59 protein-coding genes (1 of these 59 only partly in view) are annotated in these 55,316 nt (G+C 61.6%); 28 read left to right on the plus strand and 31 right to left on the minus strand.

Annotation, left to right across the window (positions count from 1 at the left end; genetic code table 11):
• Positions 1–437: 437 nt before the first annotated feature.
• Entirely contained in the window at positions 438–1,058 is a 621-nt protein-coding gene (locus tag RF819_RS12825) for a LysE family transporter (RefSeq protein ID WP_078365351.1), read from the minus strand.
• Positions 1,059–1,459: 401 nt separating this feature from the next.
• Between RF819_RS12825 and RF819_RS12830 the strand changes: the two genes are divergently transcribed.
• A complete protein-coding gene (locus RF819_RS12830) occupies positions 1,460–1,936 on the plus strand; it encodes an Lrp/AsnC family transcriptional regulator (protein WP_078365352.1) in 477 nt (158 codons plus the stop codon).
• A 288-nt stretch (positions 1,937–2,224) separates the two neighbouring features.
• Positions 2,225–3,952 carry a 2-isopropylmalate synthase gene (leuA, locus tag RF819_RS12835; protein ID WP_078365353.1) on the plus strand — a complete coding sequence of 576 codons (1,728 nt, stop codon included), beginning with the start codon at positions 2,225–2,227 and terminating at the stop codon, positions 3,950–3,952.
• A gap of 48 nt (positions 3,953–4,000) precedes the next feature.
• Here leuA and fdx read toward each other — a convergent pair whose 3' ends face one another.
• Genes fdx through RF819_RS12865 form a run of 6 tightly spaced genes read right to left on the minus strand, consistent with a single transcriptional unit; the run spans position 4,001 to position 8,770 of the window.
• Positions 4,001–4,336 carry an ISC system 2Fe-2S type ferredoxin gene (gene fdx, locus RF819_RS12840; protein WP_078365354.1) on the minus strand — a complete coding sequence of 112 codons (336 nt, stop codon included), beginning with the start codon at positions 4,334–4,336 and terminating at the stop codon, positions 4,001–4,003.
• Positions 4,337–4,384: 48 nt separating this feature from the next.
• Complete coding sequence (gene hscA, locus RF819_RS12845) at positions 4,385–6,259, minus strand: Fe-S protein assembly chaperone HscA (RefSeq protein WP_078365355.1); 1,875 nt, start codon at positions 6,257–6,259, stop codon at positions 4,385–4,387.
• 50 nt (positions 6,260–6,309) lie between these two features.
• A complete protein-coding gene (gene iscA, locus RF819_RS12850; protein ID WP_078365356.1) occupies positions 6,310–6,633 on the minus strand; it encodes an iron-sulfur cluster assembly protein IscA in 324 nt (107 codons plus the stop codon).
• Between the two features lie 10 nt (positions 6,634–6,643).
• On the minus strand, positions 6,644–7,021 hold the full coding sequence (erpA, locus tag RF819_RS12855; protein ID WP_078365357.1) for an iron-sulfur cluster insertion protein ErpA: 378 nt from the start codon (positions 7,019–7,021) through the stop codon (positions 6,644–6,646).
• A gap of 39 nt (positions 7,022–7,060) precedes the next feature.
• The gene (gene iscU / locus RF819_RS12860; protein ID WP_078365358.1) at positions 7,061–7,495 is read right to left on the minus strand and encodes a Fe-S cluster assembly scaffold IscU; all 435 of its coding nucleotides are present in this window, start codon (positions 7,493–7,495) and stop codon (positions 7,061–7,063) included.
• A gap of 30 nt (positions 7,496–7,525) precedes the next feature.
• Entirely contained in the window at positions 7,526–8,770 is a 1,245-nt protein-coding gene (locus RF819_RS12865) for an IscS subfamily cysteine desulfurase (RefSeq protein ID WP_078365359.1), read from the minus strand.
• 265 nt (positions 8,771–9,035) lie between these two features.
• Between RF819_RS12865 and nifA the strand changes: the two genes are divergently transcribed.
• Complete coding sequence (gene nifA / locus RF819_RS12870; RefSeq protein ID WP_078365360.1) at positions 9,036–10,730, plus strand: nif-specific transcriptional activator NifA; 1,695 nt, start codon at positions 9,036–9,038, stop codon at positions 10,728–10,730.
• 840 nt (positions 10,731–11,570) lie between these two features.
• Here the strand turns inward: nifA and RF819_RS12880 are convergent.
• Positions 11,571–12,125, minus strand: a complete 555-nt coding sequence (locus RF819_RS12880; protein WP_078365361.1) for a hypothetical protein — start codon at positions 12,123–12,125, stop codon at positions 11,571–11,573.
• Positions 12,126–12,746: 621 nt separating this feature from the next.
• Here RF819_RS12880 and RF819_RS12890 point away from each other — a divergent pair.
• The 14 genes from RF819_RS12890 to RF819_RS12955 all read left to right on the plus strand — a co-directional run bounded on the left by RF819_RS12890 (position 12,747) and on the right by RF819_RS12955 (position 23,099).
• On the plus strand, positions 12,747–14,336 hold the full coding sequence (locus tag RF819_RS12890) for a diguanylate cyclase (protein WP_078365362.1): 1,590 nt from the start codon (positions 12,747–12,749) through the stop codon (positions 14,334–14,336).
• Positions 14,337–14,523: 187 nt separating this feature from the next.
• The gene (gene nifB / locus RF819_RS12895; RefSeq protein WP_078365363.1) at positions 14,524–16,116 is read left to right on the plus strand and encodes a nitrogenase cofactor biosynthesis protein NifB; all 1,593 of its coding nucleotides are present in this window, start codon (positions 14,524–14,526) and stop codon (positions 16,114–16,116) included.
• 35 nt (positions 16,117–16,151) lie between these two features.
• Entirely contained in the window at positions 16,152–16,346 is a 195-nt protein-coding gene (locus tag RF819_RS12900; protein ID WP_078365364.1) for a 4Fe-4S binding protein, read from the plus strand.
• Positions 16,347–16,373: 27 nt separating this feature from the next.
• A complete protein-coding gene (locus RF819_RS12905; protein WP_078365365.1) occupies positions 16,374–16,778 on the plus strand; it encodes a HesB/IscA family protein in 405 nt (134 codons plus the stop codon).
• Positions 16,779–16,794: 16 nt separating this feature from the next.
• Entirely contained in the window at positions 16,795–17,358 is a 564-nt protein-coding gene (locus RF819_RS12910; RefSeq protein WP_078365366.1) for a hypothetical protein, read from the plus strand.
• A complete protein-coding gene (locus RF819_RS12915) occupies positions 17,355–18,191 on the plus strand; it encodes a 4Fe4S-binding leucine-rich repeat protein (protein WP_078365367.1) in 837 nt (278 codons plus the stop codon). The genes RF819_RS12910 and RF819_RS12915 overlap by 4 nt, the downstream gene beginning before the upstream one ends.
• The gene (locus RF819_RS12920; RefSeq protein WP_078365368.1) at positions 18,184–18,546 is read left to right on the plus strand and encodes a nitrogen fixation protein NifZ; all 363 of its coding nucleotides are present in this window, start codon (positions 18,184–18,186) and stop codon (positions 18,544–18,546) included. Before RF819_RS12915 ends, RF819_RS12920 begins: the two co-directional genes overlap by 8 nt.
• Positions 18,543–18,836, plus strand: coding sequence for a nitrogen fixation protein NifZ (locus tag RF819_RS12925; protein ID WP_078365369.1), 294 nt, complete (start codon positions 18,543–18,545; stop codon positions 18,834–18,836). The genes RF819_RS12920 and RF819_RS12925 overlap by 4 nt, the downstream gene beginning before the upstream one ends.
• Positions 18,833–19,183 carry a DUF3024 domain-containing protein gene (locus RF819_RS12930; RefSeq protein ID WP_078365370.1) on the plus strand — a complete coding sequence of 117 codons (351 nt, stop codon included), beginning with the start codon at positions 18,833–18,835 and terminating at the stop codon, positions 19,181–19,183. Before RF819_RS12925 ends, RF819_RS12930 begins: the two co-directional genes overlap by 4 nt.
• A 19-nt stretch (positions 19,184–19,202) precedes the next feature.
• Positions 19,203–20,348: a cysteine desulfurase family protein gene (locus RF819_RS12935; protein WP_078365371.1), complete on the plus strand. Its 1,146-nt coding sequence runs from the start codon at positions 19,203–19,205 to the stop codon at positions 20,346–20,348.
• A gap of 40 nt (positions 20,349–20,388) precedes the next feature.
• Entirely contained in the window at positions 20,389–20,616 is a 228-nt protein-coding gene (nifT, locus tag RF819_RS12940; RefSeq protein WP_078365372.1) for a putative nitrogen fixation protein NifT, read from the plus strand.
• 2 nt (positions 20,617–20,618) lie between these two features.
• Positions 20,619–20,879: a hypothetical protein gene (locus tag RF819_RS12945; protein WP_078365373.1), complete on the plus strand. Its 261-nt coding sequence runs from the start codon at positions 20,619–20,621 to the stop codon at positions 20,877–20,879.
• A gap of 8 nt (positions 20,880–20,887) precedes the next feature.
• Entirely contained in the window at positions 20,888–22,048 is a 1,161-nt protein-coding gene (locus RF819_RS12950; RefSeq protein ID WP_078365374.1) for a DegT/DnrJ/EryC1/StrS family aminotransferase, read from the plus strand.
• A gap of 211 nt (positions 22,049–22,259) precedes the next feature.
• Positions 22,260–23,099: an SIR2 family NAD-dependent protein deacylase gene (locus RF819_RS12955; RefSeq protein WP_078365375.1), complete on the plus strand. Its 840-nt coding sequence runs from the start codon at positions 22,260–22,262 to the stop codon at positions 23,097–23,099.
• Between the two features lie 149 nt (positions 23,100–23,248).
• Here RF819_RS12955 and RF819_RS12960 read toward each other — a convergent pair whose 3' ends face one another.
• Positions 23,249–24,463 (minus strand): MFS transporter, encoded by a 1,215-nt coding sequence (locus RF819_RS12960; protein WP_078365376.1) that lies wholly within the window; start codon positions 24,461–24,463, stop codon positions 23,249–23,251.
• A gap of 287 nt (positions 24,464–24,750) precedes the next feature.
• On the opposite strand from RF819_RS12960, the gene RF819_RS12965 reads away from it, so the two are divergent.
• A complete protein-coding gene (locus RF819_RS12965) occupies positions 24,751–25,701 on the plus strand; it encodes a helix-turn-helix transcriptional regulator (protein ID WP_078365377.1) in 951 nt (316 codons plus the stop codon).
• Positions 25,702–25,705: 4 nt separating this feature from the next.
• Here the strand turns inward: RF819_RS12965 and RF819_RS12970 are convergent, their stop codons facing one another.
• Genes RF819_RS12970 through RF819_RS12995 form a run of 6 tightly spaced genes read right to left on the minus strand, consistent with a single transcriptional unit; the run spans position 25,706 to position 32,629 of the window.
• Positions 25,706–27,265, minus strand: coding sequence for a M81 family metallopeptidase (locus tag RF819_RS12970; RefSeq protein WP_078365378.1), 1,560 nt, complete (start codon positions 27,263–27,265; stop codon positions 25,706–25,708).
• Between the two features lie 9 nt (positions 27,266–27,274).
• Positions 27,275–28,258: an ABC transporter ATP-binding protein gene (locus RF819_RS12975; protein WP_200224123.1), complete on the minus strand. Its 984-nt coding sequence runs from the start codon at positions 28,256–28,258 to the stop codon at positions 27,275–27,277.
• Complete coding sequence (locus tag RF819_RS12980) at positions 28,251–29,213, minus strand: ABC transporter ATP-binding protein (protein ID WP_078365379.1); 963 nt, start codon at positions 29,211–29,213, stop codon at positions 28,251–28,253. Before RF819_RS12980 ends, RF819_RS12975 begins: the two co-directional genes overlap by 8 nt.
• A gap of 1 nt (position 29,214) precedes the next feature.
• Complete coding sequence (locus tag RF819_RS12985; RefSeq protein ID WP_078365380.1) at positions 29,215–30,069, minus strand: ABC transporter permease; 855 nt, start codon at positions 30,067–30,069, stop codon at positions 29,215–29,217.
• Positions 30,066–30,992 (minus strand): ABC transporter permease, encoded by a 927-nt coding sequence (locus RF819_RS12990; protein ID WP_078365381.1) that lies wholly within the window; start codon positions 30,990–30,992, stop codon positions 30,066–30,068. Before RF819_RS12990 ends, RF819_RS12985 begins: the two co-directional genes overlap by 4 nt.
• A gap of 53 nt (positions 30,993–31,045) precedes the next feature.
• Positions 31,046–32,629, minus strand: a complete 1,584-nt coding sequence (locus RF819_RS12995) for an ABC transporter substrate-binding protein (RefSeq protein ID WP_078365382.1) — start codon at positions 32,627–32,629, stop codon at positions 31,046–31,048.
• A gap of 290 nt (positions 32,630–32,919) precedes the next feature.
• On the opposite strand from RF819_RS12995, the gene RF819_RS13000 reads away from it, so the two are divergent.
• The 6 genes from RF819_RS13000 to btsR all read left to right on the plus strand — a co-directional run bounded on the left by RF819_RS13000 (position 32,920) and on the right by btsR (position 40,406).
• Positions 32,920–33,927 carry an N-acetyltransferase DgcN family protein gene (locus RF819_RS13000; protein WP_078365383.1) on the plus strand — a complete coding sequence of 336 codons (1,008 nt, stop codon included), beginning with the start codon at positions 32,920–32,922 and terminating at the stop codon, positions 33,925–33,927.
• Complete coding sequence (gene dgcA, locus RF819_RS13005; RefSeq protein ID WP_078365384.1) at positions 33,924–34,907, plus strand: N-acetyl-D-Glu racemase DgcA; 984 nt, start codon at positions 33,924–33,926, stop codon at positions 34,905–34,907. Before RF819_RS13000 ends, dgcA begins: the two co-directional genes overlap by 4 nt.
• A 250-nt stretch (positions 34,908–35,157) precedes the next feature.
• Positions 35,158–36,438: an SLC5/6 family protein gene (locus tag RF819_RS13010; protein ID WP_078365385.1), complete on the plus strand. Its 1,281-nt coding sequence runs from the start codon at positions 35,158–35,160 to the stop codon at positions 36,436–36,438.
• 93 nt (positions 36,439–36,531) lie between these two features.
• Positions 36,532–37,944, plus strand: coding sequence for an L-serine ammonia-lyase (locus RF819_RS13015; protein ID WP_078365386.1), 1,413 nt, complete (start codon positions 36,532–36,534; stop codon positions 37,942–37,944).
• Between the two features lie 40 nt (positions 37,945–37,984).
• Positions 37,985–39,685 carry a sensor histidine kinase gene (locus RF819_RS13020; RefSeq protein ID WP_242473282.1) on the plus strand — a complete coding sequence of 567 codons (1,701 nt, stop codon included), beginning with the start codon at positions 37,985–37,987 and terminating at the stop codon, positions 39,683–39,685.
• A gap of 4 nt (positions 39,686–39,689) precedes the next feature.
• The gene (gene btsR, locus RF819_RS13025) at positions 39,690–40,406 is read left to right on the plus strand and encodes a two-component system response regulator BtsR (RefSeq protein WP_244899903.1); all 717 of its coding nucleotides are present in this window, start codon (positions 39,690–39,692) and stop codon (positions 40,404–40,406) included.
• A gap of 31 nt (positions 40,407–40,437) precedes the next feature.
• Here the strand turns inward: btsR and RF819_RS13030 are convergent, their stop codons facing one another.
• The 9 genes from RF819_RS13030 to RF819_RS13070 form a co-directional block, all read right to left on the minus strand.
• The gene (locus tag RF819_RS13030; protein ID WP_200224455.1) at positions 40,438–41,739 is read right to left on the minus strand and encodes a lytic murein transglycosylase; all 1,302 of its coding nucleotides are present in this window, start codon (positions 41,737–41,739) and stop codon (positions 40,438–40,440) included.
• Between the two features lie 27 nt (positions 41,740–41,766).
• Positions 41,767–42,246: a hypothetical protein gene (locus tag RF819_RS13035; RefSeq protein ID WP_242473284.1), complete on the minus strand. Its 480-nt coding sequence runs from the start codon at positions 42,244–42,246 to the stop codon at positions 41,767–41,769.
• Between the two features lie 302 nt (positions 42,247–42,548).
• The gene (modC, locus tag RF819_RS13040) at positions 42,549–43,619 is read right to left on the minus strand and encodes a molybdenum ABC transporter ATP-binding protein (RefSeq protein WP_078365390.1); all 1,071 of its coding nucleotides are present in this window, start codon (positions 43,617–43,619) and stop codon (positions 42,549–42,551) included.
• A 1-nt stretch (position 43,620) separates the two neighbouring features.
• Positions 43,621–44,301: a molybdate ABC transporter permease subunit gene (gene modB / locus RF819_RS13045; protein WP_078365391.1), complete on the minus strand. Its 681-nt coding sequence runs from the start codon at positions 44,299–44,301 to the stop codon at positions 43,621–43,623.
• Positions 44,302–44,344: 43 nt separating this feature from the next.
• A complete protein-coding gene (locus RF819_RS13050) occupies positions 44,345–44,911 on the minus strand; it encodes a nitrogen fixation protein NifQ (RefSeq protein WP_078365392.1) in 567 nt (188 codons plus the stop codon).
• The gene (gene modD, locus RF819_RS13055; RefSeq protein WP_078365393.1) at positions 44,908–45,744 is read right to left on the minus strand and encodes a ModD protein; all 837 of its coding nucleotides are present in this window, start codon (positions 45,742–45,744) and stop codon (positions 44,908–44,910) included. Before modD ends, RF819_RS13050 begins: the two co-directional genes overlap by 4 nt.
• A gap of 1 nt (position 45,745) precedes the next feature.
• Positions 45,746–46,132: a NifB/NifX family molybdenum-iron cluster-binding protein gene (locus RF819_RS13060; protein WP_078365394.1), complete on the minus strand. Its 387-nt coding sequence runs from the start codon at positions 46,130–46,132 to the stop codon at positions 45,746–45,748.
• Positions 46,133–46,201: 69 nt separating this feature from the next.
• The gene (gene modA / locus RF819_RS13065; RefSeq protein ID WP_078365395.1) at positions 46,202–46,957 is read right to left on the minus strand and encodes a molybdate ABC transporter substrate-binding protein; all 756 of its coding nucleotides are present in this window, start codon (positions 46,955–46,957) and stop codon (positions 46,202–46,204) included.
• A gap of 26 nt (positions 46,958–46,983) precedes the next feature.
• Positions 46,984–47,805: a TOBE domain-containing protein gene (locus tag RF819_RS13070; RefSeq protein ID WP_078365396.1), complete on the minus strand. Its 822-nt coding sequence runs from the start codon at positions 47,803–47,805 to the stop codon at positions 46,984–46,986.
• A 357-nt stretch (positions 47,806–48,162) separates the two neighbouring features.
• Between RF819_RS13070 and RF819_RS13075 the strand changes: the two genes are divergently transcribed.
• The 3 genes from RF819_RS13075 to RF819_RS13085 all read left to right on the plus strand — a co-directional run bounded on the left by RF819_RS13075 (position 48,163) and on the right by RF819_RS13085 (position 50,290).
• Positions 48,163–49,032, plus strand: a complete 870-nt coding sequence (locus tag RF819_RS13075; RefSeq protein WP_078365397.1) for a molybdate ABC transporter substrate-binding protein — start codon at positions 48,163–48,165, stop codon at positions 49,030–49,032.
• On the plus strand, positions 49,029–49,703 hold the full coding sequence (locus RF819_RS13080) for a molybdate ABC transporter permease subunit (RefSeq protein ID WP_078365398.1): 675 nt from the start codon (positions 49,029–49,031) through the stop codon (positions 49,701–49,703). The genes RF819_RS13075 and RF819_RS13080 overlap by 4 nt, the downstream gene beginning before the upstream one ends.
• A gap of 158 nt (positions 49,704–49,861) precedes the next feature.
• Entirely contained in the window at positions 49,862–50,290 is a 429-nt protein-coding gene (locus RF819_RS13085; RefSeq protein WP_078365399.1) for a TOBE domain-containing protein, read from the plus strand.
• A gap of 97 nt (positions 50,291–50,387) precedes the next feature.
• On the opposite strand, the gene RF819_RS13090 is transcribed toward RF819_RS13085, so the two are convergent.
• From RF819_RS13090 to RF819_RS13120, 7 genes are all read right to left on the minus strand, one after another.
• Positions 50,388–50,876 (minus strand): hypothetical protein, encoded by a 489-nt coding sequence (locus RF819_RS13090; RefSeq protein WP_078365400.1) that lies wholly within the window; start codon positions 50,874–50,876, stop codon positions 50,388–50,390.
• A 210-nt stretch (positions 50,877–51,086) separates the two neighbouring features.
• Positions 51,087–51,359, minus strand: coding sequence for a N(2)-fixation sustaining protein CowN (gene cowN / locus RF819_RS13095; protein WP_078365401.1), 273 nt, complete (start codon positions 51,357–51,359; stop codon positions 51,087–51,089).
• Positions 51,360–51,365: 6 nt separating this feature from the next.
• Complete coding sequence (locus tag RF819_RS13100; RefSeq protein ID WP_078365402.1) at positions 51,366–51,617, minus strand: FmdB family zinc ribbon protein; 252 nt, start codon at positions 51,615–51,617, stop codon at positions 51,366–51,368.
• Between the two features lie 13 nt (positions 51,618–51,630).
• Positions 51,631–52,053, minus strand: coding sequence for an ArsC/Spx/MgsR family protein (locus RF819_RS13105; RefSeq protein ID WP_078365403.1), 423 nt, complete (start codon positions 52,051–52,053; stop codon positions 51,631–51,633).
• A 10-nt stretch (positions 52,054–52,063) separates the two neighbouring features.
• Positions 52,064–53,002, minus strand: a complete 939-nt coding sequence (gene draG, locus RF819_RS13110) for an ADP-ribosyl-[dinitrogen reductase] hydrolase (RefSeq protein WP_078365404.1) — start codon at positions 53,000–53,002, stop codon at positions 52,064–52,066.
• A complete protein-coding gene (locus RF819_RS13115; protein WP_078365405.1) occupies positions 52,995–53,846 on the minus strand; it encodes an NAD(+)--dinitrogen-reductase ADP-D-ribosyltransferase in 852 nt (283 codons plus the stop codon). Before RF819_RS13115 ends, draG begins: the two co-directional genes overlap by 8 nt.
• 132 nt (positions 53,847–53,978) lie before the next feature.
• Positions 53,979–54,587: a hypothetical protein gene (locus RF819_RS13120; protein ID WP_078365406.1), complete on the minus strand. Its 609-nt coding sequence runs from the start codon at positions 54,585–54,587 to the stop codon at positions 53,979–53,981.
• Positions 54,588–55,003: 416 nt separating this feature from the next.
• Here RF819_RS13120 and nifH point away from each other — a divergent pair, with 416 nt between their 5' ends.
• Positions 55,004–55,316, plus strand: partial view of a nitrogenase iron protein gene (gene nifH, locus RF819_RS13125; RefSeq protein ID WP_078365407.1) — the 5' portion only. The gene runs 602 nt beyond the window's last position; the window shows 313 of its 915 coding nt (coding positions 1–313); its start codon is at positions 55,004–55,006; the stop codon falls past the right edge of the window.

Genomic DNA, 55,316 nt, shown 5'->3' on the forward strand with positions numbered 1-55,316 from the left:
TCCCATCGTATCGCTGCCTAAATTGGCATCGCACGATTTCAGCAAAATCAGGGGGGGCACTTTGACGTCAATGCCCGGAATGTCTGCCATCAGGCAAAGAGTATGAGCCAACCGAAATCCGTTTTGGCTCGATGCCTATCTCAAAAGCCGGGAAACTGATTCACTGTCTTGAATCCAAATCTTCCCCCAAACAACCCGCTCGCCCGGTGTCACGCACACCAAGCTGTCAAAAAACTTCTCTATTGATAGCTACCTGCCCTTGATTTATATGGGCTAGAGGCAGATTTTGTCCACAAACACCTGAAATCTCACATCCATACGCCGTGCCGTCTTGCTGCGTGAACAGGTCGTCGCCGTCTGGGTCCAAGCTGGCTTTCCGGTTGTCGTTGGGGTAGGCCGCAGCTACGGGGAATTGGGGGCACTCAAAGCGCCCGCTCTTACCGGTTATTGGCCGCCAGCTTGAGCCCAAACCCAATCAGTGCCAAACCGGCCAGCCGGGTCGCTATCTTGCGTGCCGAGGGCAGGGCTTTCAGGCGGGCGGCCACCACGTTGCCGACCAGAACCAGCCCGGCCTGGTACAGCAGGCTGAGCACAGTGACATGGGCCATCATCACCGCCAGTGTCAGCGCCGAGGCATGTGGCTGGATGAACAGCGGAAAAAAGGCGACAAAAAACAGGATCACTTTCGGGTTGGTCAGGCTGACGGTCAAAGCTTGCCGAAAGTAGACCCGCGGCGAGCTTTGTTCTGTCTGGGATGCGTGCGCGGTATTGACCGGCGTGCGCAGCAGTTGCCAGCCCATCCAGCACAGGTATCCCGCGCCAAACCATTGCAAGGCCTGGAACAGCATCGGATTGGCCTGCATGGTGGCGGCCAGTCCGGCCACGGCGGCGAACATCATGATGAAGTCACCCAGCAGCGTTCCCAGTACGGCGGCCAAACCCACCGCGACACCGTGGCGCGCGGTGGCATTCAAGATGGCGATGGTGCCCGCACCGGGAACCAACTGAAAGACAAGCACGGCAAGCACAAAGCTGGTGTAGTTCTGGATGTCAAACATGGCAATGAGGCAGATGCAGGGGTTGGGGGAGGGTCGCCTCATCTTAAACCGTCTGCCGGGCAGCGACAAGAATTCACTCTATTTGTGATAGCTGAGGGTGTAATGTGGGTGAGGGCTGCAGGGCGATTGGGCTGTGGCTTGTGCGTGCCGCCAAAGCCATCTTGATGATTCAAAGGCCGTGCCCCGCAGGCAAGGGTGATGCCCGGGGGAGTGTGACTTGCAAGACAGGCCCTTGTGAGGCCCAACTGCGCAACACTGGCTCGTGACCAGCTTGCTGGGTGCTGTGGATGACAGATGCCTTCAGTGTAGGCCGCAGGCCGGGGCAGAAGATTGCGTTGTTGCCTTGAGTTGCGTTGAATTTGGCATAACATGCCTCAATCAAATCCAACATTGGCAGAAACATGAAGATTGACCGTTATGACCAGCAAATCCTCGACATCCTGCAGGCCGATGGCCGCATCAACAACCAGGACCTGGCCGACCGCATTGGCCTGTCGCCGTCGCCCTGCCTGCGTCGGGTGCGGGCGCTGGAGGAGTCGGGCCTGATCACCGGTTACCACGCCCAGCTCGACGCCAAAAAGCTCGGCCTGTCATTGATGGCGTTGATCCATATCTCGATGGACCAGCACACGCCCGAGCGTTTTGCCAACTTCGAGGCCACGGTGAGCCTGCTGCCCGAGGTGCTGGAGTGCCTGCTGATCACCGGCCAGTCGGCCGACTACCAGCTCAAGGTGGCGGTGCGCGACATGGACCATTACCAGGCCTTGCTGCTCAACAAGATCACCCGCATCGAGGGTGTGACCGGTGTGCACTCCAGCTTTGTGCTGCGCCAGGTGGTGAGCAAGGCGGCGCTGTCGGTGGCGAGTGGCGCGCTGTGAAAGTGTGTTGTGTCGATTGCTATTTTTTAGAGAGCTTTTGGTCCTTATTTGATAAGGGCTAGAGGTCATTTTTGCCTCTGGTTTGGATGTGGCGGCGTTGCGAGGCTCTGCTTCAGGCATTCTTTGCTCAAATGGCGGGTTGATGGAAATAAATTGCTGGAAAAAATGAAAATCAGCAATAAAGTGCCTTAATTGGTTGATTTATCGACAAATACGCAATCATTCACCCCGGCTTCAAGCCTACGATAAGCATCACTGTCCGTTATCGTTTCCAGAGGAACTTGCTCCATGTTGTCCAACCCCGCCACCAAATACCGCGCCTTTCCCACCATTGATTTGCCCAACCGCCAATGGCCCTCGCGCAGCATCACCCATGCGCCCATCTGGATGAGTTCGGACCTGCGGGACGGCAACCAATCGCTGTTTGAGCCGATGAATGCCGAGCGCAAGATGCGCATGTTCCGCACCCTGTGCCAGGTCGGGTTCAAGGAGATTGAGGTGGCTTTCCCGAGCGCTTCTCAAACCGACTTTGACTTTGTGCGCACCCTGATCGAGGGTGGCCACATTCCCGACGACGTGACCATCGAGGTGTTGACCCAGTCGCGGGAACACCTGATCCGGCGAACGATTGAGTCCCTCAAGGGCGCTCGCCGTGCCATCGTGCATGTCTACAACGCCACCGCGCCGGCGTTTCGTGAGATTGTGTTTGGCATGAGCCGGGATGAGATCAAGGCGCTGGCGGTGTCTTCGGTGCGGCTCATCAAGGACTTGTGTGCGCAGCAGCCGCAGACCGAATGGGTCTTGCAGTACAGCCCCGAGGTGTTCAGCAGCACCGAGCTGGACTTTGCCTGCGAGGTGTGTGACGCCGTCACCGCCGAGTGGGGCGCGACACCCGACAACAAGGTCATTCTGAACTTGCCTGCCACCGTCGAGGCGGCCACCCCCAACGTGTACGCCGACCAGATCGAATGGATGCACACCCACCTGGCACGCCGTGACAGCGTGCTCATCAGCCTGCACCCGCACAACGACCGTGGCACCGGTGTGGCCGCTGCCGAGCTGGGCCTGATGGCCGGAGGCGACCGGGTCGAAGGCTGTTTGTTTGGCAATGGGGAACGCACCGGCAATGTGGACATCGTCACCCTGGCTTTGAACATGTACACCCAGGGTATTTCCCCTGGCTTGGATTTCTCTGACATCAACGCCGTGGCCCGCACCGTGGAGCATTGCAACCAGCTGCCGATCCACCCACGCCACCCGTATGTGGGTGACCTGGTGTTCACCGCCTTCAGTGGCTCGCACCAGGACGCCATCAAAAAAGGTTTTGCCGCCCAGCAGGCTGCCGGGCCGGACGCCTTGTGGAATGTGCCCTACATGCCGATTGACCCGGCCGATGTGGGCCGCAGTTACGACTCGGTGATCCGTGTCAACAGCCAGAGTGGCAAGGGCGGCGTGGCGTATCTGATGGAGGCCGAATTTGGTGTGGTGATGCCGCGTCGCTTGCAGGTGGAGTTCTCTGGAGAGGTGCAAAACTACACCGATACCCACGGCGGTGAGATGACGGCGCAAGACATCTGGAAACTGTTCGAGAGCACCTATCTGGATGCCCCCAGTGCGTCGATGCATTACGTGGAACACCACCTGTTTGACCATGTCACACCGGGCAGCAAAAACCGTGTGCAAGGCATTCGCATCGGGGTGGAGGTGAATGGCCAGCCCATGTTGCTCACCGGTGAGGGCAATGGCCCCATCGACGCGGCAGTGCATGCGCTCCAGGGCGCTGGCATCGAGGTGCAGGTGCGCAGCTACGAAGAGCGCTCCACCCGCGCCAGTGCCCACGCCGGGGACGCTCAGGCTTGCGCTTTTCTGGAACTGGTATCCGGCGCCGGTGGCACGGAGCGGTATGGCGTGGGCATGGACACCAACATCGTCACCGCCTCGGTCAAAGCGCTGCTCAGCGGGGTGAACCGGCTGGGTTTGGTGGCTGCGCTTGAGTTGGAGGGTGAAGCGGCCTGAGGGGTGGGCTGAGGTTGCCCTCAGATGGGCAGCTGCGGTGCAAAGACCTCAATGCTCCCGCGCATGGTTGCGGGTGTGTTTGGGCAGCTCGATGGTGATGTCGCTTTCGCCCAGCCTGATACAACAGGACAGGCGCGACTTCGCCTCCAGGCCCCAGGCGTTGTCGAGTTGGTCGTTTTCGTTGTCACTGGCCTCGGCCAGCGAATCTGCACCTTTGCGCACATACACATGGCAGGTGGAACAGGCGGCCACCATCTCGCAGGCGTGTTCAATGTGCACACCGGCCTTGAGCAAGCCTTCGCACAGCGACTTGCCGGGTTTGATCTCGATGTCCAGCCCCTGCGGGCACAGTTCGGGGTGGGGCAGCAGGTGAACGATGGGCATGTGTGGGGCAGATGGTGTACTGCGTGTGGTGAAACGTATGAGGGGTGTTCAGGCCAGGCTGTCCATGGTCTGCCCGGCCAGTGCCTGACTGATCGACGCGTTCATGCGCCGGGCGGCAAACTCGTCGGTGGCCGAACTCAGCGCGGTGGTGGCGCGGCGCAGGTCGACCTGAGGTGCTTCGGTCTCCAGCATCTCCGCCACCCGGTACATGGCCAGTTGGATGGTCTGGATCTCCGCTGCCGACAGCAGCGCGGCGTCCGCGTGCAGTGCGGCTTCGGTGGCGTCGAGCAGGCGCCGGGCATCCACCTGCGCCTCGCGCAGCGAGCGCAGTTGCATGTCTTCCTGGCTGGCGCTGATGGCGTCCTGCAGCATGGCCGAAATCTGGGTGTCGGCCAGGCCGTAGGTGGGTTTGACCTCGATGTGGGCCTCAATGCCGCTGATGCGTTCACGCGCCGTCACCGACAGCAATCCGTCGGCATCAATCTGAAAGGTCACGCGGATGTGCACCGAGCCCGCCACCGCTGGCGGAATACCGCGCAACTCAAAGCGTGCCAGCGAGCGGCAGTGCGACACGGACTCACGTTCACCCTGCACCACGTGTAATGACATCGCGGTCTGGCCGTCTTTGAAGGTGGTGAACTCTTGCGCCCGCGCCACCGGAAGCGTGGAGTTGCGCGGGATGATTTTCTCGACCAAGCCGCCCATGGTCTCCAGCCCCAGGGACAGCGGGCACACATCGAGCAGCAGCCAGTCCTCACCACTGCCATTGCCCACCAGCACATTGGCTTGCAGCGCGGCACCAATCGCCACCACCTGGTCGGGGTCGATGTCCACCAGAGGCTCGCGCCCGAAGAACTCACTCACCGTCGCGCGCACCATCGGCATGCGGGTGGAGCCGCCCACCAGCACCACACCGCTGATGGCCTCGATGCCGAGCTTGGCGTCGCGTAGCGCGCGTCGGGTGGCGGCCATGGTGCGCTTGATCAGCGGCTCGCCCAGTTCGGCAAACTGGGCACGCGACAGGATCGCCTGTTGGGTGCTGCCATCGGCGCTGGTCAGCGACAAGGCCGCTGACTCGTGGTTTGACAAGGTTTCTTTGGCTTGGCGCGAGGCGGCCAGCAGGCCACGCTGCGCGCCAGGTGGTAAAGCGGCCAGACCGGCAATGCCATGCTGGGTGCAAAACCACTCGGCAATGGCGTGGTCAAAGTCGTCGCCCCCCAGCGCCGAATCACCGCCAGTGGCCAGCACCTCAAACACACCTTTGCTCAGGTGCAGGATCGAGATGTCAAAGGTGCCGCCACCCAGGTCGTACACCGCAAAGGTGCCCTCGGCCGCTTTGTCCAGCCCGTAGGCAATGGCCGCTGCCGTGGGTTCGTTGAGCAGGCGCAGCACATTCAGCCCGGCCAGCTTGGCCGCGTCTTTGGTGCCCTGGCGCTGTGCGTCGTCAAAGTAAGCTGGCACGGTGATTACCACCCCGGCCAGCGGCCCGCCCAAGGACACTTCGGCGCGTTCCCGCAAGGCCGTCAAGATCTCTGCCGACACCTGCACTGGCGAGCGTTCACCACTCACGGTGTGGATACCCACCATGCCTGGCCCGTCGGTAAAACGGTAGGGCAAGCCCGCTGCCTGGGTCACGTCGGCCAGGCTGCGGCCCATGAAACGTTTGACCGACACAATCGTGTTCTCGGGGTCGTCGGCTTGGGCTTCCTGCGCCTCACGCCCGACCACAATGCCGTTGCCCGGCAGATAACGCACCACCGAGGGCAGCAGCAGCGCCCCGTCTTCATCCGGCAGCGCCCGCGCCTGGGCACTTTGCACCGTGGCAATCAGTGAGTTGGTGGTGCCCAGATCAATGCCCGCCGCCAGCCGGTGCTGGTGTGGTGCGGCGCTTTGACCGGGTTCGGCAATTTGCAACAAAGCCATAAATATTTCTCAGGCGGCTACACGCAGTGAGCAAGCAACGGGGGGGAGCCTCATACCGTGAAACTCTCGCCGCATCCGCAATTGGCCTTGGCGTTGGGGTTGTTGAACTTGAAGCCTTCGTTGAGGCCTTCGCGCACAAAATCGAGTTCGGTGCCGTCGAGCATGCTCAGGCTGCGCGGGTCCACAATGACCTTCACACCGTGTTGTTCAAAACAGGCGTCTTCGGGGTTGGTGGCGTCGACAAACTCCAGCCCGTAGGCAAAACCGTTGCAGCCACTGGTTTTGACGGCCAGGCGCAGACCCAAACCACTGCCTCGCTTGGACAGCGACTTCTGCACATGCCTGGCCGCTGCGGGGGTGAGGGACACACTCATGGCAAACCTCTCAGACTGAGAACGAACTGCCGCAGCCACAGGTGGTCTGGGCGTTCGGGTTGTGGATGATGAAACGTGAGCCTTCCAGGCCCTCCTCAAAGTCGACCCGCGCACCCATCACATACTGCAGGCTCATCGCGTCCACCACCAGCGTTACCCCTTCGGTGACGGTTTGGGTGTCGTCTGCGGCCACGGTGTCGTCAAAAGCAAACCCGTAGGAAAAGCCCGAGCAGCCGCCACCTGTGACGTACAGCCGCAACTTCAGATCGGGGTTGCCCTCTTCCAGAACCAGTTCTGCCACCTTCGCCGCCGCTGCGGGCGTGAATTCGAGCAGGCTGGGCATGTCGCCCACAGACACGGGGCTTTTATTGAGTAAGGCCGCTTGCATGGTGAGTCCTTTGCTACAAAAGTTAAAGTGGGCAAGGGGTCAGCGGGTGCTCGAAGCACACGCGACCTGCTCCGACACCAGGGTGGCCGCACCCTCCGGGTGGCGCGCGCGGAAGTCCGCCACCGCCGCTTTGATCGCGTCTTCGGCCAGGATCGAGCAGTGGATCTTGACGGGGGGGAGCGCCAGCTCTTCGGAGATGTCCGAGTTCTTGATGGCCAGTGCCTCGTCCAGCGTGCGCCCACGCACCCATTCGGTCACCAGCGAGCTTGACGCAATCGCCGAGCCGCAGCCGTAGGTCTTGAACTTGGCGTCTTCGATCACGCCTTGGGCGTTGACCCGGATCTGCAGGCGCATCACATCACCACAGGCGGGCGCACCCACCATGCCGGTGCCCACGTTCTCGTCGTCCGCAGCAAACGAGCCAACGTTGCGCGGGTTTTCGTAGTGGTCCACCACCTTGTCGCTGTAGGCCATGTGTGTTCTCCGGTTATCAGTTGAGGGGGGTCAGTGCGCAGCCCATTGGATAGAGTTGAGGTCCACACCCGCTTGCACCATGTCCCACAGCGGGCTCATGGCGCGCAGCCGGGTCACCACCTGGGTCACCTGCTCAAGGGCGTAGTCGATGTCTTGCTCGGTGGTGAAACGGCCAATCGAGAACCGCACCGAGCTGTGCGCCAGCTCGTCACTGCGCCCCATGGCGCGCAACACATAACTGGGCTCCAGGCTGGCCGAGGTGCAGGCCGAGCCGGACGACACCGCCACCCCCTTGATGCCCATCAGCAGGGATTCACCTTCAACATAGTTGAAGCTCACATTGAGGTACTGCACCGCACGCTGGGTCTCGTCGCCGTTGAGGGCCACCGCATCCAGCTTCTGGCAACCGGCCCACAGGCGGTCGCGCAGGGTTTTGATGCGGGCGTTGTCAGCTGCCATGGTCTCGCGCGCCAGCCAGAAGGCCTCGCCCATGCCCACAATCTGGTGCGTGGGCAGGGTGCCTGAGCGCAGGCCGCGTTCGTGACCACCGCCATGCATCTGGGCGTCGATCCGCACTCGCGGTTTGCGCCGCACATACAGCGCACCAATGCCCTTGGGGCCATAGATCTTGTGGGCAGAGAGCGACATCAGGTCGATGGGCTGCTGCGCCAGATCAATCGGCACTTTGCCTGCGGCCTGCGCCGCATCCACATGGAACAGCACACCTTTGGCGCGGCAGATTGCACCAAGAGCGGCCACATCCTGGATCACACCGGTCTCGTTATTGACATACATCACGGAAGCCAGCACCGTATCGGGGCGCAGCGCCGCTTCGAACACCGCGTGGTCCAACAGGCCGCTGGGCAACACCGGCAGCACCGTCACCTCAAAACCTTCACGCTCCAGCTCGCGCATGCTGTCGAGCACCGCCTTGTGCTCGGTGGCCACGGTGACCAGGTGTTTGCCTTTGCTTTTGTGGAAATGGGCCGCGCCCTTGATCGCCAGGTTGTTCGATTCGGTGGCGCCCGAGGTCCAGGCGATTTCGCGCGGGTCGGCATTGATCAGCGCACACACCTGTTCGCGTGCCAGCTCCACCGCCTCGTCGGCCGCCCAGCCATAGGCGTGGGAACGGCTGGCCGGGTTGCCATAAATTTCGGTCAGGTAAGGCACCATCTTGGCCGCCACACGCCGATCCACCGGGGTGGTGGCCGCGTAGTCCAGGTACACAGGCTGGGCCGAGCGGGTGGCGGGCTTGGCTTGGCGGGACTCTGACATGGGCTGCTCCAAAAAAAGGGTGACAGCCCCCGTCCGCAATTTCGGTGCCACGCCAAATGGGCGCCTGGCAGGCACTTTGGGCCTGTGGGTTTGTTGTTTTTGTCAGTTGGCGCCAGTCAAAGCTCTGTGGCCTTGTCATGTTTGTCGTGAACACTCGCCAACACCGCGCAACCGGCTGACAAAACCCTCTTGCTGGTGCGTTTATTGCTAGAACGGGTACCAGGGCCTGTGCAGAGGTACCGCATTGCGTCACACGGAGTTTCATATGGTGAACACACAGACAAATGACTCTCAGCGCGAGCTGAATGCGATCTATGAAGTCAGCAAGACCTTGGCGATGTCGCTGGACGTGGCCAAGACCTTTCGCGAGGCACTCAATTACCTGATGCACGCTTACGATTGGCGGCGTGCCTTTGTGGTGCTGGGCGAAACCGAAGGTGGCTTGCACGGCTTGTGTGCCGTGGGCCTGACCCGTGAGGAGCAGCAGCGCCTGCACTTCCAGTCGGGCGAAGGCATCGTCGGGCGGGTGTATGCCAACGGCATCCAGGTGGTGGTGCCCAATGTGCGCACCGAGCCGCTGTTCCTGAACCGCACCGGCGGCGCCGACCAGACCCCTGACATCCCGATTGCGATGCTGGTGACCCCCATCAGCGCCGACCGGCGCACCTTTGGTGTGTTGGCCATCGACTGCCTGAACCCGGGCGAGCAGCGCAGCTTTTCCAACGACCTGCGCCTGCTCAAGATGGTGGCCACCCTGATGGGCCAGGCGCTGCTGCTACACCGCAGTGTCACGGCCGCCCACGATTCCTTGCAGGACGAAGTGCGCCGCATGAGCAAAGAGCTCAAGCCGCTGCACCAGATCGACCAAGTGGTAGGCATGTCCAAGCCGATGCAGCAAGTGTTTGAGCAGGTGCACCAGGTGGCGCCGTCGCGTACCACGGTGCTGCTGCGCGGTGAAAGCGGCACCGGCAAGGAGGTGATTGCCCGGGCACTGCACAACCTGTCGCCCCGCAAACGGGAAGCCTTTGTGCGTGTCAACTGCGCCGCGCTGACCGAGTCGCTGCTTGAGAGTGAGCTGTTTGGCCACGAAAAGGGCTCGTTCACCGGCGCCCAGGGCCAGCGCAAGGGGCGTTTTGAGATGTCACACGGCGGCACCTTGTTTCTGGACGAGATCGGCGACATTTCACCGTCCTTCCAGGCCAAGCTGCTGCGGGTGCTGCAGGAGCGCGAGTTTGAGCGCGTGGGTGGCTCCACCAGTGTCAAGGTCGATGTGCGGCTGATCCTGGCCACCAACCGCAACCTGGAGCGCATGGTGCAGGCCGGTGAGTTCCGCGCCGACCTGTACTACCGCATCAATGTGGTCAGCATCCAGCTGCCGCCGCTGCGCGAGCGCCGCGAAGACATCCCCGCCATGGCCAAGCTGTTTCTGGACCGCTTCAACAAGGAAAACGGCCGCAACACCCAGTTCAGCCCGGCCGCCATGCGCGTGCTCACCAGTTGTTACTGGCCAGGCAATGTGCGCGAGCTGGAGAACTGTGTGGAGCGTACCGCCACCATGGCGCACGACGACGCCATCACCAACCTGGCCTTCCCGTGCCAGGGCAACGGCTGCCTGACCCAGGTGCTGCACCACATCGAGCGGCTGGACGCGGTCACCCCGCAACGCATCAGCGAGATCCCGGTGGTGGAAGGCCCGGTGCCCGCCCGCACGGCGCCGTCTGCACCGGCCGCTGCCGCACCCGACAGCGCCCCGGCCGAGGAGGCGGCCAGCGCCAGCAGCTCGGCACCTGCCGCCACACCCGACAACGATGGCAAACCCGAGGGTGAACGCGAGCGCCTGATCTGGGCCATGGAGCGCTGCGGCTGGGTTCAGGCCAAGGCAGCCCGGCTGCTGAAAATATCACCGCGCCAGATGGGGTATGCCTTGCAGAAAAACGGCATCGAGGTGCGCAAGTTCTGAGGCTTGGTTATTTCTGTTCTTTGAGGAAAACTGGCATCTAGCCCTTTGGGAATAAGGGCTGATAGCTATTGATTACGTAGTATCTTGGGCTCTTGGCTCTTGGGGTCGCGTGGCGCCAGGCGGGCGGCGGGGTTACCGTTCTCCGGCCCCCTCGCGGGATGCGGTGTTGGTTGGGCGCTTGTTGGGGTGTTGCCGCTGAGGGTGGTGCGCCGCCAGCCTCATCACGCGAATGGGTTCTGCGCCCGGCAACCCCACCACCCGCCTTCAACTGCTTTGTCTATGAACGTTGATGACGGTTATAGGCTGGTTGCGGACTTACAAAGCGCTCCAAAGCAGTCTTCAACCTGCAATATGACTGGCCTTCAATGCAAAGTACTGGAAGAACCGGCCAACACCTGTGAGCGTCTTTGTCGATTGACCTGCTAGAGCTGCTCACTCCTTGTTCGAAACAGCGTGGGCCCGAGGAAAACAAGTGTCAGTACCAAGGTGCATACCACTATCGCCGATTGAATTGAAAGAATACGCGGCCAAAAACTGTTAAAGCCTATGCTATCCCCGGGCAAGACGCCTAGCAGGGACGCAATGTGTGCCTGCACATACGTCGTAACTGCCATGGCCGGCGCAGTGAGCACTACAAGGAAAAGGCTAGCAGCAATACCAAGTACCGGGTCTATTTGCCGAGCCAGGCCGAGTTCCCAAATCACATCACAAGTCTCGCAAATCAGAAAATAAAAGGCGGGGAAATACCATGTTTTCATGATGTGGTGTCTAATAAGGTCGTCCAATAACTTATTCTCTAGTCCAAACAAGGGTCAAGAGAGAATGACAAATCGACTCAATTCAATTTGGTCTGTTATACGCCTTGCCAATATTTCGTATCATTTCAATAAATGCGTCAAATTCAGGCTTAAAGTCATTTGGCGTTTTCTTATTTGGGTCCAAATTTACGCACCTCCATAATAAGTACTGCATTTCTGTACTATTCGAAAAGTAAATGGTTATGTTTTCTTTATTCAGCGCAGTAACAATTAGTGTTTCAGATGTTTCTGACACCTTAGACCCGTCTTGAGTGTTTTTAGAATTGTATTTCTTTTCAGAACCATTATGAGAAACAAGAAGATATTCTCGCTTTCTTTCGTCACCTGGAAAAGTACCTAAAAATAGCTTGTCGCCGTCGAAATCAAAAATTAAACTTCCTAAGAAGCTGATGTGATGAAGGAATGAATTTGCTGAGTTTTCGTCTTTGAATGGATGCGTGCTAAGTACAAATTTCTCGGTTGCCTTTGTATCAATTATCCAAGTGCCATTCAATATGACGGGGCCGTTTGCGAAAGATGTTACTTGAAAGAAACACATCGTCACCACCAAAGTGGCAATAACCATGAATTTTTTCATTTTTTTATCTATCCAAAAGTGTGTTCGAAAAAATCAACGATGGCGATTTATGCCCACATAGTTTTTTTAACATAAATATAACCATACTTAGTGTCATGCCGCAGATGCAACATATAGGAAAATATCTGCAGTATAAGATGAAGGTGAAAATATCTTGGAAAGGGTTTACAACCTTGGTCTTCACAGAGTTAAGGCATTTTCATGCCGTGTTAGTAATGCCGACAAACATCCAAAAGGGGTTGGTTGATTCTAGGCATCAAAGGGCTCAAAGTTTGAAATTGGAGGCGCTTGTGGTACGACTGCTTTCGCTGCATTGTGGCGGTCTGTGAGTGACCTGAACATCCCCCAAATGGGGGATATGACTGTATGACCGCTCTCGCTGCATCTCGGTCGTCGGCCTTTCCTTGCCTTTGGGCTTCTTTTTCGCGTTCAAACGTCGCTCGCCAGCAGGGGGTGGGTAGGGGTGGCGGCCGATTTCTGCGCATTTGGCAGTATGAGGCCGCCGCCCCTACCCACCCCCTGCCACCCACAACTGTCAAACCCTCTGAGCTAGCCCCGGTTTTCCAAGCCAGAGCGTGATGAACTTCAAATGTCATAGCAGCCTTGCGGGACAATAGCTGCATGACAGCTGATATCCACACTTTACTTTTGGTCATTGTTCTAACGGGTACCGTGCTGGCCTTGTCGGTGGCTGTGGTGGCGCATCAGGACCAGCGTGATGGCATGCGGTACTGGGCTGCCGGGCTGGGGGTACACATTGCGTCTTATGTGTTTCTCAGCCAGGTTGGCAACCTGGGGCAGTTTGCTGGTTTGTTGGTGGTCATTGTGCTGCGGGCCAGTGCCTGGGCCTTGTTTGCCGAGGGTTTGTTCGAGTTTTACCGGCGGCGCGCACCCCGGCTGCTGATCTGGGGCCCGGTGGTGGCCGAGACGGTGGCTTTTGTGCTTCTCTTTGAGCTCGCCACCTACCGGTCGCTGGTGGTCAGTTTGATCTCGTTGTTCCAGGGCGGCTTGGTTTTGCAGCTGATGTTGCAGACCCGTCGCCACACCCCTGGGCGTGGCCAATACTTTCTGATGACCGGGCTGGTGATGGCCATGGCGCTGCTGAGCTTTCGGGTGCTGGAGGTGATGCGCACCGGCTTGGTCGGGATGCTCGACACCACCGGGAGCAATCCGGTGCAGGTCATCAGTTTGCTGGGTGCGCTGGTGACCCTGATCCTGCTGTCGATTGGTTTTGTGCTGATGTCCAAGGACCGGTCTGACGACCAGAACCGCCAGCTGGCCACCCAGGATGAACTCACCGGCCTGGCCAATCGCCGCCATCTGAACCATGTGCTGGCCCAAGAGTGGGCCCGGTTCAAACGCTCGGGTCAGCCGTTTGCCTTGGTGATGATCGACATCGACCACTTCAAGCTCTACAACGACCACTATGGCCACCCGGCCGGTGATGCCTGCCTGCGCCAGATTGCGGAGGTGATCCAGTCCGGCATGCGCCGCGCGGGTGATCTGGCGGCGCGTTATGGCGGCGAAGAGTTCCTGCTGATCCTGCCCAACACCCAGGCCCAGGACGGCCTGCGTCTGGCCGAGGCGGTGCGCCAATCGGTTGAGCAGCTGAACCTGCCCCACGCCAAGTCGCCTTTGGGTCGGCTGACCGTGAGCTTGGGGGTGGCGGCCATGGCGGACGCGCACTATGTGGACGCGTCGGGCCTGCTCAGTGCGGCCGACGCCGCGCTCTATATTGCCAAACAGGAAGGCCGCAACCGGGTGCGGTTGGCGCAGACGGGCAAACACACGGCGTCGGCACCTGGCAAGCTGGTGCAGCTGGTCTGGCATTCAAGTTATGACAGTGGCTACGCGGTCATGGACACGCACCACCGCAAACTGTTTGCCGAGGCCAACGACATCCTGGGGCTGATCCTGTCCGGGCAGAACGCAGCCAGCCTGGCCGACCGGATGGACGCCTTTGTGGTCGACATCGGGGAGCATTTTCTGGAAGAAGAGGTGCTGTTGTTCCAGTCTGCTTATCCCGCTGCGGCTGAGCACGCCCAACTGCACCGTGAGCTGCTGGCCCAGGGGCACGCGCTGGTGGCGCAGTTCAAGAGTGGCCGCTTGTTGATCGGGGATCTGTTTGTGTACCTGACCCAGGAAGTGGTGGCCCGCCACATCTTGTCCGCTGACCGCGAGTTCATCACCTTCCTCCATACCAAGGTCTGAGCCCCTGTACGGCGCTGTGTCAGCTTTGTCGCATCACTGACAAGCCGCCCGCAAAGTAGCTCAGGCCGCGCCGGGTCGGGTGTGTCACAACCGACAAAACCCAGCCAAAAACCGGTGTTTTGGCGTGGCATGGATATCGCTAATCAAACCCCAAGCGGTCACGGTCGATCGCATGAAGGGTTTCTCCATGCCAACAAGCGCGCTCACCGGTAGCCAACCCGGCACGACCTATGTCAGCATGGGTCAGCTCAAACCTCTGAAGATCAGGCTTGAATCGGCCTCAAACGGTGCTGGCTGCGGTACCACCGGTGGGGAGGGCAAGGCCAGTTGTGGCTCGTCCGACGGTCCGCAGGACATGCCGGCCGAGGTCTGGGACAAGGTCAAGAACCACCCCTGTTACTCCGAGGAAGCCCACCACCACTTTGCCCGCATGCATGTAGCGGTGGCGCCAGCCTGCAATATCCAGTGTAATTACTGCAACCGCAAATACGACTGCAGCAACGAGTCGCGCCCGGGTGTGGTGTCGCAAAAGCTCACGCCCGAGCAGGCGGTGAAGAAGGTGGTGGCGGTGGCCAGCGCCATCCCGCAGATGACGGTGCTGGGTATTGCTGGCCCGGGTGACGCGCTGGCCAATCCGAAGAAGACCTTTGACACCATGCGCATGCTCACAGCGAGGGCACCCGACATCAAGCTGTGTCTCTCGACCAACGGGCTGGCCTTGCCCGACCTGGTGGACGAAATCTGCAAACACAACATTGACCACGTGACGATCACCATCAACATGGTGGACCCCGAGATCGGCGCCAAGATTTACCCCTGGATTTTCTGGAACCACAAACGGCTGACCGGCATCGAGGCCGCTACCGTGTTGCACCAGCGCCAGATGCTGGGCCTGGAGATGCTCACCGCACGTGGTGTGCTCACCAAGGTCAACTCTGTGCTGATCCCCGGCATCAATGACCAGCATTTGATGGATGTGAACCGCGAGGTGAAGAAACGTGGCGCCTTCCTGCACAACATCATGCCGCTGATCTCCGAGCCCGAACACGGCACGGTGTTTGGCCTGACCGGCCAGCGTGGCCCCAGTGCCCAGGAACTCAAAGCCGTGCAGGATGCCTGCATGGGCGGCGCCAACCTGATGCGCCACTGCCGCCAGTGCCGCGCCGACGCGGTGGGCCTGCTCGGTGAAGACCGCAGCGACGAGTTCACCCTCGACAAGCTCGACGACATGGAGGACGTGGTCTACGACCTGGAAAAACGCAAGGCCTACCAGGACAAGGTCGAGCAGGAGCGCAGTGCCCAGCAGGCCGCCAAACAGCAGGCGCTGGCGGCGGCCAGTGCGCTGCAGGCCTCGCAGGACCTCAAGGTGCTGGTGGCCGTGGCCACCAAGGGCGGCGGGCGTGTCAACGAACATTTTGGCCATGTGACCGAATTCCAGGTCTATGAGGTCTCTGCCGCCAAGGCCCATTTTGTGGGGCACCGGCGGGTGGACCAGTACTGCCAGGGTGGCGCCGGTGACGACGAGCAACTGCCTTCGGTGGTGCGTGCCATCAACGACTGCCATGCGGTGCTGGTGGCCAAGATCGGCGCCTGCCCGCGTGACGAATTGATGTTGGCGGGCGTCGAGCCGGTGGACGCTTATGTCGGTGAATTCATCGAAAAAGCCGCGCTTGACTGGTTCAACGACTACCGCGCCCGGGTGGCCAGTGGCGCCGTGTTGCACCAGCACCGTGGTGACGCCGCCATCCGCCAGGGCGCCTACACCGCACTGGCCGCCTAACTTTTTTCATTAGCCAACCCGACAGGAGATTAGCCATGACCCACAAGATCAACACCGACATCTGCACCTCGTGTGACGCCTGCGAGCCGGTGTGCCCCAACGCCGCCATCCGCGTCAAGAGTGGCATCTACGCGATTGACCCCAAGAAGTGCAACGACTGCGAAAGCCACTTTGACGACCCGCAGTGTGTGGCCATCTGTCCGGTGGACGACTGTATCACCGAAGTCTGATTCCCTTTCTCTGAAAGCACCCCCGCCATGTTGCCAAACCTCACCGTCACCCCTGCTGCAGCGAAATTCATCAACCGTGTTGTGCGCTTCTCTGGCCTGGGCACAGGCGCAGGCCTGCGGCTGGCGGTCAAGCCGGGTGGCTGCTCCGGCTACTCCAGCGACTTCAGCGCCCAGCTGGCACCCGCTGCCGACGAGCAGCTTTGTGAGGTGGGCGGTGTGCGCCTGTTTCTGGCGGCTGAGAGCCGTTTGTTGCTCAATGGCCTGACCATGGATTTCATCGAGACCGCCACCGAGTCGGGACTGAGTTTCATCGACCCCAACAAGGAGGCCTGCGCCTGCAGCAGCGCGGGCGCCCCTCAGGCGGGTGTGACACACATCAACATCAGCGCGATTGGCCGGGGTCGCCCGGTGGCGCCTGTGCTGCCGTCCTGACGGCGGCTCCAGCACCATGCCTGCGGACCGCCTGCAGTTTGCCAATGACCTGGCGGCTTTTGCCGACGGGGTCATTGGTGGCGGCCTGAGCCCGCAGGTGGAGGCACTGATCACCGAGGCAGGGCGTTGCCGCGACAAGCCACAACAGGCCCTGGCTCTGCTGGAGCAGGCGCGTGCCGCTGCACCCCGCCACCCGGCCCCGGTGATCGCCTTGTATCGCTACTATTTTTATAGTCATCAGCTCAATCAGGCCAAGGGCATGGGTGAGAATGCCTTGGCCATTGCGCGCACCGCACTGGGGCCAGACTTTGGCGATGTGCCGCCCGGTGACGAGGCCACCCGGCACAACGCTGCGGTGCGTTTTTACCTGTTCACCCTCAAGGGGCTGGCCTACCTCAACCTGCGCCTGGATGAGCTGGACGAGGCCCGGCTGATGCTGGGTGAGTTGCGCCGCCTGGACCCGCAAGACCATGTGGGTGCGGCCCTGTTGTGGCATGTGTTGAGCCGCCATGAACACGGCACCCCGCTGGATGCTCCAGCCGACTACCCGCTGCGTGGCTGGGGGAGTGCCACCCCATGAGCTTGCTGCTGAGCCCCACCCCCCACACCGAGGCCGCAGACAGCGCACACCTGTCCGACAACGACATCGCGCCACAGGATTGGCAAGGTGGGCCGATCCACTGTGCCGCGTGCGAGTTTGTGGCGCTGCGCTCTTTGCCACACCGGCAGGGTTGTGCACTGGGTCACGCCTGTATGCAGGATGTGTATGCGCGGCGTATTGACCGCTTTTTCCGTTGGCATCCTGAGCTGGCCGATGGGCAGCTGGCGCACCCCTACTTCGAGGTGCGGGCGATTGCGGCGCGTTATGTCAGTGTGTTCCGGCTGGGTGCCCTGGTGGATGACCCCGATGAAACTGTGCGCATGCAGGTGGCGATGCGCCTGCCATTGACCCAGCTGGCGCGGCTGGCTGATGACCCGCACCGCGAGGTCCGCATCCGGGTCGCGCATCGGCTGCCGGCGGCTGAACTGGCGCGTGTGCGCCATGACCCCGACTACGGTGTGCGTGAGCGGGTGGCACAGCGGCTGCCGCTGGCGATTTTGCCCACCATGGTCCATGACCCCGATCGCTCGGTGCGCCTGTGTGTGGCGCAGCGCCTGGCCATGCCGGCCCTGCTGCGTATGGTCGACGATGCCGAGCCAGAGGTGCGCCGTGTGGTGGCTGAGCGTCTGCCGGTGCCGCTGTTGTTTCAACTGGTACACGACACCGACTGGCGCGTGCGCTGGGAGGTCGCCCAGCGCGCCGATCCCGCGCTGTTACAGCAGCTGCAGGACGACCCGGACGAGGAGGTCCGCGCTGCCGTGAAGGCACGCTGCAAGGTGGTACGGGTAATTGAGGGGCTTGACCATGGCTGACATCAACCGCGATGACGACGAGTTGGAAACCGCCTACCCGCCGCGTTTCAGTTTTGGCGAGCGGGTGGTCGCGCGTTCGGTGGTGCGCAACGACGGCACCTACCGGGGTTACGACATCGGTGACGTGCTGGTGCACAAGGGCGACATTGGTTATGTGAACAGCATCAACACCTTTTTGCAGCAGTACTACATCTACGCGGTGGACTTCATCGAGAGTGGTCACCGCGTGGGCATGCGTGCCAAGGAACTCTGCACCCTGGACAAGTTACCACCCGAGGTGCTGGCGCAATTGGGCGACAAAGCCGCCGCATTGGCCACCCTGGGCTCGGCCCAACCTCTGGAGGACACACCATGACTGAATCCAATTTGCCGGGTCTGGAACCGCGTGCCCCCGCCTACGCCTGGGGCCAGCGTGTGATTGCGCTGGACGATCTGGTCAACGACGGCAGTTATCCCGAGCGTGAACCTGATGCCTTGCTGGCTGCGCGTGGCACGGTGGGGGAGGTGGTCAACATCGGCCACGCACCCGAGCTCAATGAGCCGGTCTACCTGGTGCAGTTTGCCGACTGTGTGGTGGGCTGCCTGGAGATCGAGCTGGTACCGGCCCCGCCGGGTCTGCTACCAGAAACCGAGGAGCCGGTGTGACCACCCACAGCGCGGTCAAGGCGGCGCCCGGGGCCCAGGTGCTGGACCTGATCCAGCTGCGCCTGCAGCGCGCCCTGCGCGAGCGCCAGCGCTATCGTTATGTCACACCGCGTGTCACGACCCAAGGCGAGGGTTTTCTGATTCAAAGCCCTTGCTGCTCGCGCCATGTGGACCCGCAGGGTGGGGTAATCGACATTGCCTTGCTGATGCCCATGACTTGTGGCCACTGGAGCCTGAGTTCGCGCGACCATGCGATCCGTGCCTGGGTGCCGCAGCTGCAAGACCAGCCCTTGGAGGTCTTGCTGGAGGCGCTGTGTGTGGATACCGAGCGCGTCTTCTGGCTCTGAGGCCACGTCAGTTGCTGCCATGATTTACCTTGACCACAACGCCACCACACCCCTGGCCCCCGGCGTCATCGCCGCCATGCTGCCGGTGATGACGGGTGTCTGGGCCAACAGCTCGTCACAACACGGCCCCGGGCAAGAGGCCAAACGGGTGCTGGCAACCGCCCGTGCCACCGTGGCCCGGGTGCTGGGCTGCAAGCCGGTGGAGGTGATTTTCACCAGCGGCGCTACCGAATCCAACCACCTGGCGGTACGTGGTCTGCTGGCGGGTGCTGCGCCCGGCCGCCAGCGGGTGTTGTTCAGCCGTGTCGAGCACAGCGCGCACCTGCGTTTGGCCAAGGCCTTGGCGGCAGCCGGTGTAGAGGTTGATTTTTTCCCGGTGCTGCCCTGTGGCCAGCTCGATCTGGTGGCGGCCAAGGCGATGCTGGGCCCCGATGTGGCGCTGGTGTCCATGATGGCGGCCAACAACGAAACCGGTGTGTTGATGCCGGTGGCCGAGATGGCTGATCTGGCCCATGCGGCGGGCGCGCTGCTGCACCTGGATGCGACCCAGTTCATTGGCAAACTGCCTTTTGACTTTGTCCACTTCGGGGCCGATGCGGTGTCGCTGTCGGCCCACAAGTTCCGTGGTCCCAAGGGGGTAGGGGCGCTGCTGCTGCGTCAGGGGGCGCCGCTGGTGCCGCAAAGCCTGGGCAGCCAGGAGCGCGGTCGCCGGGGCGGCACCGAGAACCTGCCTGGGATTGTGGGCTTGGCCGCTGCGCTGGATTTACTGGGGGATCTGGCGGACGAGGCGGCGCGGGTGGCCCAGCTGCGCGACAGCCTGGAGGCTGGTTTGCAAAACGCCTTGCCAACCACCCATGTGTGGTGCCAGAGCCAAGCGCGCCTGCCCGGCACCAGTTATCTGCGTTTTGGCCACCTGTCGGTCGATGTGGTGCTGCAGCGCCTGGAGCGTCTGCATGTCGCCGCCTCCAGCGGTGCCGCATGTTCCTCGGGCGGCAGTGAGCCCTCCCATGTGTTGCGCGCCATGGGGGTGCCGGACGATGAGGCGCTGGCGGCCGTGCGGTTCTCTCTGGGTGCCACCACCACGCCGGAGGATGTGGCTTATGTGCTGCGCGAGTTGCCGCCGCTGCTGGCCCCGCTGTTGCAGGACGAACTGACGCTGACCTGAAGCCCCTGAACCCTTTTCAAACCCACCAGGACCCACACCCATGAAACTCATGATCCGCAAAGACAGCAAAGGCACGCTGACCGGTTATGTTGCCAAAAAAGACCTGGAGGAACCGATTGTGGCCATGGCCAATCCCGGCATGTGGGGAGGGGTGGTGACCCTGGGCAACGGTTGGCAGTTTGATCTGCCCGAGATGCCCGCCGACACCCCGCTGCCGATCACGGTCGAGGCGCGCCGCCTGGCCTTGACAGAAGACGCGGGTGATTGACGATGGCAATCACCCAGGACGATTTACACAGCGCCGCGCAGCTGTTGGCCTCGGCCACCAGTGTGCGCGAGGCAGCAGCCAGCTGGCGCGCCAGCCACCCCGAGCAGCGTGTGGTGGTGGTTGATGCGATGGACATGCGGGGTGAAACCGCTGCGCTGCGCTGTGGTGCGCGCAGCATCTACCTGGCCACCTCCAACGGGCATTGCTGGAGCACCACCGCGCAGCCCGAAGAGGCCACCGCGTTGATCCTGACGCAGGACTGAGCTGCACCATGGACATCGACGTCATCGCCCTGTTTGAGCCCGACTGTGGCGCGCGTGAACACGATCTGGTGCGCGCGGTGCTGCAGTCTGGCTGCTGGGGGGACGGCCCGATGGTGCAGGCGTTTGAGTCGGCCTTTGCGACCTGGGTTGGGCGCCAACACGCGGTGGCGGTGGGCAGCGGCACCTTGGGCTGCTGGATCAGCCTGCGTGCGTTGGGCATTGGCCCGGGTGATGAGGTGATCTGCACCGCCCACACCTGGCACCAGGTGGCGCAGGCCATCACCTTGGCTGGCGCCACGCCGGTGTTTGCCGAGATCAACTACTGGACTGGTTGCCTGAGCCCCGACAAAGCCGCGCTCAAGATCAGTCCCTACACCCGCGCCATCTTGGCCGGTAACACCAACGGCCACCCAGCGGCTTGGCAGGCGCTGCGCCAGCTGGCAGATGCGCATGGTCTGGCTCTGATCGAAGACAGCACCGAGGCCTTGGGCTCGCGTTACCAGTGCCAAAGTGTGGGCACGTTTGGGGATGTGTCGGTGTTTGATTTCTCAGTACCCTGCGCCCTGTGTACTGGTGAGGGCGGCATGCTGGTCACCGACAACGACGCGTTGGTGCATGAGCTGCGTTACCTGCGCCAGCGTCGGCTGGTCGACCGGGCCTCGGTGTCGGTCGGCGCGCGGGTGCCGCTGCAGGCGGGTATGAGTGAACTCACCGCCGCACTCGGTCTGGCGCAACTGTCCACGCTGGATGATCGGCTGACTGCGCGCCAGCAGGTGGTGGCCTGGTACCACGAGCAGATGCAAAGTTTTGAAGGCATCAAGCCGCCCTACATCGGGCAGGACGTGGGCGAAGTGCACTGGATGCTCTACGTGGTGCACCTGGGTAAACGTTTCTCGGGCAGCACACGCGCCCAGATGATGGATGACCTGCTGTCCTGCGGCATCGAGTCTGCCGCCTACAGCCACCCGCTGCACCAGCAGTTTTATTACATGAACACGAGCGAGACCACCGGGCAGCCGCGTGGTCTGCTGATCGACACCGAACGTATCGGCGACCGCGCGCTGGCGCTGCCTCTGCACACTGGGCTGGACGAAGAACAGGTGCAGTACATCGTCAAAACCCTTAAAGATACCGCTTCCAACGTAGGAGCCGGTGCGGCGATCTATTGATGAACACCCCCGTTGCTTGCTCGCTGCGCGTATGCGCTGGGGGACGCAGTCACAGCCTGCGTCACTGCAGGCACGTCCAAACCTGCGCAGGCAGGTTTGGAGCCGCGGCCTTCAGCCCCCTCAGGGGGGCAATGCCAGCGGCCTGGCAAAGCCAGTTCCGCGGCATTTCTGGCTGAGATGCCTCCCCTGACACGACTACTGAAAGTACTTTATGACTGATCTGATCAACGACATTGCCAGCCAACTGGCCACCGGCGCGGTCATCCCCTACATGGGGCCAGAGATGTTGTCCTTGTGCCAGGACGTGGCGGTGCCGAAAACGCCGTTGGCGCTGGCCGAGAGCATGACGGCCAAGGTCAGCGTGCCGCACAAGATACGCAAGCGCCTGACCCAAACCGCGCAGTTCATCGAGAACTTCAAACACCGCAAGTCGGTGGTGCATCTGATGAACGAGGCTTTTGCCACCACACCCAGCCCCTCGGTCCTGCAGCTGGCGCTGGCCAGCAGTGGCGCCAAGCTGTGGGTGGACACTTGGTACGACGACAGTTTTGCCGCCGCGCTGGTGCAGAGCAAACAACCTTGGGTGCAGGTGCAGGGGCTGTCGCAGTCAGAACATTTTGGCCAATGGACCGGTGCCTATGCGGCCGACGGCACACCGCTGGCTGAGTTATCAGAGGCGCCCGGGCGTCTGCTCTACAAACCCTGGGGGGCACACAGCCCGGCAGGCAACTATCTGGTGTCGGACAGCGACTATGTCGAGGTGCTGACCGAGATCGACATCCAGACACCGATCCCGCCCCAGGTGCAGGCCTGGCGCAGCGGGCGCCACTTTCTGTTTCTGGGCTGCCGTTTTGACGACCAGCTGACCCGCTCGTTTGCACGCCAGATCATGAAACGCTCCAGCGACCAGCATTGGGCGGTGTTGCCAAACGAGCCGACCCGCATGGAAGCGCGTTTTCTGGCCGAGCAGAGCATCATCCGTATCCCGATGCCGCTGGCCGAGTTTGCGCCGCTGCTGATCGGCGCGATGCAGCCTAGCGTGGCTGCGTGAGGCCCTGCGACGCTTTTTGATCCAGCCACACACCGGGCGCCTCCATCGGGATCATTTTGAGAAAATAGGCCTCTGGCCCAATATCTAAAAGGGCTGATAGCTCTGTTTTCTAGAGCATCCTGGGCTGCCTTGTTGCCTGGCGCCAGTTGTCAGGCCTGCATGTGGTCACGGCGTGCCAGGCTTGGGAACAGTTTGAGCCAAGATGCGGCGATCAACACGGTGCCAGCACCTCCCAGCACGACGGAGCCCACAGCGCCAAACAGGGCTGCGGTGGCGCCCGACTCGAACTCCCCCAGCTGGTTGGAGGCACCGATGAACATCGAGTTGACCGCCGACACCCGGCCCCGCATCTCGTTGGGCGTTTCCAGCTGAACCAGGGTGGAGCGGATCACCACACTGACGCTGTCAGCCGCACCGGTCACCACCAAGGCCATCAGTGACAGCCCAAAATGGCTGGACAAACCAAACACCAGGGTGGCCACACCAAACACCGCGACCGCCACCAGCAGGTGGCGTCCCACATGCCGGGCCAATGGCCAGCGCATGATGGCCAGCGACATACACAGGGCGCCGACGGCCGGTGCCGAGCGCAACACCCCCAGGCCGACCGGGCCGGTGTGCAGGATGTCGCGGGCATAAATCGGCAACAAGGCGGTGGCCCCGCCAAGCAGCACCGCAAACAGGTCCAGAGAGGTTGCACCCAGGATCACCTTGTGTTGCCAAACAAACGAAAAACCGGCCAGCACGGTTTGCCAGGTGGTGTTCAGCGGCGCGAGCTGGTGTTGGTAACGCACCGTCAGGGCCAGCACGGCCCCCAACACCAGCAGCACGGCACAGGTGACATACACGGTGGTGGCACCGGTGGTGTACAACAGGCCGCCCAGCGCCGGGCCGCCAATGATGGCGACCTGCATGCCGCTGGAGCTCAAGGCCACCGCGCTTTGCAACAGGTGTTGCGGCACCAGCTGCGGCACCAAGGCTTGTTGGGCCGGCATCTGAAAAGCCCGCGCCACCCCGAGCAGTACCGAGATGCCAAGCATTAGCTCACGTGAGGCAAGGTGGTATTGGGTGGCAGCAATCAACACCAAAGCCACCATGCCCTGGAGCCCCAGGCAGGCCGCAAAGATGCGGGCACGGTGGAACCGGTCGGCCACATGCCCAGCGGGCAGCATCAGCAGCAGGGCGGGCACAAATTGGAACAGCCCGACCAGGCCCAGATCCCAGGCGCTGCTGGTGATGTCATACATGTGCCAGGCCACCGCCACCATCAGCATCTGATTGGCGCTGACACCCGCCAGACGGGCGAACCAGAAACGCATGAACGGACCTTGGGAAAACAGCTTGCGGACGTGGGTTTGAGACATGGGTCTGAGCTTACCGTAGCCGCCAGAGGGACCTCTCTGACGATCAGCTGTGGCATGACGCGCTGCCTTGTCCCCAAAAGGCGGGACCAAAGCTGTGGACAAGCTGCTGAACAACTGCCAGAACCCGCGCCAGGCTTGGCTTGGCGGGGCGTGCTTAAAAACCAGGCAAAGGTCATGACGGTGCCCCAAACACCTTGATGTGCTGACAAAGCAGTCGACCGAGTTCAGGGCATGCGAGGTTTTACGGGTGCCTCACCGCCCCGGGGCAGCCACTAAACTCAAGTGCCATGCAAGAACCTTATCGCTCCCAACTGTCTTTGCCATTGAGCACTGCCCTGGTGGCGGCCATGGCCAAAATGACAGATGCCATTGGCAGCGCCCACTGGTTTGACGCGGTGCTCAATTTGTTGGGCACGGTCTGTGCCATTGATTCCGGTGGTGTGATGGTATACCACCGTGCGCAGCGACCGCGCCGGATCGTACATCGCTTCAACCCGCAGGAGCGGGCTCTCCCAGAAGATGCCTACCTGTCCGGGCCGTATGTGTTGTGCCCGAATTACCAGCTGTTTGCCCAGGGTTGCCCCAGTGGCATCTACTGGCTGCGTGATATTGCCCCCGATGACTTTTACGAGAGTGAGTTCTACCGGGTGTTTTATTCACAGATTGGCTTGTCGGACTCGATTGACCTGCTGTGGCGCATCAACGAGGACACGGCGTTGAACATCTTCATCGAGCGCAGCATCCGTCATGCCAAGTTCCAGCTGGAGGACATGGTTGCCATCAACATGTTGCTGCCGCTGATTTTTGCGTCCGCTGCCAAGCACCATGAGCTCACGGTGGCGACTTCACAACGTGACATCGACACCCTGACCCACCGCAAGGTGCAGAGCACCATCGAGAACTTTGCCAGTTCGCTGTTGACACAGCGTGAGCGCCAGGTGCTGTTCTACATGATCAGCGGTTACTCATCGGCGCTGACCGCGCAGCGGCTCAGCACCACCGAAGGCACCATCAAGATCCACCGCAAGAACATCCACCGCAAGCTCGACATCAGCTCCCAGGCCGAACTGTTCTCCCTGTTCATCAACTGCATTCCGTATGCGGTGCCTGACGGGCAGGCGGACCCCCTGGAAGCCTACCAAAGCACGCCCCAGTCAAGGCGCAGTGTGTCCTTGCTGGAGGCTGCACCGCGTGTGCGGGAGCCCCGCACGACCGAAGTGCGGCCCAAAAACGCCTGAGGCTTCAGCGCTTGGCGGGCAGGTACAGCCCTTGCGCGTGGGCGTTTTTCCAGGCGTTGATGTTGATGTCCTGGTCAAACGGAAACAAGGGGCGTGGCAGGTGTTCAAAGGGCAACTGGGTGTAGTCCAATGTGCACAAGGCTCCGCTGTCGCAGACGATGACTTCGTCAGCAATGGGCTCGAATGCGGCGCGGAAATGCTGCATCGACTTGAGCGCCACGACATGTTTGTGCTCGGGGTCGATGCCAAAGGCCTTGAACTGCTGCAGGTCCAGGATCTGGGCGCGCAGGGTCACCACCAGAATCTCGATACCGTCCACCTGCAGCACCGCCGTTGGCCCCCAGCTGCGTTGCAGGCCATGCAGCATGGCGCCACTACCGACATAGTGGCCGTCGCTGAGCAACTTCAGGGTGCCGCGTAAGGCCAGCGGTGCACCGCCAAATCGGGCGTCGGTCTTGCCACCCAGCAGCACGTCCACCCTGTCTCCTACCTGGTGCCGCATCAGCTGCTGAACCGTCTCGGGGTCGGTGATCGCGCCAAAACAGGCCTCCTGCACACCGGCTTGCAGCAAGGCCGCCAGCAGCGCGGTAGAGTCGCCATAGGCGCCACCTCCCGGGTTGTCGGCATAGTCTGCGACGATGATTGGCCCCCGGCCCGGCACATGCTGCTGTGCATGCGCCAGGCACAGGGCTGCCGCCTGCTGCACCGTGTGAAACTGGTTGAGCCGGTCGTGCCGGCACAACCACATGTCATCGGCCAGTTGCTGGGCAAAGGCGGCATGGGTCGCCATGTCGCCTTGCGCCGTGACCAGGATCGAGGGCCCCACTTCGCTGATGTCGGCATTGGCAAACCCCCCGTTGACACTGACCGCAAACACATCGGGCTGCGTCTCGTAGTTTCGGGCCAGTACCAGCCGCTGAAGCATCGGGCCGACATCGGTGCGGCCGCCGTTGACCTCCTCCAGCATGGGCCGCGACACGCGCAAAGTACGCGGCTGGATTTCACCCGCCATTGAGCGTTGCAGGATGTCTGCCGCGTGCCGTCCTGCCAGGCGCATGTCGGTGTGCGGGTAGGTTTTGAACGCCACCATGATGTTGGCCAGGTCACACATCAGGCGTGTGACATTGGCATGGGGGTCCAGCGTGATGCCAATCGGCAGTTCGGGGCCAACGATGGCGCGCAGTCGCCGCAGCAACTCTCCTTCGCCGTCGTCACAAAAATCCGTGACCATGGCGCCGTGCAGCCCGAGCAGGATGCCGTTGAGCTGGTCTTTGTGGGCCAATGCAGCGGCCAGGATCGGTTCACTCAATTGGTCAAACGCGGCACGGGTGACTTTGCCTCCTGGCTGGGCATGGGCGCTGATGGTATGCAGCACTTGCCAGCCATAGCTGCGCGCGGCTTCCAGAAACCCGCCCAGTTCGGTGTTGTTGTCCTGACGGGCGCGGATCGCCGCTTCCCCATACAACAAACCCCGTTCCGCAAAACTGGCCAGCGTGGTTGGCAGCGCACAAAACGTGTTGGTTTCGTGCAGCATTTCAGCGGTGAGAACGGTGAAGGGTGTCATGGACAGGGCTCAGGTTGGCGGATGGTGACAGGCCAGTTCATGGCCGTCCCTCAGTACCAAGGCGGGGCGTTCGCTGCGACAACGGTCGCTGGCATGGGCGCAGCGTGCAGCGTAGGCACAACCGGGGGGCGGGTTGAAGGCGTCAGGGAGTTCTCCGTTCAGCCGGGTGATGACCCGCCGCTTGGCCGGGTCTGGCTCGAAGGTGCTTTCCATCAGGGCGATGGTGTAGGGGTGACGCGGTGGTGTGTCGGCGCTGGGTAGCACCTCGACGATGCGGCCCAGGTACATCACCACAATGCGGTCGCAGAAATAGCGCACCAGCCCCAGATCGTGCGAGATGAACAAATAGGTCAAACCCAGCTCCTGCTGCAGTTTCTCCAGCAAGGCGATGATCTGGGCCTGGATCGAGACGTCCAGTGAGGCGGTAGGTTCGTCCAGTACCAGGAACGACGGCTGCAGAGCCAACGCCCGGGCGATACCAATACGTTGTTTCTGACCGCCGGACAACTGATGAGGATAACTCTGGGCCAGCGACGGATTGAGCCCGACCATGGCCATCAGGCTGTTGATGCGATCGGTAGCGGCCGCAGCATGGAGATGTTCCCCCTGTACCTGCGACGGCTCCAGCAAGGCGGCACGGATGGTGTAGCGCGGGTCAATCGAGGAATAGGGGTCCTGAAACACAAACTGCAGACGCCGGCGCAGGCGGCGCATGGCGCTGGCCGACAGGCTGGCCAAATCCACGCCTTCAAACAGCACCTGACCCTGGTCGGCTTCCAGCAGCCTCAGCACCAGCCGCGCCAGCGTGGATTTGCCGCAACCAGACTCGCCGACCACACCGGTCACCTGACCACGCGGCACATCCAGACTCACATCAGCTACCGCTGTCATGACACGTTTTCGACCAAACAGGCCATTGCGGCTGGTGAAGGTGCGGGTCAGCCCACGTACTTCCAGCAGTTTGGCCGACAGGGTGGGCGCTGTGTCAGCCACGGCAAGCTCCCTCGGGGAAAAGACAGGCCACCTGGCCAGCGTCGTTTGCTTGCAGCAGCGGTACCTCGCTCTGGCAGCGATCTTGTGCGTGATCACAGCGTGGGTGGTAACGGCAACCGCTGGCAAAGTCACCCACTCCTGGCACCACGCCTGGAATGCCTTTCAGGCTACCCCGTGCCTGGCCGGTCTGGGCAATGCAGCCAATCAGAGCCCGTGTGTACGGGTGGGCTGGGCGGGCGAAGATGTTGTGTACCGAGTTGCTTTCGGCCACCCGACCGCCATACAGCACCACCACCTTGTCACAGGCCTGGGCCACCACCCCCATATCGTGGGTGATCAGGATCAGGGCCAGACCCCTCTGGCGCACCAGGTCGACCAGGATCTGGATGATCTGGGCCTGGATGGTCACGTCCAGCGCGGTGGTTGGCTCATCCGCAATGATCAGGTCCGGATCACCGGCCAATGCCATGGCAATAACGATTCGCTGTTTCATGCCACCCGACATTTGGTGCGGGTACTGCTGGTAGACGGTTGCGGCATCCGGAATGCGCAGCTGTGCCAGCAACTCCAGTGTGCGAGTACGCGCCTGGGCTGCAGAAAAGCCCAGGTGCAGCAACGCGACCTGGTCAATCTGGGCGCCCACGGTGTGCATCGGGTCGAGCGAGGTCATCGGGTTCTGGGTGATCAGCGCCAGACGCTGGCCACGCATGGCGCGGTAGGTTCGCTCGTTCAAGCCCACCAGTTCGGTGCCATCAAAGTCAATCGAACCGCGACTGATGTGGCCGCCGATCAGCGGTAACAGGCCCATGACGGCCATGGCCGTGAGTGATTTACCTGAGCCGGATTCCCCCACCACACCCAGGATCTGCCCCTTGTCGAGTTCGAGCGTGACGCCATCGAGCGGCTGCAAGCGTCCAATCGAGACACACAGGTGGCGCACAGTCAGTAAGGCCATGTCAGTTGTCTCTCAAGCGGTTTCGGATGTCCAGCGCCTCGATCAGCGCATCGCCGAACAGGTTGATCGACACCACGGTGAAGGCAATGGCCAGTCCAGGGCCAAGGATGGTCCAGGGCGCCAGAAAGATCTGCGCAGTGCCGCTGCTCATCATCGCGCCCCAGCTGGGTTTGGGTGGTTGCACACCGAGCCCAAAAAAACCTAGCGTGGCCTCCAGAATGATGGCGTCGCCCATGGCCAACATGCCAGCCACGATCACCGGCGTGATGGCGTTGGGTAGCAGATGCCGAAACAGGATGTGGATGTGCCCGGCACCCAGGTTGACGGCGGCTTCCACATAGGTTTCGCTCTTGATGCTCATGACCTGGGCACGGGTCAGGCGTGCAAACTGCGCCAGATAAGCAATGCTGATGGCAATCATGGTGGCCTCCAGCCCGGCGCCGATCAATGCGACAAACATGAGCGCAATGAGCACCTCGGGAAAAGACCATGTCAGGTCCACCACCGCCGAGACCAGACGGTCAAACAGACCACCAAAATAACCGGCTGCTGCACCCAGACTCATACCCACCAGCACCGACACGCTGATGGCGGTGATCGCCACCGTGAGTGAGGTACGGGCTCCCACGATGATGCGTGACAACACATCCCGACCAAATTCATCGGTACCCAGCCAGTGGGCCCATGATGGGTCCTGGTTGGTGGCAGATAAATTCTGGATGTCGTAAGCGTAAGGGGCCAGCCATGGCGCGAACAGGGCACCACCCACCACGATCAGGATGCACAGCAGAGACACCCCCCCTCGCCAGGTGCCCAGAGTGCGTGACAATGCACTGGATTTGCGCAAGCGGCTCATTTCAGGCTGTCCCGCACACGGGGGTCCAGGCTGGCCTGCACCAGATCTCCGAGCAGGGTGCCCAGCATCACGGCCATGGCCAACATCAGCAGGCAGCCTTGCACCACCGGATAGTCACGCTGGTTGAGTGAGGTGATCAGCAGCGAGCCCAAGCCAGGGCGGGCAAACACAAATTCGATGGTGACGGCACCGCCCACAATCCAGCCAATGCGCAGGCTCAGGATGGTCACCACGGGCAGCAAGGCGTGGCGCAGGACGTGCTGCAGCTGGATGCGCCGGTGTGACAGGCCTTTGGCATGCAGCATCAGCACAAAGTCCCGGCGACCGACATCGAGCATCGCGGCGCGGGTCACGCGTGACACCAGGGCCACGCCGTGCAGGCCAATGGTCAGTACCGGCAACACCAGGGCGCTCCAGCTGCGGGCACCCGATACTGGAAACCACTCCAGTTGTACCGCAAACACCAGAATCAACAACAGGCCGAGCCAGAAGCTCGGCAAGGTCGATCCCAGCAGGATCAGCGTCATCACCCCGCGATCAATCCAGCTATCCTTGTAAATGGCCGCCAGGGCGCCGCTGGCAACACCCACGATGGCTGAAAACGCGAATGCCAGACAACCCAGCAGCAGGCTGTGCGGCAGGTTCTCCTCAATCAACTCGGCCACCGGGCGACGCAGGATGATGGCATTGCCTAGATCACCCTCGAGCAGGTTGCGAAACCACACGCCGTACTGGACCAGAAGCGGTTTGTCCAGGCCATATTTGGCGATCAGTTCGGCCCGTTGTTCAGGAGAGGAGCCGATCTGCACCATGTTGTCGATCGGGTCTCCAGGCACCATGTGGATGATCAAAAAGATGATCATCGACACCGCAAGAAACACCGGCACCAGCATCAGCAAACGTTTGATCACAAAATTCAGCAAACCGGGATTCCTTGTTGTCAAACAGTGTGATGGCGCATGTCGGTCCGGTGGGTTTACTTGACCTCTATGTCCATGATGGATTGGGTAGCAAGCTTGATGCCACGGATGTTGTCAGGCATTTTCAACCTGGTGGTGCTGTAGGCAAAGCTCTGGGTTGGCTGGTAGATCGGTGCAAACAGGAATTGCGACATGATGTACTCGTGATAGGCCTTGAAGTTGCTGACCCTTTCATCCCAGGTCTTGGAGCCTTTCATCGCTTTCGCGTTGAGGGCTTCCCCCTTGGGGTCGTTCCACATCGAGATGTTGGGGTAACCCAGGCGGGTGCCGCTGAAGAACCAGTCCAGGATGTCGGCGTTCACATAGTCGTAACTGCGTACCGCCAGCTGGTGGTCGGTTTTCTTTTTGTACATGGCGTTGATTGACGCGGCGTCCTGCACCGTAATCTCGGCATTCACCCCCACGGCTTTCAACTGGGCCTGAATCACCTCGGTCACACGTTTGAACTGGGTGCCGTTCTGGGTCCAGAGTTTGACCGTCAGCGGCACACCACCTTTGGCGCGCACCCCGCCCGCACCCATCAGCCAGCCCGCTTCGTCAAGCAGCTTTTTCGACCGATCCGGGTTGTAGCTGATGTTGAATTTGGGGTTGATCTTGGACTCCTGCAAGCTGCTGACCAGGAAGTTGTTGGCCACCGCACCGGTGCCACCAAACAGGCTGCTCATGATTTCCTTCTGGTTGACGGCAAGTGCCACGGCTTCCCGCACCTTGATGTCCGTGAAGGGTTCAACCGAGGTGTTGATCGGCATGTAAAACACCTCGGTGCCAGGCAGCATCACCACCTTGATCGACTTCTCGGCCTGCAGTTTGGGCAGGAAGTCGGTTGGCACACTCAGCAGCGCATCCACCCCACCGGTCTTGAGCTCCAAGAAGGCGGTGGAGTCTTCGCTGATTTCGCGCAGCGTCAGGTTTTTGATCTTGGCTGGCCCCTGGTTCTTCGATAGGTCCGAGGCCCAGCGGTAGTCTTCGTTGCGCACCAGTTTGGTCTGCTGGCCAACGGTGAAGCTCTCTAGTTTGAACGGGCCACTGCCAACGGCAGCGGCCACACCAAACTTGTCACCCAGTGCCTCGTAGGACTTCGGTGAAGGTACCCCCATGAAACTGGTGGCCAGGTTGAACAGCAGCGCGGGGTCCGGGTTCTTCATGACCAGTTTGACGGTGTAGTCGTCAATGATGACGATCTTGTCAATCGACTCAGTCATGTAGGCGTTTTCGGTGCCCTTGAACTTGGGCAGCCACCATTCGATCACTTTGGCGTTGAAAGGCTCGCCGTCGTGGAATTTGACCCCCTTGCGCAGCTTGAAAGTCCAGCTCATTCCGTCAGGTGCCGACTCCCAGGAGGTGGCCAACTGGCCGTGGAAACTGTGGTCGGCATCCTGCACCACCAGGCGGTCAAAAATCAGGTTGTTTGCGACATTGAGCTTGGTGCCCTTGAGCGGGTTGTAGGTCGGAAAACCGTTTTCACGTGCGTTGATGACAAAGGTCGCGTCCTGGGCGAACACGGGCGCCGACCCTGCCACAACGCAGACCCCCGCCAAAGCAAGCAACACAACTTTCACCGAGTGGTTTAAACGATTCATCATGACTTCCTGAAAAGTACCAGGCCGTGTGGGGCATGGCGTGGGGTTGACGAGGGTTACACAGAGGCGTCACAAAGCATAAGTGCATTTGTCAGTCGTGAAGGCGCATCTATCCCCAAAGGGGTAGTGTGTCCAGAAGTTGCCCTAGTACCGGACTATCAACTATCCCGCAGGGAGTAGGTGGACCAATAACGCACCATTTCGGGGCTGGAATGCCTTTATTCTTGTTCCCACCAAGACCCTGGGCGTCTGCCATGGTCAATGCCCCTTTTTGAAGAGACGGACTCCCCATGCATCAACTCCGAAAACCCTATCTGTTGTTTCTGGGCGATGTGGCGCTGAAATCTGACGCAAAAACGGCGTTTGGCCTGCGTGACTGGTGCCGCGCTGATGTGCTGGGTGAGTGGAGCCTGCCCGAGGCCACGGTCAGCCTGGACTTGCCCAGGTTGTCACCCGCCGAGGCGGCTCGCCAAGGCGCCGGGTCCATCGTGATTGGGGTCGCTGCGGTGGGGGGGGTGTTGCCACCGCAGTGGTTGTCAGAGCTGGAGGCTGCGCTGGAAGCGGGTCTGGACGTAGTGAGCGGTCAGCACTCCCGCTTGAGTTCGTTCCCCAGCCTGGTGCAGGCAGCCCAGCGCGGCGGCGGGCGGCTGATTGATGTGCGCCACTCGGACCAGAGTTTTCCTGCCGGTACCGGCAGGAAACGCAGCGGCAAACGGGTGTTGACGGTTGGCACCGACTGCGCCCTGGGCAAGAAATACACCGCCCTGGCCTTGACCCAGGCCTTGCATCAGCTAGGTGCGGCAGCCACCTTCCGGGCCACCGGTCAGACCGGTGTGATGATTGCCGGTGCCGGGGTCGCCATTGACGCAGTGATTGCCGACTTTGTCGCGGGTGCCGCAGAACAGCTCTCGCCGGACAACGCGCCCGGCCATTGGGACGTGATTGAAGGGCAGGGCGCGTTGTTCCACCCCGCCTATGCCGGTGTAACGCTGGGCCTGTTGCATGGTTCACAACCCGATGCCCTGGTGCTGTGCCACGACCCGTCGCGCGACACCATCGAAACCTACCCCGACTTTCCCATCCCCGATTTGCAGGTGGCGATAGACCGTTATGTCGAAGCGGCGCGTTTGACCAACCGGGCGGTGCGCTGTGTGGGCCTGAGCATCAACTCCTCAAGCCTGTCGGATGCCGACTGGGCCAGCTACGCCAGCGCCCTGTCAACGCGCTTGCAGTTGCCGGTGGTGGACCCATTGCGTGGGGGTGTGGCGGCGCTGGCCCAGGCCTTGTTGCCGCTATGATGCACTGTGACACCGTCATTGAACACTGGGAGATGATCGAGCCCTTCGAGATCTCGCGCGAAGTCATCACCCACCAGCCGGTCATGATCCTGCGTTTGCAGGACGCATCGGGCCACCGTGGTTGGTCTGAGGCCGCAGGTATCGACTACGAGGGCGAAACCCCGCAGAGTATGGTGGCGCAGATCGCTGCCCTGCAAGATCGTTTGCACGATGGGCTCAGCCATGACGAGGTGGCCGAGATGCTGCCTGCCGGTGGTGCCCGCAACGCCCTGGATTGCGCACTGTGGGATCTGCGCGCGAAACAGACGGGTGTGCCGGTGTGGCAGGCAGCGGGGTTGCCACCCTGGCAGCCGGTCACCACCGCCTTCACCCTGGGCCTGGGCGACGAGGCCACCACCCGGCGTAAGGCCCGGCAAGCCCGCGCCTACCCTTTGTTGAAACTCAAGGTGGACGCCCAGCGCCACCTTGATGTGGTGCAGATGGTGCGCCAGGAACACCCCAGCGCCCGCATTGTGGTGGATGCCAACCAGTCCTGGACGGTGGACCTTTTGCGGCAACTGCTGCCTTCGCTGGCCGCCGCCGGGGTCGAGCTGGTGGAGCAACCCCTGCCCAAGGGGCAGGATGCCGAGCTGGCCGGCTTGTCCTCACCGCTGCCCCTGGCGGCGGACGAATCCTGTACCGATCGCGCTTCTTTGGCGCAACTGCTCGGGCGTTACCAGTACATCAATATCAAGCTCGATAAATGTGGCGGGCTGACCGAAGGACTGGCATTGGCCGATGAAGCTGCCCGGCTGGGCCTGGGCCTGATGGTGGGCAACATGTGTGGCAGTTCGCTGGCGATGGCGCCGGCCTTTGTGCTGGCACAGCGTTGCGCCTATGTGGACCTCGATGGCCCCTTGTTACAAAAGAAAGACAGCACTCCCCCGATGCGCTACAGCCACGGCGTGATTCAGGCGCCCGAGCCGGCGCTGTGGGGCTAGCACCGGGGCGTATGTAACGCTGCTGCGCTGACATGGCTTGATTCACCTCCGCTTAAACAGCGGGTCTTGCTGCCGTGTCGACATGAACAAAGTGTGCGCCGAGTGCCGCCGCTCGTGTGCTGAATCGACCATTCCATCGCCTATTCTGCCGCTCCGAATTTAGGCCAACAAGGCCAATTTGGCATTCCTACACTGCGCCGCATCCGAGGTCAGCTTCAACGATCACGGCCATCAAAAAGGAGTAGTAGTTATGTCCATCAGCAACACCCTAGACGGCGGCACCTTCCGCCCCGTCGCCGCGTCATCATGGACGGCCCACGACAGAACATGGGTTCTGGGCCTGTTTGCAACCGCCATTGGTGCGGGCACTTTGTTCCTGCCGATCAACGCAGGTTTGGGTGGCATCTGGCCCCTGTTGGTCATGGCGGTCCTGGCTTTTCCGATGACGTACCTGGCGCATCGTGGTTTGATCCGCTTCATTCTGTCGTCGTCCAAACCTGGCAGTGACATCACCGAGGTGGTGGGCGAGCATTTTGGCCCGATGGCTGGCAAGCTGATCACGCTGCTCTATTTCTTCACGATCTTGCCGATCCTGTTGCTCTACGGTGTTGGGCTGACCAACACGGTCGAATCCTTCATGGTGCACCAGATGGGCATGGCGGCTTTGCCACGTGTGCTTCTGTCCTTTGTCCTGACGGCAGGCTTGATCGGTATTGTCTGCGCCAGTGAGCAGATGGTGGTGCGTGTCATGGGCTGGCTGGTCTACCCCTTCATCTTTGTTCTGATCGGCCTGGGCTTGTTCCTGGTTCCCGAATGGAATGGCGCGGTGCTGCAAGGTGTGCCGTCGGCCAGCAAGTTCAGCGTGACGCTGTGGCTGAGTATTCCGGTTCTGGTGTTTTCCTTCAACCACTCGCCGGTGATCTCCCGTTTTGCGGTGGCACAGCAACTGCAGTACGGCAACAGCGCGGTCAAAAAAGCTGATCGCATTGAAAAGTACGCGGCTTTGCTGATGGTGGTGGTGGTGATGTTTTTTGTCTTCAGCTGTGTGTTTGCACTGTCTCCAGCCGATCTGTCCGCAGCCAAAGACCAGAACATTTCTATCCTGTCCTACATCGGCAACAAGTTCCAGAACCCCTACGTGGCCCTGATTGCGCCGATGGTGGCCTTTATTGCGATGTCCAAGTCCTTCCTCGGCCACTACCTGGGCGCACGTGAAGGCCTGAACGGTTTTATTGCACAACAACTCGAAAGCCGCAAAAAGTCGGCCAGCACCAAGACCATCAACCGCTACAGCATGCTGTTCATGTTCGTGACGATCTGGGTTGTGGCCACGCTCAACCCGAGCATCCTGGGCATGATCGAGTCCCTGTGTGGCCCGGTCATCGCGGCCCTGCTGTTTGTGATGCCGATGTACGCGATCCGCAAAGTGCCGTCGATGCGCAAATATGCCAACAACCCGACCAATGTCCTGGTGCTGTTCATCGGTGCCGTGGCGATGTCAGCGATCTTCTACTCCCTGCTCGGCCTCTGATCGTCAACCAACGCTTCCTTTTGCCTTCGCGCCCCAAGCCAACTGGACTGGCGGCGCTGGCAAGAGCCTCCGTTTCAAACTGGAATTCACACCATGATCAGCATGTTTCACCTCTACAAGGTCGGGATCGGCCCCTCCAGCTCCCACACCCTTGGCCCGATGAATGCCGCCAGGCGTTTTGTGGATGATCTGCGCGGGCTGGGCAAACTGGCCCAAGCCACTTCGGTCGTGATCGATGTGTATGGCTCTCTGGCCCTGACCGGGCTGGGCCACAAGACCGATGTGGCCCTGTTGCTGGGTCTGATGGGGGAGCTGCCGGACACCATTGATGTGGGCGCCATCCCCGGCTTGATCCAGAAGGTGCGCAGCACCCAGCGCATCCAGCTCGGGCTGGATGGCCCCGAGGTGGACTTCGGGCGCACGGCCATGACCTTCCACCACTCCAACCTGCCCAGGCACGAAAACGGCCTCACCCTGAAAGCCTTTGCCGGAGAGCGCCTGTTGCTGGACAAAAACTACTACTCGATTGGAGGTGGTTTTGTCATCGAGGATGGCTGCGCCACCAGCGCAGATGACACCGAGGCTGCCGCTCCGTATCCCTATACCAATGCCGCGGAGCTACTGGCCCAATGCCGCCGCACAGGTCTGTCCCTGTCTGGTCTGGTGTTGGAGAACGAGCTGTGTCTGCACACCCAGCAAGAGATCAGCAGCTACTTTGGCAACATCTGGGCGCGGATGTCCCAGTGTATGGAGCGCGGCATGAAGACCGAAGGTGTGTTGCCCGGTCCGTTTCGTGTGCCGCGCAGAGCGGTGGCGCTGCACCGGCGGCTGAGCTCGGCCGGACCACTGTCCAAAGACCCGATGAATATCATCGACTGGGTCAATATGTTTGCACTGGCGGTGTCTGAAGAAAACGCCGCTGGCGGCCGCGTGGTCACCGCACCGACCAATGGTGCCTGTGGCATCGTGCCGGCGGTGCTGGCCTACTACGACCAGTTCATCCACAAGCTCGACGAAGACAGTTGCAACCGCTTCTTTCTGGCCTCCGCCGCCATTGGTGGTTTGTTCAAACGCAATGCGTCGATCTCCGGTGCCGAAGTGGGTTGCCAGGGGGAAGTCGGGGTGGCGTGTTCGATGGCGGCGGCCGGTCTGGCCGAGTTGCTGGGCGGCTCGCCCGAGCAGGTCTGCATCGCCGCGGAAATTGCCATGGAACATAATTTGGGCCTCACCTGTGACCCGGTTGGCGGGCAGGTGCAAATCCCGTGTATCGAGCGCAATGCGATGGGTGCGGTCAAAGCCATCAATGCGGCGCGCATGGCGCTGTGTCGTACCAGCGAACCGATTGTTCCCCTCGACAAAGTGATCGAGGTGATGTTTGAAGTTGGCAAAGACATGAATCCCAAATACCGTGAAACCTCCTGTGGCGGCTTGGCCCTGAAAATGTTGGCACCGATACCTTCGGTGGCAGCTGACCCCGAGCCCGAGTGCATTTGCTGGGCGCCTTGACACAAGCCGCTGCCTCACCCGTACCGCAAAGGGTTCCGCGTTGAACTTGCAATCGATTGCCTCACTGTCGGTCTTGCTGCTGCAGCAGATGTGCGTCTATCTGGTGGTGGCATATGCGCTGAGCCGGACACGCTTGTTCATCCCCCTGACCCGGGCCAGCATTCGCTGGCCTCACCGGATCGCCTGTTATCTGATTTTTTCGGCCTTCTGCATCATGGGGACCTTGCTCGGGCTGCCCGTGGTCAGTGGCAATGCGATCGCCAACACCCCGGCGATTGGCGCGGTGCTGGGCGGTTTGCTCGGTGGGCCGGTGGTGGGACTGGCGGTTGGCATCACGGGGGGGCTGCACCGCTACACCCTGGGCGGCTCCTTTGGTCTGGCGGCGTCCATCGATATCGTGATGCAAGGGCTAGCGGGTGGTCTGACCCACCGCTATTTGATCAAGCGTGGCAAGACCCGGCTGCTGTTCAGCCCCTTGTTGGCAGGTGGGTTGACCTTTGTCACCATCCTGATCGAGTTGGGCATTGATCTGGCGCTGTCGCGACCCTTCGCCGAGGCGCTGGATATCGTCACCCTGATTGCACTGCCCGAACTCATTGCCAACTCCGCCGGTGCGGCGGTGTTTGTCAAGATCCTGCTGGATCGGCGCGACAGCATTGACCGCCAGTCGCGCGCGTTCTCGGCCAAGGCGCTGGAGATTGCCGCGCATGTGGACGGTGTGTTGCGCGATGGTTTCGACCAGGAAAACAGCATGCGTGTGGCGCGCATCATTTACGAACAAACTGGTGTCGGTGCGGTGGCCATCACCGACCGCGAGAAGATCCTGGCTTTCATCGGCATCGGTGCCGACCACCATCTGACAGGCACCCCGATTGCGTCGCAGCACACCCTCCACGCCATCAGCTGCAACGAGGTGATTTTTGCCGACGGCAACGAAGTCCCGTTCCAGTGTTCGCTGAGCCCACATTGCAAACTCGGCTCCTCGCTGGTGATTCCGCTGGTGGGTGAGAACCGGCAGGTGATCGGCACCATCAAACTCTACGAGCCCAAGACCCGGATTTTCTCTACCATCAACCGCACGCTTGGCGAAGGCATTGCCAAGTTGCTGTCTAGCCAGATCCTGGACGGACGTTACGAGCGGCAGAAGAGCCTGTTGCTGGAGTCGGAGCTCAAGCTCTTGCACGCCCAGGTGAACCCGCACTTCCTGTTCAACACCCTGAACACCATCATTGCGATCACCCACGATGACCCCGCCAAGGCGCGCTCCTTGTTGAGTGATCTGGCGGTGTTTCTGCGCAAGAACCTCAAGCGCCCGACCGAGGACGTGGTGCTGTCCGAAGAAATCGAGCACACCAAGGCCTATCTGGGTATCCAGTTGGCACGCTTCGAAGATCGGCTCTCGGTCGAGATCGACATCCCCGAGCCGCTGCTGGGTGTGCATGTCCCCGCGTTCACCTTGCAGCCGCTGGTCGAGAACGCGATCAAACACGGTACCGGGCAAATGATCCGCGTCGGACGGATTTGCATCCGGGCCCATCAGGACGGCCAGGCGATCTTCCTGGTGGTGGAGGACAACGCCGGCCTTTATGATCCCCAGCCCGGCGGTGGCGGCCTGGGCATGAACATCGTGGATCGGCGCATCAAAAACCGCTACGGTGAATCCTTTGGCGTGACCATGGCTTGTGAGCGCCAGGTGTCGACCCGAGCCACTGTTCGCATCCCCATGGAGGCTTTGACCTGAGATGATGACCGCCCTGATCGTTGACGACGAACCCTTTGCGCGGCGCGAGTTGCGGCGCACCCTGGAGCCATCCAAAGACATCCAGATTCTGGGCGAATGTGGCAATGCCATCGACGCCCTGACCCGCATCCATGTCGACAAGCCGGATGTGGTGTTTCTCGACATCCAGATGCCGCAAATCACCGGTATCGAGATGCTGGGCATGCTGGACCCGCAGACCATGCCGCAGATTGTTTTTCTGACCGCTTATGACGAGTATGCGGTGCGGGCGTTTGAGAAAAACGCGTTTGACTACCTGCTCAAACCGGTCACCGCCGACCGCCTGGAGCTGACGCTGGAGCGTTTGCGTAACAGCTTTTTCAGGCAGGACTTCAGCGTGTTGCCCGAGGCCAACCATTTGCGCCAGATCCCTTGCTTCAGCCAGAACAGCGTGATTTTTGTGAAGGCGAGTGATGTCGAGTTTGTGGAAGCACGCAGCACCGGTATTTATGTGTCAGACACCGATGGCCAGGAGCGCCCCACCGCCTTGCGCCTGAACATCCTGCAGCAACGCACCGGCCTGCTGCGCTGCCATCGGCAGTACCTTGTGAACATCGACCTGGTGCACAAACTGCAATATTTGGAGAGTGGTCTGGCCGAGTTTGTCACGCAACGGGGTCGCGTCATTCCGATCAGCCGACGCCTGTTGCCCGAGATCAAGGAACGGCTGGGGATCAGTTAGGCGGTGGGCCAGACCGCGCCTGGCCACGCGCTCACGGCAGTTGGGTCAGTAGCTCCAGGGTGGGGTAACCATCGGGCACCAGACCCACGCTGCGTTGGTACGCACGAATGGCGCGGCGTGTGGCCGGGCCCATCACGCCGTCGGCGGCGCCACTGTCAAAACCACGGGTGTTGAGTGCGCTCTGCAAAGCCTGCAACTGCGTGCGTGACAGGGCTTGTACATCGCGCGGCCAGGGGGCTTGTACGCCGGGGCCGCCCGCCAGTTGTTGGGCCAGCAGGCCCACCGCCAGCGCGTAACTGGTGGCGTTGTTGTAACGCAGGATGGCGCGGAAGTTGGCGCCGACCAGGAAGGCCGGGCCGCGTGCACCGGCTGGCAGAAGCAGCGCACTGTCGGGCAGATCAGGCAAGGGGCCGCCGTCGAGCGACTGCATACCTTGTTGTTGCCAAGTTGAGCTTGGCTGGCGCAGCTCACCGTCGGCGCTTGCATAGTCGAATCCTGCTGGCAAACGCACCTCGACCGCCCAGGGCTGATTGACCTGCCAGCCGGATTTGGCCAGGAAATGGGCGGTGGAGCCCATGACATCGGGCAGGCTGGCCCAGATGTCACGGCGGCCATCACCGTCAGCGTCGATCGCATAGGCCAGGTAGTTGGAGGGCAGCAGCTGGGTCTGGCCCATGGCGCCGGCCCACGACCCGATCATCTGGTCGCGTTCAACCTCGTGGTTTTGCAGCATCTTTAGCGCGGCAAGCAATTGCCCGCGCGCCCAGGGCCCGCGTCGGCCTTCAAAGCCCAATGTGGCCAGTGCATCGATGGTGGGTATGTCGCCCATGAAGCTGCCGTAGTTGCTCTCCATGCCCCAGATCGCCACCAGGATCTCCGCTGGGACGCCGTAACGGCGCGCTGCGGCCTCGATGTCCGTGCGCGATTGTTCGAGCTTGTCTTGACCGCGTATCACACGTTGTTTGGACACCGCGTAGTCAAGGTAGTCCCACACCGTCCGGTTGAACTCGGGCTGGGCGCGGTCCAGCTCGATCACGCGAGGTACAAAACGAACGGTGTCAAACGCACTGTGCAGCGTGGCTTCGTCGATGCCAGCGGCACGGGCACTGTCGCTGAACTCCGCCACCCAGCGCGCAAACTGTTGGGCATGAACGTCCAGGTCTGCCGAGGCTGCGTTTGCCGCAGTGGTCTGCTGGGCTGGCGGTGCGGTTTGGGGGTCGGTGGGTTGGGGTGGCGTGGTGCACGCGGCCAGGCCCAGGCAGGCCAGCACACAGGGGGCGAGCCAGCGTGATGGCAGGGCGCTGCGTGCGATAGAGGGCAAAAAAGTGTTCATGCCCCCCATTGTCGGCCGGGTCAGAACTCAGGGCACACCCGCGCTGACGATCAGGTTGAACACCTCACGCAGCAACACCAGTTCACTCATGGCGCTGCTGCGCAGCAGGCTGATCGGTTTGAACTCGCCGCCCAGCGCCTCAATGGCTGCCTTGGGGGCGTCGCGGGTGGTGAAACGCAGCAGGTGGATACGTACCGGGCCGCTCTCTGTGCTGGCCCAGTGGTTGAACTCCTGGACACGTTCCAGCGTGGTGGGATCAAAACCGCAGTAGTCGATCACCGCCTGGCGCACTGCCTGACCCGAAAACTCGGGCGTGATGATTGCGGGTGAACGCATCGGCACGGCGTCGCCCGGCAGGGCCGAGGGCCACAGCAGGGTCTGGTCCCAGCGCGGGAACAGCAAAGCCGCGCTGTAACTGTCGAAGTGGGTGAGGATCACCCGGTTGTGGACAAAGAGGTCGGTGAGCGCCATGGGGGTGTGGTCGGCAGGGGTTGTATCAGAAACCATGCTGTAGCCCTTGTGTTATTTGAGTTGAATGCTATGAATTGCGGTGCATACTGCACCGGCGCCGTCTTGCCAGGGTGGCTCGGCGTGGCCCCATGCCACAAGCCTGATGCGCAGACGGGGGTGTCAAGCAAGAACTGTGGCAGCGCCGCTTTGTCGGTTTTGTCGCTTGTCACCCATTGACGGGTGCCATCGCTGGCGTGGTTTAGCGGGCAGGTCTCAGGCGACCATCTTGCTGCGACAAGTGAAGCATATAGCCCTTGTTCAATAAGGGCTGCAGCCTGTTTTTATCGCTAAACCAGGCGCTAACCAATCAGCGCCACCGCCTTGATCTGCACCCACACCTGCTGGCCTGGGGCCAGGCCCAGGCCAGCGGCTGAGCGGTGGGTTAGTCGGGCGATCAGCGGTGAGTCACCGAGCTTCAGGCGCAGCAGCATCAGCGCCGGGTGGTCATCTGGCGCCAGCTGGTCCACCGTGGCGGGCAGGCAGTTGAGGATGCTGGTATCAAACACCGGGTGCAGGGCGACGCTGACATCACGCGCCAGGATACGCACCCGCACCGCGCTGCCCAGGGCGTGGCCACCGTCGCGCACCCACAGGCTGCCACCGGGGAACGTTACACGCGCCAGGTGCCAGGTGGCATCACGCTCGGCCACCACCGCATCCAGCACCACACCAGCGTCTTCACCGAGGCGAATCGGCAAATCCAGCCGCGCCAACGTCTCACCAAGCGGACCGCAGGCCAGGGCCCGGCCACCTTCAAGAGCGACGATGAAGTCGGCCAGCCGCGCCACCTCGTCGGGCGCGTGGCTGACATACAGCACCGGAATGTCGAGTTCGCTGTGCAGGCGTTCCAGGTAGGGCAGGATTTCCTGTTTGCGTTGTAGGTCCAGCGCGGCCAGGGGCTCGTCCATCAGCAAAATGCGTGGGCTCAAGGCCAGGGCGCGTGCGATGCTGACACGCTGGCGTTCCCCACCTGACAGATGCTCGGGCTGGCGATCCAGCAGGTGAGCAATGCCCAGCAAGGCAATCGCCTGATCCAGGCTGACGCGCGCCGCAGCGTTTGTGCGCTTGAGACCGTAACGCAGGTTGCCCAGCACCGTCAGGTGTGGGAACAGGCTGGCCTCCTGGAACACATAGCCCAGCGGTCGCTTGTGGGTGGGCAGCCAGTGACTGTCATCCTGCCAGACCTCGCCGTTGACCCGCAGCTGCCCATGCGGCGCGCGTTCCAACCCGGCAATACAGCGCAGCAGCGTGGTTTTGCCAGATCCTGAGTGGCCAAACAGCGCGGTCACCCCGCGCGCGGGCAGGTCCAGGTCCACGTCTAGCGTGAAGCCTGGCCAGTCGATGTGAAAACGCGCCTGAATGCCCGCCATCTCAGCTTTCTCGGACAGGTTTGGGCCGCCGCGCGTAGAGCGCCAGCAGCACCACAAACGCAAACACCAGCATCACCGCCGACAGGCGATGGGCATCCACGTACTCCAAAGCTTCGACATGGTCGTAGATCTGCACCGAGGCGACACGGCTCACGCCCGGGATGTTGCCGCCAATCATCAGCACCACACCAAACTCACCCACGGTGTGGGCAAAGGTCAGAATACACGCAGTCATAAAACCCGGCCGCGCCAGCGGCACCACCACGGTGAAAAACGCATCCAGCGGCGAGGCTCGCAAGGTGGCCGCCACCTCCAGCGGTCGCTCACCAATGGCCTCAAACGCGGTTTGCAAGGGCTGTACCATGAACGGCAGCGAATAAAACACCGAGGCCACCACCAGCCCCCAGAAGGTGAAGGGCAGCAACCCGAGCCCTAACGTCTGTGTCAGCTGCCCCACCGGGCCGTTGGGGCCCATAGCCAGCAGCAAATAGAAGCCCAGCACCGAGGGTGGCAGCACCAGCGGCAGTGCCACCACCGCGCTGAGCGGCCCTTTCCACCAGGCTTTGGCGCGCGCGAGCCACCAGGCCAGAGGCGTGCCCAGCAGCAGCAGGATCAAGGTCACCGTGCCCGCCAGGCGCACGGTCAGCCACAAGGCTTGTAAGTCATCAGGGGTTAACAACATGCTGTCAGCTTAGCGCCTTCTCCAGATCGGTCCGACAGAGGCTTCATGTTTCGGGTGAAAAACACTTGGCATGGTCGGCGCATTCCCCACAGCTGGGCGCCGGGCAGAGGTAAATGCCCTCGGTGCTGCAGTAGTGGCGGTAGATGAATTTTTTCCACTTCATGTCGCCCACATTCAATGCCGCCAGCGTTGGAAATGCCAAAGTCATCAGGCTTGAGAGTTCAGCCCGGTTGGCCAGGCCCAGGTCCTGCCACAGGTGGTCGCGTCCGCAGCAGGCGCAGGCCACAATGCGCGCCAGCCAAAGTTCAGACACCTGGCTGCCTGCGCGGTGGCCCAGCAGCAGCTGGTGGATGTCGTCAAGCTCCAGCGAATCTTTGCAGGGGCCGTCTAACAGCGGCATCGGCTCACCCGGAAAGTACGCGTCCCAGAGTGCGGCGAAATCCGCCTGTGACAAACCCAGCTTGGCACTCAGCACCCCTTGGTTCAGGGCGCGCCCCACCAGCAGGCTGGCCAGCACCACACGCAGCGGGTCGGCGGCGGCGGGTGCTGCCGCAGGCCGGGCCAGCAGCTCGGCCATCAGCACGGTGCGGTGATCCAAGGGGGTGTTCATGGGCGGGCTCCAAACACCACCTGCACATCCCTGGGTGGTGCCCAGTAGGGTGCGGAGGTCACCAAAAAGTCGGCCCCGGCGGCCACATAAGCGGCTGCGTTGCCAGCGTGGATGCCACCAGCGGCGGCGAGCAAGGGGCGGGTCGGTCGCTGGATGTCTGCCAAAGCCTGGCGGCAGGTGGACACGGCCTCGGGTGTGAACTTTTCGAGCTGCAACACCTCGGCACCTGCCTGCGCCCACACCAGCGCCTCACTCACATTGGCCACCTCGACCGCGAGTTTTTTCTCAGGCTGCGCCCGGCGCAGCCGTTCGATGGTTTGTACCGGGGACTCGTTCAGATACAGCCGATGCTCGGCAAACACCAGAATGGTTTCCGACAGGCCCAGCCGGTGCAGGATGCCACCACCGGCCCTGACCGCCTTGGCCGACAAGGCTTTGGTGCCTGGCACATTTTTGCGGGTGCAGGCCACTGCCACCCCGTTGGCTGCGGCCACGATGCTGGCTGTGGCGCTGCCGATGCCGCTGGCCCACTCGACCAAGGTCTGGGCGGTTTTCCAGGCGCGGTGCAAGTCAGCGACCGGGCCGTGTGCTTGCAGCAGCAAGTCACCCGCCTGAGCCGCTGCGCCCGACGACAGCACCAGCGTGGCCTGGGCACCTGCGAGTTCAAACAGGCGGCAAGCTTCTTCGGTGCCACACACTGTCATGGCCAAACGCGCATAAAAACTGAGTTGGCCCATGTAGGTACCGATACCCAGGCTGTCGGTGGTGATGTCGCCAAAAGGCGCATCGTCCTGCAGCAGGGTCTGTAGCTGGGTGTCGTTCAGCGCAAGCATGTCAATGACGCGAGAACAGGTCACGCAGCTTGCACAGCGTGGTGGTGATGTCAAAGCGGGTGTCGGCCAGGGCCTCACCCGCCAAAATTTTCTTGAGGGCGGTTAACGGATCACTCTCGCCGGTCAGCAGCACCTGCGCCCCCCATTTGGCCATGTGGCGGATGTAGCCGTCGCCTGCGCTGGCGGCCACCACCACCTCCACGCCATGCAAAGGGTGCGGCCCGTCGTCTTGAAAGTAATGCGGCAACTGAGCCTTGGTGAGCTGGATGTGCTGCGGCTCGGGCAAAGGGGCACCGGGCTGGCAGTCATAGACCAGCCAGTCGGTGGCTTGCCCGGCGTGGCCGGACACCTGGGTACCGTTGGCCTTGGTGGCAATGGCAATCATCATGGCCTGACATCCTTGTGAAGTACATCCTGCAGCAGCCTAGCCAGTTTCATGCCGACCATGCGGCGCTTGTCAGGACAAGGCGTAACCAAAGGTCTTGATGACGGCTTTGGCCTTGTCGGATTTGAGGTACTTGATCAGCGCTTCTGCCGCTGGTTTGCCTTTGCCTTTGTCCAGGATGACCGCGTCCTGGCGGATCGGTGCATACAGTTTGGCCGGCACCACCCAGTGTGAGCCCTCGATCTTGCCGTCGACCAGCACCTGTGACAGTGCGACAAAACCGAGCAAGGCATTGCCGGTGCTGATGAACTGGTGGGTCTGGCTGATGTTCTCACCCATCACAATTTTGGGGCTCAGGCTCTCATACACACCCAGCGCCTGCATGGCCTGCACCGCCGCAGCGCCATAAGGCGCGAGTTTTGGGTTGGCCAGTGCCAGGTGGTCAAAGCCGCCGTTTTTCAGAACCTGGCCCTGGTTGTCCACAATGGCCGGTTTGGCCGACCACAGCACCAGGGTGCCAATCGCGTAGGTGAACTGGCTGCCTGCAACGGCGGCGTTTTCTTTCACCAGCTTGGTCGGGGTTTCGTCGTCGGCTGACAGCAGCACCTCAAACGGTGCGCCGTTTTTGATCTGGGCGTAAAACTTGCCGGTGGCGCCATACGAAGCCACCAGCTTGTGGCCGGTGTCTTTCTCGAAGTCGGCAGCGATCTGTTTCATCGGTGTGGTGAAGTTGGCGGCCACCGCGACCGAGACCTCGTCGGCATGGGCACCAACGGCGGCACAGATCAGGGAGGCCAGCAAGGCTGGCAGCAGGTGGGAAGCTTTCATGGGAACTCCTGTGGAAAAAACAAATATCAGTCGACAGCGGCCAGAAAGACGCTGGAAGCTTTGAACACCGCGGTCAAGGGCTGGCCCACGGCGAGCTTGAGCCGCTTGACACTGTCGTCGGTGATCACCGCGGTGATCACATGCCGACCACCGGGCATGGCCAGCGTGACTTCGGCGTTGACCGGCCCTTGGTGGAGGTGGGTGATGGTGCCGGCAAAGCGGTTGCGCGCCGAGATCTGGCCGTCGTCACCGGCCATCAGCAAGATGGACGAGGCTTTGACAAAAGCCAGCACATCACGGCCCAACGCCAGCCCGAGGTTTTCGGCTGACTCGCGGGTCACGATGGCGGTGAGTTGCAGGTCGGGCGCCAGGCGGATGCTGACCTCGGTGTCGACCACGCCTTCCTTGAGCGCGGTGACGGGGCCGGCAAACTGGTTGCGCGCGCTGGTTTTCATGGACATTCTCCTCAAGACTTGCCGAAAGTCGTCCACATCGCAGACGCCACTTTGTTGGAGGTTGCTGGTGAGTTTTTCGAGCGCCAGCTGGGACTCTTTTTCGAGCGCGCGGTAAAACGCAATCAATCGTCGCGCAAAGGTCGTGAGTTCGGTGCCACCGCCGTGGCGGCCACCGGCCGAGCGGTTGACCAGCGGCTCAGGCGCCACGTTGTTCATGTCGTCCACCGCGTCCCAGGCCGCCTTGTAAGACATGGGCACCGCCTTGGCGGCTTGAGAGATGGAGCCACATTTGTCGATGGCTTCGAGCAGGCGGATGCGTTTGTCGCCCAGAAAGCTGCCCAAAGCGGTGTCGATGTGAAACTTGCCGGTGAGTTGGGTGGGTGTGCTTGGCATTCAGGTCGTCTCAGTCAGTTCTTCGTTATGTACCCAAGCAAACAACGTACCAGACCGTCAACTTCCGCCAATCGTCTGTCATGGCTGCCAAAGACCACTGGCGGTGGCGTAGCCGAGTCGGCATCGTCTCGCCGGAAGTGTCTGGCAGTTTTCGTCATTGCGATGTGTACTAAGCGACATAACGATACCAAAAAATGTCGGGTATGCCACACAAATGTCAAATGGAAGTGCCTTTTTGCATGGCATTCAACTTGCGATGTGACCCTATCGCTATAGCAATGTGGCTATGACGACACAGCTTGCCCTGGGTGAGACTGCCTGGGTGGGATACCAAGTGTGTTTGGAGAGCCTTGCCTTATGAAACCTTTGTCCTGTCTGTCTGCGGCGCCCATCGGGCGTGGTCGTAGTCTGTTCAACCCGCGTGCTCCGGCGGCGCCTGACCGCCCGAACCGGCGCCAGGTCTTGTTGGGTGCAGCCGCTGGTGTCCTGTGGCTAGGACTCGCCCGCAGTGCGTCTGCGCAGGCGCAAGCTGCACTCTTGGTGCTGGCCGGTGCCGGGTACAAACGCCCGGTCGAGGCCTTGTGCGCCGCCTTCACCCAGGCCACCGGGCTGGTGGTGGAGCGCAGTTATGGCAATCTGCAGCAGATGTTTGCCCAGGCGCAGGCCAGTGGCCGGGTGGACGTCCTGGTGGGGGACGCCAGTTTCATCGACCAGGCGCAGGGCCTGCAGTTGCCCCGGCGTGTGGCCCTGGGCCAAGGTATCTTGACGCTGGCCTGGCGGCGCCATCTGCCGGTGCCGGATGGTTTGAGCGGCTTGGCGGGGCTGCGGCAGATGCTGGCGCAGCCGTCCTGGTCGGTGGCTTTGCCCAACCCGCAGCAGGCCGTTTACGGCAACGCGGCCAAACAACTGCTGCAGGCGCAAGGCCTGTGGCAGGGTCTGCAGGAACGGTTGAAGGTGGTGGCGACGGTGCCGCAGGTCAGTGCCTACCTGAGCTCCGGTGAGATTGACCTGGGTTTTGTGAACCTGACCGAGGCCCTGGCGGCCAAGGACCTGTTGGGTGGTTTTATCACGCTGCCCAGTGGCGATGGCAGTTATGCCGAGGTGGCCATTGTGGCAGCGATGGCTGAGGCATCAAAATCGACGCTAGCCCTTACCAATACTCAGCAGTTTGCTCTGTTTTTGGAAACACCTGTGGCGCGCGGCATTTTGCGCCGTGCGGGTTTGTGAACCTGTCGCCAGACGCCTGGGCGGCTTTGGTTTTGAGTGGCCGACTGGCCTTGTGGGTGACGCCTGCCTACGCACTGGCCGGGGCCCTGCTGGCCTGGGCGCTGGTGTTTGGCCTGAAACGCCCGGGCTGGCTCGACGCGCTGGTGACGATCCCGATCGCGTTCCCACCGGTGGTGATCGGTTTTGCCCTGTTGTGGCTGCTCGGGCGCCAGAGTCTGCTGGGCCAGACGCTGGTCGAACTGGGTGTGGGGTTTGTCTTCAGCTTCCAGGGCCTGTGGCTGGCGGCCTTTATTGCAGGTTTGCCGCTGGTGGTCAAAACACTGCAGGCGGCCCTGCAAACGCAGCCGCGTGACTGGCATGAAACGGCGTTGACGCTGGGGTGCAAACCCTTTGCTGCCTTCTGGCTGGTGCATCTGCCGATTGCCCGCAGCGCCTGGCTGACCGGCGTGTTGCTGGCGCTGGCGCGTGGTTTGGGTGAGGTGGGCATCAGCCTGATGCTGGGCGGCAACATCCTGGGCCGAACTGAGACGTTGTCGCTGGCGATTTTCAACGCCGTCACCACCGGGGACTACGCGCAGGGTGCGCTGCTGAGCGCGTTGTTGGGCGGCTGTTGCCTGGGCCTGCTGATGCTGGTGCGTTGGCTGCAACCCAGGCCAAGCCGCTGCGTCTGACGGTGCACTCAGGCACTTTATTTTGAGTTTGTTTGTGTCACATCAAGCTGGCTAGCAGCGTATCCGAGACGTTGTGCTTGCAAAGACCGAACGGGTTGGCACACCATGGGTTGCCACGCCAAATGCGGGCTTTTTTTATCAACCAAGAAAGTAGAAAAATGGCTATCAGCGCAAGAAACCTGTTCAAAGGCAAAGTCACCGCCCTCAAAGAAGGCCCGATCCACGCCGAAGTGGAAATCACCACCACCGGAGGCGACAAAATTGTGGCCACCCTGACCGAAGCCAGCGTGAGCTCTTTGGGCCTGGGCATCGGCAAAGAGGCGGTGGCGGTGGTCAAAGCCCCCTGGGTGACCTTGCTCACGGGCACACCGGAGTACCGTTTCAGCGCCCGCAACCAGCTCCAGGGCACGGTCAGCGCCTTGCTCAAGGGGGCGGTTAACTGCCAGGTGACGGTGGCTTTGCCGGGTGGCTCCACCGTCAGCGCGATGGTCACCAATGCCGCAGCGGCCGAACTCTGCTTGGCTGAGGGCACACCGGTCACGGTCCTGTTCAAGGCCAGCCACGTGTTTGTGGGTGTGCCGGTCTGAAGGCGTTCACCTCAGCGCCTGCACAAACCCAGCGCCGGGTGGCGCAGGCGCGTTAACAGCCAGGCCTGGCGTGTGGCGCGGGCCTTCAGGGGCGGGCTTAGCGTGGCATGGTGGGTGACAGCACATAACGGGTGTGGACCCCGCCGGGCTTAATCCGGTCCACCGTGGTGTGACACACCAGCCAGCGGCCATCCAGCAAACGCCAGGCCGTCTGCGACTCGGTGTACACCGGGGCTTCGTAGAACACATCGTCGTCGTCCGAGCGCAGATCGGTCAGCACAAAGTGCGACGCACAGTAACAAGGCTGCTGGTGTTGGTCGCAGCCGGTGACCCGGCCCGCCCGTAACTCATAGTCCTCAAACACCTGAAAGCGCAGCGGCACCACCACCAGCGCCTGCAGCGCAGTCGGTAACTCGTCAGACCAGGCCACCTGGGGCTGGCTGGCAAACGGGCAGGGCGCATGGACATCGTGAGACGGTTTGACAGCAGGTGCCTGGAACATGCCAACCTCCAACAGGGTTCGGCGGATGGCATGGGCCAGCGCCGGTGGTGAAACAGGGGTGGGCAGATGGCGCAAAACCGACACGTGCCCTGGTCGCTGTATACAAAAGCAAATAACGCGCCCGAGCCCCATGCTTTGTGAGATTCACAAGTCATTTTGGCGCCTAGCCCTTTTGCATCAAGGGCTAAGTGCTCTGAATTGGAGAGTATCTGGCGTGTTCGGCGTGCACCCAAGGCCGTCGCCGTTGTGTGACAAAGCCGCCAAAACAGCGGCGCCCAGTTCAGTGCCGGGCGCTCAGAAACACTCGGTTTCGAGCTGGTCAAGCCAGGCCAGACCGGTCTCGTCGTGTCGGGCCTCCAGCAGCTCGCGGATCTGGTTGACAAAACTCGACAGCAGCAACTGGTCGTCGTAACGCATACCTTCGGTGGCGTTGCGGCGCTGGAAGAAATAGGCCCAGAATGGGTCGTTTTGCCCCTGGGTGTGGGCCTCGATGCGGGCAATCATGCGGGCGGCCTGGCCGTCGAAATCAATGCCTTTGAAGCTGCGGTAGCGGTCAACGGTGTTCATGTCAGATCAGATGTTTTTCTTGCCTTGCAGCAGTTTGGCTTTGTCGGATGGGCTGTAGTTGTCAAACAGGCCCTGGGCGGCGGCAACACGGCGGTGTGCCATACGGATGGCTTCGATCTTGCCGGCCGGGGCAATCGGCGAGACACATTTGGTCAGCGCCACGCTGGCGCAGGCTGGACAGGCGGGGGTGCTGCCAGAGCGCACCAGCGCCTCAAAGTGGTGGCCGCAGGCCTGGCATTGGTAGTCATACAGGGGCATGGTGATCTCCGGTTCAAAGGGGTGAGCTGCAGTGGCCTGCGGCAGCGGCGCAGCCTTCGAGCGAGCCAGGCTGTGGCGCCTGTTCACCCAGGCCGACCCAGGCGTGCACCGCAGCGGTATCAAAGCCCACCATGCGTTGCTCACCCACAGCCATCAACGGACGACGGATCAGCAAAGGCTGTGCCAGCAGCAGCGCCAGCGCGGCATCGGCGCTGAGCGACTCTGGCACCACCTCGCCGGACTTGACCTGGGGTGCCGCACGGTTGAACCAGTCCGGCACCGCCAGAGGGCTCAAAAACAGGAGCAGCTCCTCCTCAGTCCATGGGGTCAGGAGCAGGTTTTTGACATCAAGGGTGTGGTGGGCGGCGAGTAACAAAGCCTTTTGTCTGGCGTTGCCGCCACAGCCGGGTTTTTCATAAAAGCTGATGTGTGCCATGGCGAGGTTCTCAAGAGGAGGGGGTGTTTGGCGCGGGCTTCACACTGGCCGCCAGCGCCAGCAGACCATAGGTCTGGTCGGTGATGGCGCGTACCACGTCGGGGCGCAGGCGTTGCAACCAGCGCGACGGCAGTCGGGTGGCACCACAGCGGGCACCGGCCAGCATGCCCAGCAGCGCGCCGGTGGTGTCGGCGTCGTCGCCCTGGTTCACCGTGGCCACCATCGCGGCCTCGAAGTCCTCGTGTTGGGTCAGGAAGTACAGCACGGTCTGCACCGTGTCGACCACATAGGCGGTGGCGCGGCCCCGGTAGGGGGTGAAGCCAAAACTCGGGTTGTTGGCCACCCACTGGGCCACCCAGGCCTGGCAGCTTGGGTGGCTGGCGCCGGTGAGCAGCAGGCGCAGCAACTGGCCCAGGCCCAGCGTGGCGGCATCGGACAAGGGGTGGTGGTGGGTGAGGCGCGCCTGAGTGATCGACAGGCGCTCAAACAAGCCGTCGTGGCCCAGGGTGGCCAGCACGGCGGGCAGGTTGCGCATCAGCGCGCCGTTGCCGCCGTCACCGGGGTTGAGTTCACCCGAGAGTGTGCCCTCGTGCATGAAGCGCATGATGCCGCGACGGCAGGTGTTGCCACAGTCCACCGGTTTGGCCTTGAACCACTGCACATAGGCCTGGCCGATGCGCCGGGTCAGGGTCTCGTCGCCATGTGCATGGGCGATCAGCGTGGGCGCACCCGCTTGCAGCAGCGCCTCACCGAGGGCCAGGCTCATGGTGGTGTCGTCGGTGACCTGACCACGCGCCAGTTTGAGCCAGCCACCACCAACGATGTCGCGGTGCACACCGTATTGGTGGGCGATTTCGCGTGGGCGCATGAACTCCACCGTGGCGCCCAGTGCATCGCCAATGGCCAAACCGAGGTAAGCGCCCAGGGCGCGGTCGAGGGGTTCACGCATAACGTGCCGTGACCTCGTAGTTGCCACCCAGGGCCAGCACCTCCTGCTCACCCTGCAGCACCTGGCCCGGCAAGAGGCCGGGAAAAACCAGCACCTTGCATACCGGCACCTGCACCTCAAACACCCAGTCGCCAAACACCGAGGCGTCCTGCGCACTCAGACTGAACGACACCAGGTTGTTGAGCCGCACGGTGCAGCACCGGTTTTGCAGTCGGCCATGGATCACCTGCTCTTCACAGCGGTTGCTGCCACGCCAGAGCTGCAGGTGTTTGCTCTCTGGTGTGACCCCCGGCAGCAGGCCACGGCGCAACGCCCATTGGCAGAACTCGTACAGCAGATCGAGTTGCTGGTGGATGTTGTTATTGTTGTGACGGCTGGCGGTTTTTTCCTGCAAGTAGGTCACCCAGGCTGGCGAGGGGAAACGCACCAGAGGCGCTTTGTGAAAACTCGGCACCAGCCCAAAACGGCTCTCGACCCAACCCTTGAGCACCGCACCCGCCACACCGTTGGCATCCATGCCCCAGCCCTGCAGCAGCTTGCGCCAGCTGCTGTGCCAGCGCCGCTGCTCCGAGGCGCCCATGCTGCGCAGCTCATCCGCATCAGGCTTGCGCAGTCCAAACGCAATCGCCATGTAGTGGGTGAACATGTCCTGCGCCTCGCTTAGGTCCTGGCTGCGTTCCAGCAGTGCAAACAGCCCCATGTGCGACTCACGTGTGCCCGCAATGGCCAGGGGCACCGGGTGGCCGTTGAACGCCGCGCTGCCGAGTAAGAGCGAAGGCACCCCCACCAGGTTGGTGCCGTACCAGCGCTGGGGCTGATCAAGTTCATCGGAGTCGACATCCATGAACAGTTTTTCACGTTTGAGCGAATGGATGGCGTCGCGACCAGCCCGATGTCAGAGCGAGAAGCACAGCCGTACTTCCATACGGCGAGCATCGCAGGCGCAAGATCGGGTTGCGCAGCAGGAAGCCACCGCTCAAACAGGACGGTTCTCGTTGGGGTTGCGCACTGGTCCCATCAGCGCCAATCCTTGCTCGTAGCTGATGCTCTCAAATTTGGCGCTGAACTTAAGGGCGGCATTGGCCACCGCGTCGAGCTTGCCAGCGGTGTCCTTTTTCTTGAGGTCGTTCTTCTCCAGGTACAACAAGTCCAGCAACTCGTTGTAAACGGTGGACTCCAGAATCGGCAACACGTAGAAGGTGGCGTTGTTGTAGGGCACCTGGTATTTCTTGGACAGGTCGATGTTGTCGCAAAACAAGAAGTACTTGCCGTTGGCGCTCAAGGTGTCGCCCAGCACCTCGGCCACGTCCTTGAGACTCTCAAAACTCAGCAGGTAACCGGCAAAAAACGGCACAAAACTTTCGCCCACATTGGCAATCGCCATGACCTGGGGGCACATCAGCTCGGGTGGGCGCGCCTCGTCGGCCAGCTTGGGGGCAAAACGCAGCGCCAGCTCACCCCGAAAACCAACGCGGCCGGGCACGCCGGTGATCGCTTTGTGCAAGGGGTTGAGCAGCCGCCCTTCGTTTTCAAGGCGGGCAAAAGCGGTGTCGTCGATCTCTGGTCGGGCGAGGGTGGCGGTCATGGGAGGTCCTTTGGGTGGTTGAGCTGGCAGTGATAGCTTTGATACAAGCCCCTCTCTAACTGCAATGACCGTACCAACCTGAAACCCGCTGCAAACCCGACACAAACACACATCCCAAGCGCTTACGACCGGGATTTTTGCGACACGGTCAGGGGTTTTGTCGGGAAGTTAACAAAACCCGGAAAGCCAGGTTTTTGCCCTGAGAAAAACAGCTTTTCCCAATGAAAACAGGGTGTGACACCGGCTTTGAGGCGTGGCCCAAACGGCATGGCACGGAAGCTGCAATGAACAGGCTGCGCGGGCTCACATCCAGCCAAACGTGACTACAAGAAGAAGACCATCGGACACGCCAGGCAGACACAAGTCGCGGCTACGCAAGCTTGGTTCTTTTAACCCTTCCTGATTGGAGTACTGCAATGGCTAAACTTCGGCAAATCGCCTTCTACGGCAAAGGTGGCATCGGCAAATCGACCACCTCCCAGAACACCCTGGCAGCCTTGTCTGACCTGGGCCAGAAAATCCTCATCGTTGGCTGCGACCCCAAAGCCGACTCCACCCGTCTGATCCTGCACGCCAAGGCGCAGGACACCATCCTGTCACTGGCCGCCGAAGCGGGTTCCGTGGAGGATCTGGAGCTCGAAGACGTGATGAAGATTGGTTACAAAAACATCCGTTGTGTTGAATCCGGTGGCCCAGAGCCAGGTGTTGGTTGCGCTGGCCGCGGTGTGA

This window comes from Rhodoferax fermentans, from assembly GCF_002017865.1.
GTDB lineage: Bacteria > Pseudomonadota > Gammaproteobacteria > Burkholderiales > Burkholderiaceae_C > Rhodoferax > Rhodoferax fermentans.

What these genes read in the sequence shown, in the direction of transcription:
- RF819_RS12920 (WP_078365368.1), top strand. Translation starts at nt 18,184, where the DNA reads ATGGCTGACATCAACCGCGATGACGACGAGTTGGAAACCGCCTACCCG.
- RF819_RS13105 (WP_078365403.1), bottom strand. Translation starts at nt 52,053, where the DNA reads ATGGCACACATCAGCTTTTATGAAAAACCCGGCTGTGGCGGCAACGCC.
- RF819_RS13070 (WP_078365396.1), bottom strand. Translation starts at nt 47,805, where the DNA reads ATGCCAAGCACACCCACCCAACTCACCGGCAAGTTTCACATCGACACC.
- iscU (WP_078365358.1), bottom strand. Translation starts at nt 7,495, where the DNA reads ATGGCCTACAGCGACAAGGTGGTGGACCACTACGAAAACCCGCGCAAC.
- btsR (WP_244899903.1), top strand. Translation starts at nt 39,690, where the DNA reads ATGACCGCCCTGATCGTTGACGACGAACCCTTTGCGCGGCGCGAGTTG.
- RF819_RS12960 (WP_078365376.1), bottom strand. Translation starts at nt 24,463, where the DNA reads ATGTCTCAAACCCACGTCCGCAAGCTGTTTTCCCAAGGTCCGTTCATG.
- leuA (WP_078365353.1), top strand. Translation starts at nt 2,225, where the DNA reads ATGTTGTCCAACCCCGCCACCAAATACCGCGCCTTTCCCACCATTGAT.
- nifA (WP_078365360.1), top strand. Translation starts at nt 9,036, where the DNA reads ATGGTGAACACACAGACAAATGACTCTCAGCGCGAGCTGAATGCGATC.
- RF819_RS13075 (WP_078365397.1), top strand. Translation starts at nt 48,163, where the DNA reads ATGAAACCTTTGTCCTGTCTGTCTGCGGCGCCCATCGGGCGTGGTCGT.
- hscA (WP_078365355.1), bottom strand. Translation starts at nt 6,259, where the DNA reads ATGGCTTTGTTGCAAATTGCCGAACCCGGTCAAAGCGCCGCACCACAC.
- nifB (WP_078365363.1), top strand. Translation starts at nt 14,524, where the DNA reads ATGCCAACAAGCGCGCTCACCGGTAGCCAACCCGGCACGACCTATGTC.
- draG (WP_078365404.1), bottom strand. Translation starts at nt 53,002, where the DNA reads ATGCGTGAACCCCTCGACCGCGCCCTGGGCGCTTACCTCGGTTTGGCC.
- modD (WP_078365393.1), bottom strand. Translation starts at nt 45,744, where the DNA reads ATGCTTGCGCTGAACGACACCCAGCTACAGACCCTGCTGCAGGACGAT.
- iscA (WP_078365356.1), bottom strand. Translation starts at nt 6,633, where the DNA reads ATGAGTGTGTCCCTCACCCCCGCAGCGGCCAGGCATGTGCAGAAGTCG.
- RF819_RS13085 (WP_078365399.1), top strand. Translation starts at nt 49,862, where the DNA reads ATGGCTATCAGCGCAAGAAACCTGTTCAAAGGCAAAGTCACCGCCCTC.
- RF819_RS12905 (WP_078365365.1), top strand. Translation starts at nt 16,374, where the DNA reads ATGTTGCCAAACCTCACCGTCACCCCTGCTGCAGCGAAATTCATCAAC.
- RF819_RS12935 (WP_078365371.1), top strand. Translation starts at nt 19,203, where the DNA reads ATGATTTACCTTGACCACAACGCCACCACACCCCTGGCCCCCGGCGTC.
- modB (WP_078365391.1), bottom strand. Translation starts at nt 44,301, where the DNA reads ATGTTGTTAACCCCTGATGACTTACAAGCCTTGTGGCTGACCGTGCGC.
- RF819_RS13010 (WP_078365385.1), top strand. Translation starts at nt 35,158, where the DNA reads ATGTCCATCAGCAACACCCTAGACGGCGGCACCTTCCGCCCCGTCGCC.
- RF819_RS12970 (WP_078365378.1), bottom strand. Translation starts at nt 27,265, where the DNA reads ATGACACCCTTCACCGTTCTCACCGCTGAAATGCTGCACGAAACCAAC.
- RF819_RS13120 (WP_078365406.1), bottom strand. Translation starts at nt 54,587, where the DNA reads ATGACCGCCACCCTCGCCCGACCAGAGATCGACGACACCGCTTTTGCC.
- RF819_RS12825 (WP_078365351.1), bottom strand. Translation starts at nt 1,058, where the DNA reads ATGTTTGACATCCAGAACTACACCAGCTTTGTGCTTGCCGTGCTTGTC.
- RF819_RS13000 (WP_078365383.1), top strand. Translation starts at nt 32,920, where the DNA reads ATGCATCAACTCCGAAAACCCTATCTGTTGTTTCTGGGCGATGTGGCG.
- RF819_RS12945 (WP_078365373.1), top strand. Translation starts at nt 20,619, where the DNA reads ATGGCAATCACCCAGGACGATTTACACAGCGCCGCGCAGCTGTTGGCC.
- RF819_RS12985 (WP_078365380.1), bottom strand. Translation starts at nt 30,069, where the DNA reads ATGAGCCGCTTGCGCAAATCCAGTGCATTGTCACGCACTCTGGGCACC.
- RF819_RS12880 (WP_078365361.1), bottom strand. Translation starts at nt 12,125, where the DNA reads ATGAAAAAATTCATGGTTATTGCCACTTTGGTGGTGACGATGTGTTTC.
- RF819_RS12910 (WP_078365366.1), top strand. Translation starts at nt 16,795, where the DNA reads ATGCCTGCGGACCGCCTGCAGTTTGCCAATGACCTGGCGGCTTTTGCC.
- RF819_RS12965 (WP_078365377.1), top strand. Translation starts at nt 24,751, where the DNA reads ATGCAAGAACCTTATCGCTCCCAACTGTCTTTGCCATTGAGCACTGCC.
- dgcA (WP_078365384.1), top strand. Translation starts at nt 33,924, where the DNA reads ATGATGCACTGTGACACCGTCATTGAACACTGGGAGATGATCGAGCCC.
- RF819_RS12915 (WP_078365367.1), top strand. Translation starts at nt 17,355, where the DNA reads ATGAGCTTGCTGCTGAGCCCCACCCCCCACACCGAGGCCGCAGACAGC.
- RF819_RS12925 (WP_078365369.1), top strand. Translation starts at nt 18,543, where the DNA reads ATGACTGAATCCAATTTGCCGGGTCTGGAACCGCGTGCCCCCGCCTAC.
- RF819_RS13035 (WP_242473284.1), bottom strand. Translation starts at nt 42,246, where the DNA reads ATGGTTTCTGATACAACCCCTGCCGACCACACCCCCATGGCGCTCACC.
- cowN (WP_078365401.1), bottom strand. Translation starts at nt 51,359, where the DNA reads ATGAACACCGTTGACCGCTACCGCAGCTTCAAAGGCATTGATTTCGAC.
- RF819_RS12950 (WP_078365374.1), top strand. Translation starts at nt 20,888, where the DNA reads ATGGACATCGACGTCATCGCCCTGTTTGAGCCCGACTGTGGCGCGCGT.
- erpA (WP_078365357.1), bottom strand. Translation starts at nt 7,021, where the DNA reads ATGCAAGCGGCCTTACTCAATAAAAGCCCCGTGTCTGTGGGCGACATG.
- RF819_RS13115 (WP_078365405.1), bottom strand. Translation starts at nt 53,846, where the DNA reads ATGGATGTCGACTCCGATGAACTTGATCAGCCCCAGCGCTGGTACGGC.
- RF819_RS12865 (WP_078365359.1), bottom strand. Translation starts at nt 8,770, where the DNA reads ATGTCAGAGTCCCGCCAAGCCAAGCCCGCCACCCGCTCGGCCCAGCCT.
- RF819_RS13050 (WP_078365392.1), bottom strand. Translation starts at nt 44,911, where the DNA reads ATGAACACCCCCTTGGATCACCGCACCGTGCTGATGGCCGAGCTGCTG.
- RF819_RS12980 (WP_078365379.1), bottom strand. Translation starts at nt 29,213, where the DNA reads ATGGCCTTACTGACTGTGCGCCACCTGTGTGTCTCGATTGGACGCTTG.
- fdx (WP_078365354.1), bottom strand. Translation starts at nt 4,336, where the DNA reads ATGCCCATCGTTCACCTGCTGCCCCACCCCGAACTGTGCCCGCAGGGG.
- nifT (WP_078365372.1), top strand. Translation starts at nt 20,389, where the DNA reads ATGAAACTCATGATCCGCAAAGACAGCAAAGGCACGCTGACCGGTTAT.
- RF819_RS12830 (WP_078365352.1), top strand. Translation starts at nt 1,460, where the DNA reads ATGAAGATTGACCGTTATGACCAGCAAATCCTCGACATCCTGCAGGCC.
- RF819_RS13060 (WP_078365394.1), bottom strand. Translation starts at nt 46,132, where the DNA reads ATGATGATTGCCATTGCCACCAAGGCCAACGGTACCCAGGTGTCCGGC.
- RF819_RS13030 (WP_200224455.1), bottom strand. Translation starts at nt 41,739, where the DNA reads ATGAACACTTTTTTGCCCTCTATCGCACGCAGCGCCCTGCCATCACGC.
- RF819_RS12900 (WP_078365364.1), top strand. Translation starts at nt 16,152, where the DNA reads ATGACCCACAAGATCAACACCGACATCTGCACCTCGTGTGACGCCTGC.
- modA (WP_078365395.1), bottom strand. Translation starts at nt 46,957, where the DNA reads ATGAAAGCTTCCCACCTGCTGCCAGCCTTGCTGGCCTCCCTGATCTGT.
- RF819_RS13015 (WP_078365386.1), top strand. Translation starts at nt 36,532, where the DNA reads ATGATCAGCATGTTTCACCTCTACAAGGTCGGGATCGGCCCCTCCAGC.
- modC (WP_078365390.1), bottom strand. Translation starts at nt 43,619, where the DNA reads ATGGCGGGCATTCAGGCGCGTTTTCACATCGACTGGCCAGGCTTCACG.
- RF819_RS12890 (WP_078365362.1), top strand. Translation starts at nt 12,747, where the DNA reads ATGACAGCTGATATCCACACTTTACTTTTGGTCATTGTTCTAACGGGT.
- RF819_RS12955 (WP_078365375.1), top strand. Translation starts at nt 22,260, where the DNA reads ATGACTGATCTGATCAACGACATTGCCAGCCAACTGGCCACCGGCGCG.
- RF819_RS12995 (WP_078365382.1), bottom strand. Translation starts at nt 32,629, where the DNA reads ATGAATCGTTTAAACCACTCGGTGAAAGTTGTGTTGCTTGCTTTGGCG.
- RF819_RS13100 (WP_078365402.1), bottom strand. Translation starts at nt 51,617, where the DNA reads ATGCCCCTGTATGACTACCAATGCCAGGCCTGCGGCCACCACTTTGAG.